At 64.7% G+C, this 54,602-nt stretch carries 58 protein-coding genes; 19 read left to right on the forward strand and 39 right to left on the reverse strand.

The annotated features are described in order from the left end of the window. Nucleotides 1-84 precede the first annotated feature (84 nt). On the reverse strand, nt 85-594 hold the full coding sequence (locus MOV80_RS20535) for a hypothetical protein (protein ID WP_019104329.1): 510 nt from the start codon (nt 592-594) through the stop codon (nt 85-87). A gap of 33 nt (nt 595-627) precedes the next feature. Between MOV80_RS20535 and MOV80_RS20540 the strand changes: the two genes are divergently transcribed. After that, entirely contained in the window at nt 628-957 is a 330-nt protein-coding gene (locus tag MOV80_RS20540; protein WP_249605451.1) for a hypothetical protein, read from the forward strand. Nucleotides 958-1,261: 304 nt separating this feature from the next. Next, nucleotides 1,262-2,947: a S8 family serine peptidase gene (locus MOV80_RS20545; RefSeq protein WP_052051945.1), complete on the forward strand. Its 1,686-nt coding sequence runs from the start codon at nt 1,262-1,264 to the stop codon at nt 2,945-2,947. Between the two features lie 20 nt (nt 2,948-2,967). Here MOV80_RS20545 and dhaL read toward each other — a convergent pair whose 3' ends face one another. Genes dhaL through MOV80_RS20580 form a run of 7 tightly spaced genes read right to left on the reverse strand, consistent with a single transcriptional unit; the run spans nt 2,968 to nt 10,117 of the window. Continuing rightward, nucleotides 2,968-3,639 carry a dihydroxyacetone kinase subunit DhaL gene (dhaL, locus tag MOV80_RS20550; protein WP_118268094.1) on the reverse strand — a complete coding sequence of 224 codons (672 nt, stop codon included), beginning with the start codon at nt 3,637-3,639 and terminating at the stop codon, nt 2,968-2,970. Then, nucleotides 3,633-4,643 (reverse strand): dihydroxyacetone kinase subunit DhaK, encoded by a 1,011-nt coding sequence (locus MOV80_RS20555; RefSeq protein ID WP_118268095.1) that lies wholly within the window; start codon nt 4,641-4,643, stop codon nt 3,633-3,635. The genes dhaL and MOV80_RS20555 overlap by 7 nt, the downstream gene beginning before the upstream one ends. Nucleotides 4,644-4,653: 10 nt before the next feature. Next, complete coding sequence (locus tag MOV80_RS20560; RefSeq protein ID WP_019104331.1) at nt 4,654-5,433, reverse strand: GolD/DthD family dehydrogenase; 780 nt, start codon at nt 5,431-5,433, stop codon at nt 4,654-4,656. An 11-nt stretch (nt 5,434-5,444) separates the two neighbouring features. Further along, a complete protein-coding gene (locus MOV80_RS20565; protein ID WP_107732652.1) occupies nt 5,445-6,539 on the reverse strand; it encodes an alcohol dehydrogenase catalytic domain-containing protein in 1,095 nt (364 codons plus the stop codon). Nucleotides 6,540-6,550: 11 nt separating this feature from the next. Continuing rightward, a complete protein-coding gene (locus MOV80_RS20570) occupies nt 6,551-7,552 on the reverse strand; it encodes a substrate-binding domain-containing protein (protein WP_043590266.1) in 1,002 nt (333 codons plus the stop codon). A 53-nt stretch (nt 7,553-7,605) separates the two neighbouring features. After that, nucleotides 7,606-8,598: an ABC transporter permease gene (locus MOV80_RS20575; RefSeq protein WP_249605452.1), complete on the reverse strand. Its 993-nt coding sequence runs from the start codon at nt 8,596-8,598 to the stop codon at nt 7,606-7,608. Nucleotides 8,599-8,638: 40 nt separating this feature from the next. Beyond that, the gene (locus MOV80_RS20580) at nt 8,639-10,117 is read right to left on the reverse strand and encodes a sugar ABC transporter ATP-binding protein (protein WP_043590268.1); all 1,479 of its coding nucleotides are present in this window, start codon (nt 10,115-10,117) and stop codon (nt 8,639-8,641) included. A gap of 302 nt (nt 10,118-10,419) precedes the next feature. On the opposite strand from MOV80_RS20580, the gene MOV80_RS20585 reads away from it, so the two are divergent. The 3 genes from MOV80_RS20585 (at nt 10,420) to MOV80_RS20595 (ending at nt 13,710) form a co-directional block, all read left to right on the forward strand. Beyond that, nucleotides 10,420-10,893: an RpiB/LacA/LacB family sugar-phosphate isomerase gene (locus MOV80_RS20585; protein ID WP_019104336.1), complete on the forward strand. Its 474-nt coding sequence runs from the start codon at nt 10,420-10,422 to the stop codon at nt 10,891-10,893. A 75-nt stretch (nt 10,894-10,968) separates the two neighbouring features. After that, a complete protein-coding gene (locus MOV80_RS20590; protein ID WP_019104337.1) occupies nt 10,969-11,931 on the forward strand; it encodes a sugar-binding transcriptional regulator in 963 nt (320 codons plus the stop codon). Between the two features lie 150 nt (nt 11,932-12,081). Further along, nucleotides 12,082-13,710 (forward strand): methyl-accepting chemotaxis protein, encoded by a 1,629-nt coding sequence (locus MOV80_RS20595; protein WP_019104338.1) that lies wholly within the window; start codon nt 12,082-12,084, stop codon nt 13,708-13,710. A 55-nt stretch (nt 13,711-13,765) separates the two neighbouring features. Here the strand turns inward: MOV80_RS20595 and gloA are convergent, their stop codons facing one another. Then, nucleotides 13,766-14,161, reverse strand: a complete 396-nt coding sequence (gene gloA, locus MOV80_RS20600) for a lactoylglutathione lyase (protein WP_019104339.1) — start codon at nt 14,159-14,161, stop codon at nt 13,766-13,768. A 158-nt stretch (nt 14,162-14,319) separates the two neighbouring features. Here gloA and MOV80_RS20605 point away from each other — a divergent pair, with 158 nt between their 5' ends. Continuing rightward, nucleotides 14,320-15,162 (forward strand): LysR family transcriptional regulator, encoded by an 843-nt coding sequence (locus MOV80_RS20605; protein WP_118268098.1) that lies wholly within the window; start codon nt 14,320-14,322, stop codon nt 15,160-15,162. A 24-nt stretch (nt 15,163-15,186) separates the two neighbouring features. Here the strand turns inward: MOV80_RS20605 and MOV80_RS20610 are convergent, their stop codons facing one another. Together MOV80_RS20610 and MOV80_RS20615 are read right to left on the reverse strand one after the other, a co-directional pair. Further along, nucleotides 15,187-15,585, reverse strand: a complete 399-nt coding sequence (locus MOV80_RS20610; protein WP_200122423.1) for a hypothetical protein — start codon at nt 15,583-15,585, stop codon at nt 15,187-15,189. Nucleotides 15,586-15,599: 14 nt separating this feature from the next. Then, entirely contained in the window at nt 15,600-16,979 is a 1,380-nt protein-coding gene (locus tag MOV80_RS20615; protein WP_118268100.1) for an MFS transporter, read from the reverse strand. Between the two features lie 109 nt (nt 16,980-17,088). On the opposite strand from MOV80_RS20615, the gene MOV80_RS20620 reads away from it, so the two are divergent. Then, entirely contained in the window at nt 17,089-17,982 is an 894-nt protein-coding gene (locus MOV80_RS20620; protein WP_019104343.1) for a LysR family transcriptional regulator, read from the forward strand. 131 nt (nt 17,983-18,113) lie between these two features. Beyond that, nucleotides 18,114-18,359, forward strand: a complete 246-nt coding sequence (locus MOV80_RS20625; RefSeq protein WP_019104344.1) for a hypothetical protein — start codon at nt 18,114-18,116, stop codon at nt 18,357-18,359. Between the two features lie 386 nt (nt 18,360-18,745). Here the strand turns inward: MOV80_RS20625 and frdD are convergent, their stop codons facing one another. From frdD to MOV80_RS20660, 7 genes are all read right to left on the reverse strand, one after another. Next, the gene (gene frdD / locus MOV80_RS20630; RefSeq protein ID WP_161524121.1) at nt 18,746-19,111 is read right to left on the reverse strand and encodes a fumarate reductase subunit FrdD; all 366 of its coding nucleotides are present in this window, start codon (nt 19,109-19,111) and stop codon (nt 18,746-18,748) included. Beyond that, nucleotides 19,108-19,506, reverse strand: a complete 399-nt coding sequence (locus tag MOV80_RS20635) for a fumarate reductase (RefSeq protein WP_019104346.1) — start codon at nt 19,504-19,506, stop codon at nt 19,108-19,110. The genes frdD and MOV80_RS20635 overlap by 4 nt, the downstream gene beginning before the upstream one ends. Further along, the gene (locus MOV80_RS20640; RefSeq protein WP_345917663.1) at nt 19,503-20,279 is read right to left on the reverse strand and encodes a succinate dehydrogenase/fumarate reductase iron-sulfur subunit; all 777 of its coding nucleotides are present in this window, start codon (nt 20,277-20,279) and stop codon (nt 19,503-19,505) included. Before MOV80_RS20640 ends, MOV80_RS20635 begins: the two co-directional genes overlap by 4 nt. Next, nucleotides 20,276-22,060, reverse strand: coding sequence for a fumarate reductase (quinol) flavoprotein subunit (frdA, locus tag MOV80_RS20645; RefSeq protein WP_118268101.1), 1,785 nt, complete (start codon nt 22,058-22,060; stop codon nt 20,276-20,278). Before frdA ends, MOV80_RS20640 begins: the two co-directional genes overlap by 4 nt. Before the next feature lie 13 nt (nt 22,061-22,073). Then, nucleotides 22,074-23,399, reverse strand: a complete 1,326-nt coding sequence (locus MOV80_RS20650; protein ID WP_019104349.1) for an anaerobic C4-dicarboxylate transporter — start codon at nt 23,397-23,399, stop codon at nt 22,074-22,076. A 195-nt stretch (nt 23,400-23,594) separates the two neighbouring features. After that, nucleotides 23,595-24,920 (reverse strand): PAS domain-containing methyl-accepting chemotaxis protein, encoded by a 1,326-nt coding sequence (locus MOV80_RS20655; RefSeq protein ID WP_043590280.1) that lies wholly within the window; start codon nt 24,918-24,920, stop codon nt 23,595-23,597. Between the two features lie 189 nt (nt 24,921-25,109). Further along, complete coding sequence (locus tag MOV80_RS20660; RefSeq protein WP_039755377.1) at nt 25,110-25,661, reverse strand: GNAT family protein; 552 nt, start codon at nt 25,659-25,661, stop codon at nt 25,110-25,112. Nucleotides 25,662-26,078: 417 nt separating this feature from the next. On the opposite strand from MOV80_RS20660, the gene MOV80_RS20665 reads away from it, so the two are divergent. The 3 genes from MOV80_RS20665 to MOV80_RS20675 all read left to right on the forward strand — a co-directional run bounded on the left by MOV80_RS20665 (nt 26,079) and on the right by MOV80_RS20675 (nt 28,602). Next, nucleotides 26,079-26,813 (forward strand): hypothetical protein, encoded by a 735-nt coding sequence (locus MOV80_RS20665; RefSeq protein WP_019102275.1) that lies wholly within the window; start codon nt 26,079-26,081, stop codon nt 26,811-26,813. Nucleotides 26,814-26,828: 15 nt separating this feature from the next. Beyond that, entirely contained in the window at nt 26,829-28,007 is a 1,179-nt protein-coding gene (locus tag MOV80_RS20670) for an MFS transporter (RefSeq protein WP_019102274.1), read from the forward strand. A gap of 187 nt (nt 28,008-28,194) precedes the next feature. Next, on the forward strand, nt 28,195-28,602 hold the full coding sequence (locus MOV80_RS20675; protein ID WP_118268102.1) for a VOC family protein: 408 nt from the start codon (nt 28,195-28,197) through the stop codon (nt 28,600-28,602). Nucleotides 28,603-29,054: 452 nt separating this feature from the next. Here MOV80_RS20675 and MOV80_RS20680 read toward each other — a convergent pair whose 3' ends face one another. From MOV80_RS20680 to MOV80_RS20765, 18 genes are all read right to left on the reverse strand, one after another. Beyond that, nucleotides 29,055-29,771 (reverse strand): glucosaminidase domain-containing protein, encoded by a 717-nt coding sequence (locus tag MOV80_RS20680; RefSeq protein WP_019102272.1) that lies wholly within the window; start codon nt 29,769-29,771, stop codon nt 29,055-29,057. Then, nucleotides 29,752-30,177, reverse strand: a complete 426-nt coding sequence (flgN, locus tag MOV80_RS20685; RefSeq protein ID WP_019102271.1) for a flagellar export chaperone FlgN — start codon at nt 30,175-30,177, stop codon at nt 29,752-29,754. The genes MOV80_RS20680 and flgN overlap by 20 nt, the downstream gene beginning before the upstream one ends. Then, nucleotides 30,178-30,447 (reverse strand): flagellar biosynthesis anti-sigma factor FlgM, encoded by a 270-nt coding sequence (gene flgM, locus MOV80_RS20690; protein WP_019102270.1) that lies wholly within the window; start codon nt 30,445-30,447, stop codon nt 30,178-30,180. 125 nt (nt 30,448-30,572) lie between these two features. Beyond that, nucleotides 30,573-31,265 (reverse strand): Crp/Fnr family transcriptional regulator, encoded by a 693-nt coding sequence (locus MOV80_RS20695; protein WP_043633274.1) that lies wholly within the window; start codon nt 31,263-31,265, stop codon nt 30,573-30,575. 223 nt (nt 31,266-31,488) lie between these two features. Continuing rightward, nucleotides 31,489-32,472, reverse strand: coding sequence for a flagellar motor protein MotB (locus MOV80_RS20700; RefSeq protein WP_081545921.1), 984 nt, complete (start codon nt 32,470-32,472; stop codon nt 31,489-31,491). A gap of 13 nt (nt 32,473-32,485) precedes the next feature. Further along, nucleotides 32,486-33,352 (reverse strand): flagellar motor stator protein MotA, encoded by an 867-nt coding sequence (motA, locus tag MOV80_RS20705; protein ID WP_019102267.1) that lies wholly within the window; start codon nt 33,350-33,352, stop codon nt 32,486-32,488. 17 nt (nt 33,353-33,369) lie between these two features. After that, nucleotides 33,370-34,062, reverse strand: coding sequence for an RNA polymerase sigma factor FliA (locus tag MOV80_RS20710; protein ID WP_043590289.1), 693 nt, complete (start codon nt 34,060-34,062; stop codon nt 33,370-33,372). 6 nt (nt 34,063-34,068) lie between these two features. Beyond that, nucleotides 34,069-34,512: a hypothetical protein gene (locus MOV80_RS20715; RefSeq protein ID WP_043590290.1), complete on the reverse strand. Its 444-nt coding sequence runs from the start codon at nt 34,510-34,512 to the stop codon at nt 34,069-34,071. A gap of 17 nt (nt 34,513-34,529) precedes the next feature. Then, nucleotides 34,530-35,531, reverse strand: coding sequence for a flagellar hook-length control protein FliK (locus MOV80_RS20720; protein ID WP_052051947.1), 1,002 nt, complete (start codon nt 35,529-35,531; stop codon nt 34,530-34,532). Then, nucleotides 35,528-35,815, reverse strand: a complete 288-nt coding sequence (locus MOV80_RS20725; protein WP_081555333.1) for a hypothetical protein — start codon at nt 35,813-35,815, stop codon at nt 35,528-35,530. The genes MOV80_RS20720 and MOV80_RS20725 overlap by 4 nt, the downstream gene beginning before the upstream one ends. After that, nucleotides 35,802-36,194: a flagellar export chaperone FliS gene (gene fliS / locus MOV80_RS20730; RefSeq protein WP_019103737.1), complete on the reverse strand. Its 393-nt coding sequence runs from the start codon at nt 36,192-36,194 to the stop codon at nt 35,802-35,804. The genes MOV80_RS20725 and fliS overlap by 14 nt, the downstream gene beginning before the upstream one ends. A gap of 126 nt (nt 36,195-36,320) precedes the next feature. Further along, nucleotides 36,321-37,664 (reverse strand): flagellar filament capping protein FliD, encoded by a 1,344-nt coding sequence (gene fliD / locus MOV80_RS20735; protein ID WP_019103736.1) that lies wholly within the window; start codon nt 37,662-37,664, stop codon nt 36,321-36,323. A gap of 110 nt (nt 37,665-37,774) precedes the next feature. Further along, nucleotides 37,775-38,209, reverse strand: coding sequence for a flagellar export protein FliJ (gene fliJ / locus MOV80_RS20740; protein ID WP_249605453.1), 435 nt, complete (start codon nt 38,207-38,209; stop codon nt 37,775-37,777). Continuing rightward, nucleotides 38,206-39,519 carry a flagellar protein export ATPase FliI gene (gene fliI, locus MOV80_RS20745; protein WP_019103734.1) on the reverse strand — a complete coding sequence of 438 codons (1,314 nt, stop codon included), beginning with the start codon at nt 39,517-39,519 and terminating at the stop codon, nt 38,206-38,208. The genes fliJ and fliI overlap by 4 nt, the downstream gene beginning before the upstream one ends. A gap of 3 nt (nt 39,520-39,522) precedes the next feature. Further along, nucleotides 39,523-40,230 carry a flagellar assembly protein FliH gene (fliH, locus tag MOV80_RS20750; RefSeq protein ID WP_043590296.1) on the reverse strand — a complete coding sequence of 236 codons (708 nt, stop codon included), beginning with the start codon at nt 40,228-40,230 and terminating at the stop codon, nt 39,523-39,525. After that, a complete protein-coding gene (locus MOV80_RS20755; RefSeq protein WP_019103733.1) occupies nt 40,227-41,279 on the reverse strand; it encodes a flagellar motor switch protein FliG in 1,053 nt (350 codons plus the stop codon). Before MOV80_RS20755 ends, fliH begins: the two co-directional genes overlap by 4 nt. Further along, a complete protein-coding gene (fliF, locus tag MOV80_RS20760) occupies nt 41,263-42,963 on the reverse strand; it encodes a flagellar basal-body MS-ring/collar protein FliF (protein WP_240333822.1) in 1,701 nt (566 codons plus the stop codon). The genes MOV80_RS20755 and fliF overlap by 17 nt, the downstream gene beginning before the upstream one ends. A gap of 18 nt (nt 42,964-42,981) precedes the next feature. Then, nucleotides 42,982-43,323 (reverse strand): flagellar hook-basal body complex protein FliE, encoded by a 342-nt coding sequence (locus MOV80_RS20765; RefSeq protein ID WP_043590300.1) that lies wholly within the window; start codon nt 43,321-43,323, stop codon nt 42,982-42,984. Nucleotides 43,324-43,801: 478 nt separating this feature from the next. On the opposite strand from MOV80_RS20765, the gene MOV80_RS20770 reads away from it, so the two are divergent. The 8 genes from MOV80_RS20770 to MOV80_RS20805 all read left to right on the forward strand — a co-directional run bounded on the left by MOV80_RS20770 (nt 43,802) and on the right by MOV80_RS20805 (nt 51,598). Beyond that, nucleotides 43,802-44,668, forward strand: a complete 867-nt coding sequence (locus MOV80_RS20770) for a flagellar motor switch protein FliM (RefSeq protein ID WP_043590303.1) — start codon at nt 43,802-43,804, stop codon at nt 44,666-44,668. A gap of 25 nt (nt 44,669-44,693) precedes the next feature. Beyond that, a complete protein-coding gene (gene fliN / locus MOV80_RS20775; protein ID WP_233423303.1) occupies nt 44,694-45,062 on the forward strand; it encodes a flagellar motor switch protein FliN in 369 nt (122 codons plus the stop codon). Then, nucleotides 45,062-45,958: a flagellar type III secretion system pore protein FliP gene (fliP, locus tag MOV80_RS20780; RefSeq protein ID WP_081950274.1), complete on the forward strand. Its 897-nt coding sequence runs from the start codon at nt 45,062-45,064 to the stop codon at nt 45,956-45,958. Before fliN ends, fliP begins: the two co-directional genes overlap by 1 nt. 25 nt (nt 45,959-45,983) lie before the next feature. Then, nucleotides 45,984-46,256 carry a flagellar biosynthesis protein FliQ gene (gene fliQ, locus MOV80_RS20785; protein WP_043590304.1) on the forward strand — a complete coding sequence of 91 codons (273 nt, stop codon included), beginning with the start codon at nt 45,984-45,986 and terminating at the stop codon, nt 46,254-46,256. A gap of 2 nt (nt 46,257-46,258) precedes the next feature. Beyond that, nucleotides 46,259-47,038, forward strand: coding sequence for a flagellar biosynthetic protein FliR (gene fliR, locus MOV80_RS20790; RefSeq protein WP_043590307.1), 780 nt, complete (start codon nt 46,259-46,261; stop codon nt 47,036-47,038). After that, nucleotides 47,031-48,173, forward strand: coding sequence for a flagellar type III secretion system protein FlhB (locus MOV80_RS20795; RefSeq protein ID WP_191185705.1), 1,143 nt, complete (start codon nt 47,031-47,033; stop codon nt 48,171-48,173). The genes fliR and MOV80_RS20795 overlap by 8 nt, the downstream gene beginning before the upstream one ends. Further along, nucleotides 48,170-50,260 carry a flagellar biosynthesis protein FlhA gene (locus MOV80_RS20800; protein WP_019101844.1) on the forward strand — a complete coding sequence of 697 codons (2,091 nt, stop codon included), beginning with the start codon at nt 48,170-48,172 and terminating at the stop codon, nt 50,258-50,260. Before MOV80_RS20795 ends, MOV80_RS20800 begins: the two co-directional genes overlap by 4 nt. A 474-nt stretch (nt 50,261-50,734) precedes the next feature. Beyond that, a complete protein-coding gene (locus tag MOV80_RS20805; RefSeq protein WP_019101843.1) occupies nt 50,735-51,598 on the forward strand; it encodes a helix-turn-helix domain-containing protein in 864 nt (287 codons plus the stop codon). 83 nt (nt 51,599-51,681) lie between these two features. Here the strand turns inward: MOV80_RS20805 and MOV80_RS20810 are convergent, their stop codons facing one another. The 3 genes from MOV80_RS20810 to MOV80_RS20820 form a co-directional block, all read right to left on the reverse strand. Next, nucleotides 51,682-53,484 (reverse strand): hybrid sensor histidine kinase/response regulator, encoded by a 1,803-nt coding sequence (locus MOV80_RS20810; RefSeq protein ID WP_118268108.1) that lies wholly within the window; start codon nt 53,482-53,484, stop codon nt 51,682-51,684. Beyond that, the gene (locus MOV80_RS20815) at nt 53,484-53,954 is read right to left on the reverse strand and encodes a molybdopterin-dependent oxidoreductase (protein ID WP_052051949.1); all 471 of its coding nucleotides are present in this window, start codon (nt 53,952-53,954) and stop codon (nt 53,484-53,486) included. Before MOV80_RS20815 ends, MOV80_RS20810 begins: the two co-directional genes overlap by 1 nt. 321 nt (nt 53,955-54,275) lie before the next feature. Beyond that, on the reverse strand, nt 54,276-54,536 hold the full coding sequence (locus MOV80_RS20820; RefSeq protein ID WP_019101840.1) for an acyl-CoA-binding protein: 261 nt from the start codon (nt 54,534-54,536) through the stop codon (nt 54,276-54,278). Nucleotides 54,537-54,602: the final 66 nt, after the last annotated feature.

A 54,602-nucleotide genomic window follows, 5' to 3' on the forward strand; every position in this document is an offset into this window, starting at 1 on the left:
AGACTTTGAACAGGTTCTTAGACCCACTAATACAAGCTCGCAGAGAGGCACGCCCGTGACACGGCAAGGAGTCTCAACACAGGATCAGGGATTGACCGGATAGGCGGTCAACAAAACCCAACTGCCCCGCACCACTTCGAAATCCAGTTGCACGCTGGAGAACTGCGAGCGGGTCTGCGCGGTGCACTTGCCGGTGGCGTCCGCCGCGGTGCAGCTATAGCCGCCTATCTTGTCTTTCTTCAGCACGCTGTAGACGGTGACGCTCTGGCGAGCGTGGTTGCCGGAACACTGGACAGCGACGCCGGTGTATTTCTTGGGGTCCACGTAGTTGTTCCAGAAGCCGGTGTATTCCTCCACGCTGGTGAACAGGGTCTTGCCCACCTGGCTGGTGCCGGCCGGCGGCGTGGCTCCATAGATATGCTGGTTGAGGTGGCCGCCCGCGGCGTTGTTATTGGCGGACACACCGCTGGTCTTGACGCTGGGAATGGCCCGACATTCTACGGCGTGGGCCAGACTGGGCAGGCCGGCGGCGATCAGTAGCGCGATGGCCATGGACAAGCGGTTAAGGGGGGTTTTCTGGGCGTTTTGGCTCATGATGAAACTCCTTGTGGAGAATGGGAAGGCCGGATGGCTTTGCCGCTAGCCGCAGGGCGGCAAGGAGGCTTCCGCCAAGACCGCGCAAACATTCGTGGACTCGCTTTTGACACCGCAGCGCTGACATGTGGCGGCGCCCAAATTACTCATACAGCATTGTTTATAATTCACCTAAAAAGAATGTCAAATGGATTTTTTACGTCAATATACCGTGCATTTAAGTTAATCACCCAGTCCATGTTCATTGCCCCGCCTCCTGCGGCGGCCAGCCTTGGCGTCTCCGTTGCTGGCCAGGTTTGGCTGGCAAAAAAATGCCATCGCAAAATTGTTCACATTGAAACATTCTCCCAACAGAATATATGATTCGTCATTGTGAAATTAAATCTAAAAGCCCACACTATTTGCCCACCTCCTATATTCACTGCTGATTTTTCTCACTCACAATAGCATTGCTATGTATGCATTTTGTCCTCGCTTTGTTTTTAATGTGCATTCTGGGGAAATTAATATCGAAAACTCAGACTCCAAACCGGGTCCGTCATGATTTACGCATTTGATTGCCATGCATTTCCCGCAGCAATGACACACGATGCGGCGTCAAACGCATGGGATTGACGGCAATTGGTTTTGCCCTGGTTTTTCGCTGAACATTAATGGAGGATTCCCCATGGAAGTCAAATTTGGCAAAAAGAACGAGCCCTCGTTTTTTCTGGAGAAGAGCAAGGATTTAATTGCGGTGCGCACTCGAGACAATCAGCCAATTTCCACTAAGCTCAGCGCCACAATGCCAGCCGGCATCGCCAGCGGCGAGTTGGTATTGCAGTTTCCGGATGCGGGTTTGGAGGTGTACCGGGTGCCGCCGGGCCAGCAATCCGTCAATACGCGGAAAACCAGTTTGCGCGGTTTGCCCGAAGTGCGTTTCGCCGGCAGCGCGCTGGTTGACCGGCTCACTGGCGAGCCGGTGATTTACACCGAGAACATTTTCATCAAGTTTATTGATTCGCTGGATGAGCAAAGCTGCCTGGCCATCCTCCACGCCGCCGGCCTCACGGTGAAGCAGCGGCCGGCTTACGCCGCCAACGCTTATTTTGCCGCGGCCAAGGAAGGCAGCGGCACACTGGTGTTTCAAACCGCGCTGGATTTGCTGCAACGCAAGGAGGTGGAGTACTGCCACCCTGAGCTGCTGCGCCAGCGCAAGCGGCGCGCCATTCACCCGAATCAGTGGCATCTGAAGAAAACCACGGTCAGTTATCAGGCGGAAATCGACGCCAGCGCCAATGTGGAGGCGGCGCATCGCCTGAGCCAGGGGGAAGGAGTTGTGATCGCGGTGATCGACGACGGCGTGGATATCGAGCACCCGGAGTTTGCCGTGCCGGGCAAAATCGTGGCGCCGGCGGATGTCAGCGATCCCACCGCCAGCACGGACCCCCGGCCCAAGCAAGCGGGGGACAACCATGGCACGGCGGTGGCGGGCGTGGCTTGCGCCAGCGGCCGCTACGGCGCCAGCGGCGTGGCCCCCAAGGCGCGGCTGATGCCGATCCGCCTGGCCAGCGATTTGGGCTCGATGGCAGAGGCCTTCTCTTTCTTATGGGCGGCCAATCAAGGCGCCGACGTCATTTGTTGCAGTTGGGGACCGAGTGACGGCGCTTGGTTCGACCCGGCCGACCCGCTGCACCATCAGGTGGCGGCCTTGCCTGCCAGTACGCGGCTGGCGATGGATTACGCCGTCCAGCAAGGACGGGGCGGCAAGGGTTGCGTAATCTTTTTTGCGGCCGGCAATGGTAATGAAAGCGTGGATAACGATGGTTACGCCAGCTACGAAAAGGTGACGGCGGTGGCGGCTTGCAATGAGTACAGCCGGCGCAGCATCTACAGCGATTACGGCCATGCGGTCTGGTGCGCTTTTCCCAGCGCCGATATTACCCACCCGGACCCGAGCATTCGGCCGGAGCCGGAGCCGGATGGCCGGCCGCCACGCAGCCGCGGCATATGGACTTCGGATCGCAGCGGCGGGGCCGGCTACAATTCTGGCAGCATCGACAGCGGGGACCAGTGGGGCAATTACACCGATGATTTTGGCGGCACTTCCAGCGCTTGCCCCGGCGCGGCCGGCGTAGCGGCCTTGATCCTGGCGGCACATCCGGCCTTGGGTTGGCAGGAGGTGCGCAACATCATCGCGCAGAGTTGCGACAAGATTTCGCACCCCGGCGATGGCGAAGGCGGCCAGTACGATGGCAAGGGCCACAGCCGGTTTTACGGCTATGGCCGGGTGAACGCCGAAAACGCGGTACTCATCGCCAAGCGGTTGGCTCAGGCCGAGCCGCAGCCCGCGCCAGCCCTCCCCGTCGATTGATCCGTCCCAGCGGCGCGCCTTCAGCCGGCAGACGGCTTGACGGCGCGCAGCACAGCCTCCGCCAGGGTACGCAGCAGTAATTCGCATGACGCGGCCCCGGCGTCCAGCACACCAATAGAACGCGGGCCCAGGCGGGCGGCGCGTCCCAACCGGGCCTGCATCATGCGGGTGGACTCCAAGCCCTGCGCCGCCGCCGCTTGCATCGCCCGCAGACACTGCGGCCAGCCCTCCCCGCTGGCCAGCGCTTGCTGATAAGCATCCCGCGCCGGCAGCAACACGTCGACCAGGGTTTTGTCGCCGGCGCGCGCGCCGCCCATGTCCAGCACCGCCTCCGTGCCGGCGGCCAGCGCCGCACCGAAGCCGGCGGCATCCAGCCGGGGCCGCGAATCCAGCGTGTCCGCCATGGCCAGGAACAGGCTGCCGTACAGCGGCCCCATCGAGCCGCCGATGTCGTCCATCAGACTGCGGGCCAGCAGCTGCAATGCCTGCGGCAGCGGCGGCAAAGCCGGCAAGGCGTCCAGCGATTGCCGGCACAGGCCAAAGCCCTTGCTCATATTGACGCCGTGGTCGCCGTCGCCAATCGCGCCGTCGATTTCGCTGAGGCGGTCGCGCTGGCTGCGAATGGCCTCTATCATCGCCGGCACCGCCTGGACGGTGGCGGCCCACGGCAGGCTTGCGTCCGGGCTCAACATGGCAGCGCTCCCACCGTCCAGGCCGGGGATTGGCAAGGGTGGTCCAGGCCGGCGGCCAGTTCCGGCGTCAGCTTCATCAGGGTGACGCTGGCGCCCATCATCTCCAGCGCGGTGAAGTAATTGCCCACCAGCGGCCGGTCCACCTGGATGCCGCGCACCTGCAGTTGAGCGGACAGCTCGCCATAGAGGATGTATTGCTCCATCAACGGGGTGGCGCCCATGCCGGACAAGAGCAAGGCCACCCGGTCGCCCTGCTGCAAGGGCAGGTCGGCCAGCAGGGTTTCCAGCATCAGTTCCGCCATTTGTCTGGCGCTGGCGGTGGGCAGCACCTGGACGCCGGGCTCGCCGTGGTGGCCAATGCCCACTTCCATTTGACCGTCGGAGATGTGGAAATTGGCCTTGCCCGCCGCCGGAATGGTGCAGGCGGACAAGCCGATGCCCATGCTGCGGGTGTGAGCAATGGCCTGGCGCGCGGCGTCCGCCACCTGTTCCAGGCTGCCTCCCTGCGCGGCGTGGGCCGCGGCCACCTTCCACATCAGGATTTCGCCGGCCACGCCGCGGCGACGCTCGCGCTCTTGAGCCGGCGCGGAGGGCACGTCGTCGTTGGCCACCACCGCCTCGACTCGCACGCCGGCCTGCTCGGCCAGGCGCATCGCCATTTTCACATTCATATTGTCGCCGGCGTAGTTGCCATACAGGCAAACCACGCCCGCGCCGCCGTCGGCGGCGGCGAATGCATCGGCAAAGCTCTTGGCGCTGGGCGAGGAGAACACTTCGCCGACTGCCACGGCGTCCAGCAGGTGGCGGCCCAGATAGCCGAGAAATGCCGGCTCGTGACCGGAGCCGCCGCCGCTGACGATGCCGACGCGGCCGGGCGCGCCGGCGTAGATGGATTTGAGCACGCGTGGGTTGCCGGTGGCGACAACACTGCCATTGTGCGCGGCCAGGAAGCCGATCAACATGTCTTCGACCATGCGATCGGGATGGTTGAGGATGCGGTTCATGGTGCAGCTCCTATAAGGCGGTGTAGCCGCCATCTATCAACAGGTTCTCGCCGGTGATCATCGCGGCGTGCTCGCTGGCCAGGTAGGCCGCCAACGCGGCCACCTCGTCCGGGCGGACAAAGCGGCCCAGCGGTATCCGCCGCCGCATGTCCTCGCCCACCGCGCCGGCCCAGGCCTGGCGGCCCAACTCGGTGGCCACCACGGTGGGGGAAATGGCGTTGACGGTAATGCCGTGGGCCGCCCACTCCGCCGCCAGCACCCGGGTCAGCGCCACCAGGCCGGCCTTGCTGGCGCAGTAAGCGCTGTGGCGTTCCAGCGCCACCACGCTGGCCTGGGAAGCGATATTGACGATGCGGCCGCCGCCCTGCTGGCGCATCAAGCGGCCGGCGGCCTGGGCCAGCAAGAACGGAGCCTTCAGATTGAGCGTCATGGTGGCGTCCCATGCCGCTTCGCTCACGTCGTCGGCGTGGTCCAGCAGCGCAATGCCGGCGTTGTTGATCAGGATGTCCAGCCGCTTGCCCCAGCCGTGTGTCTGACGCACCACTTGCTCGGCGTTGCCGCTGACGCCGAGGTCGGCGACTATCGCCAGATGGCGCCGCGGGCCGCCGGCCAGTTGCGGCAGGCGCTCTTTCACGCCGCTGCTGATGTCCGCCAGCGCCACTGCCGCGCCCAGTTCCGCCAGCCGCTCGGCGATGGCCAGGCCGATGCCGGCGGCGGCGCCGGTGACCAGGGCCACCTTGCCGTCAAGCTTGAAGCCGGCGTCCCAAGCCCGGTTTGCGCTTCCTTCCATTGCGTTCTCCATCAGGCCTCTCCCGGCAACAACATGACCTTGAGCGAGCGGTCGCCGCTGCGCACCAGGTCGAAACCCTCTCGAAAGCGCGCCAGCGGCAGCGCGTGGGTGACCACGCCCTGGGTGGGCAAGCTTTGGTCCAGGATGCCGTTGATCACGTGCGGATAGCAGTAAGGCCCCAGATGGGACCCCAGGATGTCCAGCTCCTTGCGGTCGCTGATGATGCTCCAGTCTTCGCACACCGGGTCCTTGAACACGCCCACTTCCACAAAACGGCCCAGCTTGCGCAGCATGGCCAGGCCCTGGCTGACGGATTTTGGATGGCCGGTAACCTCGATGTAGATGTCGCAGCCATAGCCGTCGGTCAGCCGCTTGACCTCGGCATTGACGTCGTCGCGGCGCGGGTTCAGGGTCAGGTCGGCGCCAAAGCGGCGCGCCAGCTCCAAACGATCATCGAACAGATCAAGCGCAATCAGCTTGCCCGGCCCGGCCTTGCGCGCGGCGCCGATAATGCCCAGGCCCAGGGTGCCGGCGCCGGACACCACCACCACGTCGCCCAACTGGATCTGCGCGCGCTGCACCGCGTGAAAGGAGCAGGCATAGGGTTCGATCAGCACTGCCTGCTCCAGCGGCAGCGAGTCCGGCACTCGATAGGTAATCGCTTCCTTGGTGAACTTCATGTATTCGGCCATGCCGCCGTTGACGTTGTGCTGGAAACCGTACAGATCGTGTTTCTCGCACATCCAGTACTGGCCGCGGCGGCAAAAACGGCAGGCCCAGCACGGCACAATCTGTTCGGAGATCACCCGTTCCCCAATGGCGAACTGGGTCACGCCGGCGCCCAGCTTGACGATGCGGCCGATGAATTCGTGGCCGGGTATCATCGGCGCCTTGATGTAGGCGGGCTGGTTCTCGTCGCCCCAGAAGCTGGGCGCGCCGTCATAGGCTTTCAGGTCTCCGGCGCAAATGCCGCAGCCTTCCACCTTTACCAGAATTTCACCCGGCCCCGGCTCCGGCACCGCCACGGTTTCCAGCCGGTAATCGCCCGGGGCGTAGGCCACCACCGCCTGCATGGCGGCGGGAATGAGGGTTTCGCTTGCGCTCATGGCCGTCTCCTTCAAGCGCCGGGCTTGAGTTTGGCCAGCAGCGCGTCGGCATTGGCCGGGGTGATGGTGGTCCAGGGCACGTCGTAACGCTTGGCCGCGCCGCCGGCCCAGGGCATCGGCTTGGCGTATTCGCGCCAGATGTCGGAACGCGGTTGGTAAGCCGGCCCCTTGACCGCGCGCAGGGCCAGGTCCAACGCGCCCTGCGCCTGGGCCTTGGCGTCCTGGAAGAAGCTGACCATCAAGGTGCCGTTTTTCACCGCCACAATTCCGTCACGAATGCCGTCGATGCCGGCGGCCGGCATTTTCCTGGGGTCCAGGCCCTTGCCGCGCACCGCTTCCAATCCGCCCAGCGCGATGTCGTCGTTCTGACCGATCAGGCCGTTGATCTGGCCCGGCCGCGCGGTCAGCCAGTTTTCCATCAGCGTCAGCGCCTCCGCGCGCGACCAGTTGGCCGGCTTGCGCTCCAGCACCTTGATGCCGGGATAACGCGCCAGCGCCTTCTGGTTGCCCGCGCTGCGCTCCAGCTGCGCGGACTGGCCGATGGGGCCTTCCATGATCACCACATTGCCCTTGCCCTTCAGCGCCTTGGCCACGGCCTCGGCCTGCAACTCTCCCGCCACGGTGTCGTTGTTGCCGATATAGGCGGTGAGCTGGTCGCCGTTGACGCGGGTATTGGACCCTATCACCGGAATCTTGGCGCGCGCGGCTTTGGCCACCGCTTCCGCCCCGGCGGCGATGTCGATGGGCACGAACAGGATGGCGTCGTACTTCTGGGTGATCATGGTGTCGAACTGGTTGTTCTGGGTCAGCGCGTCGTAGCGGCCGTCAAACACCGTGATCTGCACCGAGCCGTCCTTCACCGCCGGATGCCGCTTCAACGCGTCCACCCACATTTGCATGAATTCGCCCTTGAGTCCGTAGACTGCCGCGCCGATGCGCAGCGGCTGGGCCGCCCAGGCAGGGAGCGCCAGTGCGCAGAGCAGCGCCGCAGCGCCAAATTTGAACCGTTGCATGCTCCATTCCTCCTTTGAGATTGCGCCGTGACTGGCGCGGCAAGGCGTTTGGCTCAGGCTTGCCTGTGACGCGAACCGTCCAGCAATACCGCCGCCACGATGATCACGCCCTTGATCAACTGCTGGTAATAAGACGACACCCCCATCAGATCGAGCCCGTTGTTGATCACGCCGATGATCAAGGCCCCCATCACGGTGCCAAGCACCGAGCCGACGCCGCCGGAAAGGCTGGCGCCGCCGATCACCACCGCGGCGATGGCGTCCAGTTCATAAGCCACGCCGGCCTTCGGCAGCGCCGCTGTGGTGCGAGCGGTGAGAATGAGGCCGGCCAACCCGGACAGGCCGCCGGCAATCAGGTAGACGCAGAAGGTGATCCAGCGGGTGCGGATGCCGCTGGTGCGCGCGCTTTTTTCATTGCCGCCCACGGCGTAGACATAGCGGCCGAACACGGTATGGGACAGCGTGAACCAGGCCAGCGCGGCCACCAGCGCGAAAATCAATACCGGCAGCGGCAGCCCGGCCCACTCGCCCTGACCAATCAGACGGAAGCCGTCCGGCAGGCTGGAAACCGGCATGCCGTCGCTGTAGATGTAGGTCAGCCCGCGCGCGGCGCTGAGCATGCCCAGGGTGGCGACGAAGGACGGCACCGCCAGCCGCGCCACCAGCAGGCCGTTGACCGCGCCCAGCGCCAGGCCGCAGCCCAGGCCGGCCAGCAGCGCCGGAGCGACGCCGGCTTCCGGCCGGATGGCCAGGCTGGCGGCCACCATGCCGGCGAAGGCCAGCACCGCGCCCACCGACAGGTCGATGCCGCGGCTGAGAATGACGAAGGTCATGCCCACCGCCAGGATGCCGTTGATCGAGGTCTGGCGCAGGATGTTGGCCCAGTTGTCCCAACTGAGGAAATACGGGCTGGCCAGGCTCAGCAGCAGACAAAGCAATAAGAGCGCGGCGACGATGCCGTAGCGCGACAGGGCGGCGCGCCAGCCGGCGCGTCCAGGCAGCCGCGCGGCGAAGGCCGACGCTTTGGGGCTCAGGGAATCGTCCATCGGTTTTCCTTTTCTGGTGATTTCTTGGTGACGGCGGCGCTCAGGAAGCCAGGTGCAGCAAACCCTGCTGGCTGGCCTCCGCCCCATCCAGCATCGCCACCAGCCGGCCGGCCTTGAACACGGCGATGCGGTCGCTCAACTCCAGGATTTCCGGCGCTTCCGACGACACCAGCAGCACGGCTCCGCCTCCGCGGACAAAGTCGTCCAGAAAGGCGTACACCTCGCGCTTGGCGCCCTCGTCGATGCCGCGGGTGGGCTCGTCGCACAACAGGCAACGCGGCTGGGCGGCCAGGCAGCGGGCCAGTACCACTTTCTGTTGATTGCCGCCGCTCATCCGCCCGGCGGGCATCGCCGGCGAGGCGGCCTTGACGCGCAAGCGCCGGCACAAATCGGTCACCAAGGCCCGCTGCGCCGCTCGCCGCACCACGCCGCCGCGCGCCAGCCGCGGCAGCACCGGATAGGCGATGTTGTCGGCCACCGAGGCAGACAGCACCAGCCCGCTGTCCTTGCGGTCCTCCGTCACCAGGGCCAAGCCGGCGCGGATGGCTCCGGCCGGGCTGGTCGGCACCTCGCGGCCTGCCAGCCGCACGCTGCCGCGCTGGCGCCGGCTCAAGCCGTACAGGCAGTTGAGCAGCTCGCTGCGGCCGGAGCCCAGCAGGCCGTAGATGCCGACGATCTCGCCGGGCCGCACCGCCAGGCTGATGTCGTGAAACTCGCCGTCCCGCCCCAGCCCTTCCACCTGCAGCAACGGCTCGGCGCTGACGGACGGGCGGCGGCTGCGCTCGCCGCGCAGCTCCCGGCCAACAATCTGGCCCACCAGATGCGGGCGGTCGATATCGGCCAGCCGGCCGCTTTCGACGAAAGCGCCGTCGCGAAACACGGTGTAGCGGTCGGCAATCTCGAAAATCTCAGACAAGCGGTGCGACACATAGATGATGCCGGCGCCGTGGGCGGCCAGGCGGCGGACCGCGGCGAACAGCGCTTCGGTCTCCCGCTCTCCCAGCGAGGACGTGGGTTCGTCCATGATCAGGATGTCGCTGTCGCGGTTGAAGGCCTTGGCGATTTCCACCAGCTGAGTCTGCGCCAGGCTCAGCCGCGACATCGGCCAGCGCGGATCAAGGTCGAAATCCAGCCGCTGCAACAGCGTCTCGGCCTCGGCCAGTTGGCGGCGGCGGTCCACCAAAGCGCCCCAGAGACGCGGCTCGCGGCCCAGAGTCAGGTTTTCCGCCACGCTCATGCCCGGCACCGGCAACAGTTCCTGCGAGATCATGGCGATGCGCCGGTTCAGCGCCGCCAGCGGCGAGGCGAAATCCACCTCCCGCCCCCTCAGCCGCAAACTGCCGCCGTCTCTGCGCAACAAACCCATCACTATGCCCAGAAAGGTGGATTTGCCGGCGCCGTTGCCTCCGCACAAGGCATGCACGCTGCCCGCGCCCAGCTCCAGGCAGCCATTGCGCAGGGCCACCACGCCGTTAAAGGATTTCGCAATGCCCATCGCCTGCAGTAGCACGGTTTCCATTAGCGCCTCCGACCAGAACAAATGTTCATTAATTGAACACATGCTAAGCAGCGGATTTTGCTAACGTCAATTCAAACCAGCCATACAACAATCATGCAGCGCAAGATCATTTCCCATAAAATGCTTAATTAATTTGTTAATTCCGCAATAGGCAAGCACTACAGTGCATGCTGCAAGTGCAATAAGTGCATGGTGGCTTTTCAGCAACAACAATGAAAAACTTTCCATTAATTGAAATTACGTTCATTGTATTCACCAACAGCGCCACCCGCGCTCCACGCCACTCAGCCAAGGAGAGCCAGATGCATATCGCCATCGCTTGCGACGAGGCCGCGTTCGACCTCAAGGAAATCCTGCTGCGCCATCTGCAGGCGCAAGGCCGCCAGGTCAGCGACTGCGGGGTGTACGACCGCCAGCCGGCCTTGTACGCCGACATCGCCATTCCCATCGCCGAGCAAATCATCGCCGGCCGCTACAGCCATGCGGTTCTGTTATGCGGCACGGGCATCGGCATGGCCATCGCCGCCAACAAGGTGCCCGGCATCCGCGCCGCGCAATGCCATGACACCTACTCCGCCGAGCGGGCCAAACGCAGCAACGACGCGCAGATCATCACGCTGGGCGCGCGCGTGGTGGGGCCGGAACTGGCCAAGCGCATCGTGGACACCTGGCTGGAGGCGCGGTTTGACGGCGGGGCATCGCAGCCTAAACTGGACAGAATCAGTCAATACGAGCAGGCCTCCCCGCGCCGTGATGGTGATGGAGAGCCGAGCTGAGGCCAGACCACGCTCCGCCGATTTGGCATAAACTGGCGGCCCCGCCCCTGCCGGCGGCCTGACAAAGAGGAAGGCATGAATCAAGACGAGCTGACAGAACTGGCGACCCTTTATTACGTGGACAACCACACCCAGGAGGCGCTGGCCAAGCGCTTCGGCATTTCGCGCGCCACCGTCAGCCGCATGCTGCGCAAGGCCCAGGAAGAAGGCGTGGTGGAAATCCGCGTGCGCCAACATCCGGCTTACGCCAACGGCCTGGAACAGGAACTGCGTCAGCGCTTTGGCATCCAGCGCGCCATCATCGCCATCGATCATCAGGACGGCGACAAGCAACGCGCGTTGCTGGCGGCTCAAGTGGCCACCTATCTGGACCAGGCGCTGGACGACGGCATGGTGGTAGCCGTGGGCATGGGCCGCAATATCAGCGCGGTGTCCGACTACATTTCCACCCCCGCGCGGCGCGAGTGCGCGTTCATCTCAGCCATAGGCGGCGCGTATCGCGGCGGCGAGACCATGAACTCCGATCATATCTGCCGGCGGCTGGCGGCGCGTTTCGGCGGGGAAAGCGAAACCCTGTACGCGCCGGCGCTAATCCGGGACCCCGCATTGCGGCAAAGCCTGCTGGAAAACGATACCGTGCGCCAGACACTGGACCGCGCCCGCCGCGCCGACCTGGCGCTGATTGGCATCGGCGATTTGTCGGAGGACAGCAATATCGTGCGCATGGGCTGGTTTAGCCCAACCGAGATCGCGGAGGCCAAACGCGGCGGCACCATAGGAGATGTGATGGGCTACGACTTCTTCGACATTTACGGCCAGCCTGCCAATACCTCGCTACAGGGCCGCGTGCTGGGCCTCAACCGTAGCGACCTGGAGCGTATTCCCAATGTGATCGCCATCGCCAGCGAGCAGTCCAAGGCCACGGCTCTCTTGGGAGCGCTACGCACCGGGGTGATCGACACCCTGGCCACCACCACGGTCAACGCCATGACGGTAATCAGCCTGGACGACATCACCCGCAAGACGCCAGTAACCTAAACCCCTGACGGCGTGTTCCCCCCGGCAGCAAGATGCGTGCGGATGATTTGATCTAGCCCATTCCGGCAACTATGTTTCATCAAGAAGCCGCGGCTCTGGCAGGGCGCGTCGCGGCACTATAGGCACAATATCTGTCCGGGGGAGCGCTCCATGCTGCACCAGTTGACCGTCAAGCAAAAACTGCTGGCCGGCTTCGGCCTGCTGATCATTCTGATCGCCATCATCGTGGCGGTGGCGATGATGAAGTTGAACACCATAAGCGACAAAATCCGCGATGTGACCGAGGATCGCTATCCCAAGATCATGCTGGCCAACAAGATCAGCGTCACCACGCTGGATGTGGGCCGCTCCATCCGCAACGCCATCATCGTGCAAACGCCGGAAGAAACCGAGACTCATATCAAGAAGGTGGAGGAGTTCCGTGCCGCCAACGCGTCCAATCTGGATCAGATGGAAAAACTGCTGTCCACGCCCAAGGGGAAGGAGCTGTTTGACAAGCTCAAGGCCGCCAGCACTAATCTGGGCGCTCAGTTTGAGCCCTTGTACGCCTTGGCGCGCGCCAATAAGAACGAGGAAGCCAAAACCTTTCTGATGAAAACCTTTGCACCGGCCAACAACGTGTTTTTGAAATCCTTGAAAGAGATGTCGGACTTTCAGGAAGACTTGATGCAAAAGTCTATCGAGGCCAGCAAGACCGCGCAGAGCGAGGCGGTGACGGTACTGCTTACCGTGGCGGTGATCGCCCTGATCGCCGCGGTGGCGATTGCGATGTTCATTGCCAACCTGGTGACGGTGCCGCTACAGAAATCCGCGCAGTTGGTGCGCAATATCAAGCAGGGTGATTTGTCCGGCCACGATGAGCCAATTCCGGAGGCGCGCGACGAGGCCATCGCCATGGCCAAGGATATCCAGGAGATGCGCCAGGGCTTGCGCGAGGTGGTGGCCAGCATCCAGAAAAACGCCAACGAGGTATCCGACTCCGCTCACGAGCTGGCCAGCATGTCCGAGCAAGTAGCCCATGGCGCGCAGCGCCAGTCCGAGGCCACGTCCGAAGCCGCCGCCACCATCGAGGAGCTGACGGTCAGCATCAACCACGTGGCGGACAATTCCAACGAGGCTTCGCGCCAGGCGGCGATGGCCGGCGATCTGGCCAGCCGCGGCGGCCATGCGGTGAAGGCGTCGGTGGGCAATATCGAATCGGTGTCGTCCTCGGTGGCGGCCACTTCAGACCAGATGAAGGGCCTGACTCAGGAAGTGCAGAAGATAGGCAATATCGTCACGGTGATACGCGATGTGGCGGACCAAACCAACTTGCTGGCTTTGAACGCCGCGATCGAGGCGGCGCGCGCCGGCGAGATGGGCCGCGGCTTCGCCGTGGTGGCAGACGAGGTGCGCAAGCTGGCGGAACGCACCGCCAGTTCCGCCCAGGAAATCACTCAGATGATCGGCTCCATCCAAGGCAGCGCCAACCGGGTGGTGGGCAGCATGGAGCAGAGCCTGTCCAGCGTGGGCACGGTGTCCGACGGCGCCAGCCAGGCCACCGACTCCATGCAGGAGATAGAGGGCAGCACCCACTCCATCGTGCATTCCATAGGCAACATCACCAGCGCGCTGAGCGAGCAGCGCACCGCCAGCCTGAACCTGGCGCAAAGCATGGAGCGGGTGTCGCAGATGGCGGAGGAGAACAGCGCCACGGTGGAAGAACTGGCCACCACCTCCAGCCAGCTCAACGCGCTGGCGCAAAACCTGCAGGGCGTAACCGCGCGCTTCCGTCTCTAAAAACGGGGTTCAAACGAGGCGGGCCCGGCAAGCTCGGGCCCGCCCTTCTCCGCGCTCAGTCGTACTGAGTACCCTTCTGGATCAATTCCACCTTGTAACCGTCCGGGTCCAGCAAAAAGGCGATCACGGTGCGGCCGTGTTTCATCGGCCCCGCTTCGCGCGCCACGGTGTAGCCCAGCGCGCGCGCCTGCTCGCAGACGGCGGCGGCGTCGTCCACTTCTATCGCCACATGGCCATAGCCGTTGCCCAGCTGGTAATCGCCCTGATCCCAGTTATGGGTCAGCTCGATGGCGGCGGCCTCGGTTTCATCGCGATAACCGACAAAAGCCAGAGTGAAGCGGCCGTCCGGGAAGTCGTTGCGGCGCAGCAGGCGCATGCCCAGCGCCCGGGTGTAGAAGGCCAGCGCGGCGTCCAGATCGGCCACGCGCAACATGGTGTGCAGAATTCTCATGCGCTTGTTCCTGATGGTTGAGATTAAGAACCTGTTCAGCGTCTGCTGCGCTTCAGCGATACGGCGTTGAACAGGTTCTAAGATCGCGCCATCTTAGCCTCGCACATAATCCATTAAAAGCGACTTATAATGCTGAAATCAATCACAAAAAGCGAAACATGAAACTCTCGCAACTGAATTTCTTCTGCGCGGTGGTGGAGCAAGGCAGCATCGCCGCCGCCGCCGAGCAATTGCACCGGGTGCCGTCCAATCTCACCGCCCGCTTGCAGGAATTGGAGGCGGAACTGGGCGTCAAGCTGTTCAGCCGCGAAAACCGCCGCCTGCTGACCACGCCGGAAGGCCATCTGCTCTACCGCCACGCCCGTGGTCTGCTGCAACAGGCCGACGAGGTGCGAGGCATGTTCGCCGGCGCGCCCGCACGCGGCCTGCTGAGAGTGGGCGCGCTGGACGGCGCTCTGGCCACCCATCTGCCCGCCCGCATCGCCCGCTACCGCCGCCAGCACGCCGAGGTGGAGCTGCATCTGCGCGCCGGCCATTCGTTGCAGTTGGAACGCCAGCTGCAGGACGGGGAGCTGGACCTGATCCTCAGCGACGGGCCGGTGGAGCATCCGCTGCTGACCAGCCGGCTGGCGTTCCGGGAAAAATTGATGCTGATCGCTCCGCTGGATATCGACGCGGCGTCGGCGCAGGCCTTGGCCGGGCTGGAGCTGTACACCTTCGGCGCGGCCTGCCATTACCGCCGGCTGGTGGATCAATGGCTGCAAGCTTCCGGCGTGCGGCCGCGCGCGGTGCTGGAGATAGAATCTTATCCGGCCATCTTCGCCTGCGTCGCCGCCGGCGCCGGCTTTTCCTGCGTGCCGGAAAGCCTGTGCCGGCCGCAAGACGGCTACCGCGGCTTCGCGCTGCCGGATTTGGCTATCAGCGACATCCACTTCATCTGGCGCAAGCAGCAGGAGTCCGCATTGGTGGACGGTTTCATCCAGTCCGTCGTCGCGGACTGAGGCCCGCCGCGCTTCGCGCAAGCCTCACGCGGCGCAGAAGGTTTCCTGCAGATGCCGCCAGCGCGGCGCTCCGGCCGCGTCGCGCTCAAACACCGCGGTGGCCAGCCGCAGGCTGCTTAACCGGCCGCCCTGGTATTGCGCTTCGCGATACGCCACCGTCGCGCCTCCGGCGTGTTCGTCCAGCAGGGTCAGTTGATCCACTTCAATCTCCAAGCCGGGCTTGCCGCCGCCGGCTGCGGCGAACAGCCGCCGCAGCGCGTCCAGATCCAGTTGCGCGCCGCTGGGCGACGCCATGGAGAAACGCGGCGAGAAGCGCGCCATCAGGGCTTCCAGCTCGGCGGGGCCCGCCGGGCCAGCGAACCATTGCCGGATGGCGATATGCGCGGAGATCACTTCGTCGAAATAGGGATTGGCCTTGGTCATCGGACTTTCTCTCATTAATGGCTGGGCCGCAGTAGGGCCAGCACAGTCGGGGTGTGGATGCGCAGCACGAGAACCGCCGGCGCCAGGGTCAGGCCGGCGGCGATGAAGAAACAGGCTTGGTAGACCTGAGCGGTGGCCGCCGGCGCGCCGCTGTAATGAGTCAGCGCGTTCAGCAGCAGGCTGATCACGGCCACGCCCAGGCCGAAACTGAACTGGCGGTTGATGTTCCACAGCGCGCTGGCCTGCCGCAGTTCCGGTTCCGCGATGTCCAGAAAGGCCGCGCTCTGCGCCGCGCTGCTGCACAGGCTGCCGCCGAAACCCATCAAAGCGTAAGCGGCGATCAGCGGCCACGGCCGGCTGACGCCCAAGGCCAGCGCGGCGATGCCGGCGCTCTGGAACAGCATGCCCAAGAGCAGCAAAGGCTTGGGGCCGCCATGGTTGAAGCGGCCGCGAGTCAGGCTGATGGCCAGCCCGGAGGCCAGCGCCCAGGGCAGCATCAGGCCGCCAGCAGCTGCGGCGCTCAGCTTGAGCACCTCTTGCAGATAGAGCATCGCCGCCAGGCTGACGCCCATGAACACGCCGGGCACAAACAGATACACCAGCATGGCGGTGCGCAGCAGGCGCCCGCGCAACAGGGTCAGCTTCAGCACCGGCTCGGCCTTGCCGGCGGCGGCGCGCACGTAGCCGGCCAGCGCGGCGACGGCCAATAGCAGCGCGGCAACGCCGCACGGCAGGCGACCGCTTTCTCCCAGCCAGGTCAAAGCCAGCAACAGCGAGGCCATGCCGACGGCCAGCAAAGCCAGGCCGGACAGGTCCAACGCGTCGCGCTTGGCCGGCGCTTGGTCCGCCGGCAACCAGCGCGCCGCCAGCCAAATCGTCAGCAGGGCCAGCGGCAGGCTGGCCAGCAGCGCCCAGCGCCAGGACAGCATGTCCACCAGCAGGCCGCCCAGCGCCGGCGACAGCGCCGGCACGATCAGCGCCACGCTCATGATCAGGGCGGTGAGCCGAGCGCGCTGCGCCGGCGGATAGTACCGGTAAACCATGGCCTGGCCCACCGGAATCAGCAGACCTCCGCCCAGGCCCTGCAAGGCGCGCCAGCCAATCAGCGCCTCGATGGACCCGGCCGTGCCCGCCAGCGCCGCGCCGGCGAGGAACAAGCCCAGCGAGCCCAGCAGCACCCGCCGCTCGCCGTAAGCGCCGGCCAGCCACGCGCTGAGCGGAATCACCAGGGTCAGGCCCAGCATATAGGCATTGCCCACCCAGGCCAGCTGCGCCAGCGACGCGCCCAGGCCGCGGCCAATGTCCGGATAGGCGACGCTGGCGATGAACATATTGATCAGGTCCAGCGCAAAGCCGAACAAGTACACCAAAGTCAGTTTCGAACGGGGCGACATCGGCGCTCTCCACGGTAAAGCGGCCGAGTATAGACAGGGGGCGGCGCTGGAAATACCGGCTTACGCCGGCTAGACTGTCAAATTATTTTTGACAATAGCGGGCTTTGTCGTGGTCAGTCTGGATCGTTTTGCTAGCTTCAAAGCCGTGGTGGACGCCGGCTCCTTCACCGCCGCCGCCGCCGCGCTGGGCCAAACCCGCGCCGTGGTCAGCTTCAATATCAAACGCCTGGAGCAGGAAGTCGGCGTCGCGCTGTTGATCCGCAACACCCGCAGCCTGGCGCTGACCGACGCCGGCGCGCGCTTTTACCAGCGCTGCGCCGATATGCTGGAGCAGGCGCGCTTGGCCGTAGACGACGCCCGCGCCGAGCATGGGGAGCTGAGCGGGGCGCTGCGCGTGACCGCCACGCTGGAATACGGCCTGGCCAAGATTGCGCCGGCGATCGAAGCCTTCGCCCTGCGCCATCCGACGCTGCAGGTGCAGCTGTCCACGTCCTCGCTGCATGCCGATTTGATCGCCGAGCGCTTCGACGTCGCCATCCGCCTGGGCCGCCTGCCGGAAACCGATCTGCACGCGGCGCAGCTAGCCCAGTTCGATATTTTCCCCGTGGCTGCGCCGGCTCTGCTGGTCCAAGAACCGCCCGGCGATCTGGCCGCGCTGAGCCGGCTGCCCTGGCTGGGACACAGCCGGCTCAAACACGCCCCGCCCTGGCTGGTGGACACGCCGGGCGGCGGCCAGACAGCCTGGCGCCAGCCCGGCACGGCGCGGCTGAGTTCGGACAGCGCGTCCATCCTTCGCGCCTACGCGCTGGCCGGCCTAGGCGTGGCCCTGCTGCCGGACTGGCTGGTCAACGCCGATCTGCAGGCCGGCCGGCTACGCCGGCTGCTGCCCGATCACGGCTTCCCGCAGCAAGGCGTTCACGCGCTCTACCCGCGCACCCGCCATGTGCCGGCCAAGGTACGGGCCTTCATCGATTTTTTGCGCGAGCGCGAGGCGGCGGGCTAGCGGGCCGCCCGCGATTGTCCTGGCCTTTGCCACCGGCACGTGCGTCGCGTCCACGCAGGCGTGCGCTGAACGGTGGGCAAAGCCGCGGCCTTGATGCAAAATGCCCGCTCCACCCCCAAGAAGCCACTCGAATGTCCTACCTCCGCGCCGCCTCGCTCCTGCCCGCCCTTTTGCTCTTGTCCGAATTCTGTCTGGCCGATATGGGCAGCATGGGCGCCTTCATGGTCAATCTGGCGCTGTTTGGCATCGTAGGCTGGCTGGCGCTGACTTGCTTGGTGTTCTGGAAGCTGCGCCGACACACGGCCGGAGCCCAGTTCGGCTTCACCCTATTATTTCTGCTGCTTCCCCTTTTGTGGGTGGTGAGCATGGGGCGCTGATCCGCCGCCCATATCCAACAGTTTCATTAGGAAATGAGCGCCTAGAAACAGCTCACGACCCTTCCGTTTGGGCCAATTTCCAGAAACCTCGAATCCGCTTCGCGGATGATGATTTAGGGCCGGTTCCGCCCGTCAAACGGAAAGGGAGATTTGCACGGCCAAATCTCCCTTTACCCTAAAGGCCGCCCTGCAAGCCTGGCCTACGGCTTCCCGCCGGTTCCCGTCAGGCCCGAGGCGCGGCTGAACTCGCAGCGCGCTAACGTCGCGCTGCTCGAACAGGCAGCCGCTTAAAACCTCGGGCCTGCCACCCGACGGCAGGCTTGAAGGGAGTTTGGGCGCCTCGAATACGCGGTCTCCTGCGTATCAAATAGATCGTGAACAGCTTATTAGAACCCCATCGCCAACAACAGCCCCGCCGCCGCCAGCGTGCCCAGCGCCGCCACCCCATAGGTGCAGGCCTTGGCCAACGGTCCGCCGCGGATGCCGATATCGTGCAGGCTGTGGTAGATGCGGTGCGCCGCGTGCCACAGCAGCAAAGCGATCAGGCCGAACAGCAGCGCCTTGCCGATCAGGCTTTGCGCCAGCGCCTGCAGCGTGGCGTAATCGACGGCGCGCGCAGGCAGCCAGCCCAACGGCGCGGCGATGCCGGTGATGAACACCAGCATCGGCCCGAACAAGGCGGCCAGCATGCCGCCGGCGCCAAACAAGCCCCAGAAGATGGGCGCGTGAGAGCGTTTCAGTCCCGGTTTCATGCCGTCATCCCCCATACCAACATCAAGAGCGCGGCGCTGCACACCACGGCGGCGGCCAGGCCGCCGGCGGTGATGGCCAGCGCGGATACCCGCCGCCCGGCCAGCATCAACGGCGGCAGCGTGCGCGGCATGATCTTGAACCAGGTGTAGCTGTGGTAGGCGATCATCAACAGCGCCGCCGCGTGCAGCAACAGGGCCGGCGCGCTTTGCAGCGCGGCGACAAAGCCGTTCCAGGCCGCCTCGCCCTGGCTCAGCCGCCACAGCCCGCACAGCAGGGTCAGCGCGTAGCCGGCGACGAAGAGCGCCGTGCCTTCGTGCACCATGTACTCGATGAAGTAAGGGTTCTTGCGCCACCAGCCTCCCATCGGCCGGACATACGGTTTGCGCTTGCTCATTTGCAACCTCCTTTGGGCCGGGCGAAGCGCAGGAAGTAATCCCTGGCCACCGCCGTCTTGTTGAGGTTCACCGCATTGGCCGGGTCCACCATTTTGGGGCAGACCTCGGAGCAATAGCCCACCGCGGTGCAGTTGAACACCCCCTCCTGCGCGGCCAACAGTTCCATCCGCTCTTCGGCCGCGCCGTCGCGGCTGTCCATGTTGTAGCGGTGCAGCAGCGCGATGGCGCCAGGCCCCAGAAACTTGTCGTCCAAGCCGTATTGCGGGCAGGCGGCGTAGCACAGCAGGCAGTTGATGCAGCTGCTGAACTGGGCGTACCAATCCATCTGCGCCGGGGTTTGCTGGTATTCGCCGTCGGACAGCGGCTTGTCTTCCTTGGGCACGATATAGGGCTGGATGCTTTCCAGCTTGGCGATGAAGTCGTCCAGCACCACCACCAGATCGCGCTCTATCGGGAAGTGGTTCAGCGCCTCGATGCGCACCACGCCCGGGTAGTCGCGCAGAAAGGTCTTGCAGGCCAGCTTGGGCACGCCGTCCACCATCATGCCGCAGCTGCCGCAAATCGCCTGGCGACAGGACCAGCGGAAGGCCAGGCCGCCGTCCAGGTAGTCGCGGATGTATTGCAGCGCCTGCAGCACGGACATGTCGTCGCGGTACGGCACTTCAAAGTGTTGCAGCCACGGCTCGCTGTCCTGCTCCGGCCGGTAGCGCATCACCGCGATGGTCTTGGTCTGAGCGGTCATCGTGTGTCCGGTCATGGTGTGTTCGCTCATGCCTTGCCCTCCTTGGCCGCGGCTTCCGCCGCCAGGCCGGCTGCGCCGTAGGCGCGCACCGCCGGCTGCGATTTAGTGATCTTCACCGCGCCGTAGTCTATGCGCGGCGCGTCCCCGCCTTGATAGACGGCGAGGCTGTGCTTGAGGAAGTTGAGGTCGTCGCGCTGTTCGCAGCCGTCCAGCCGCTGGTGAGCGCCGCGCGATTCGCGGCGTTGCAGCGCGGAATGCGCCATCGCCTCGGCCACGTCCAGTTGGTAGCCCAGCTCGATGGCCAGCAGCCAGTCGCTGTTCCAGACGCTGGATTTGTCTTCCACGTGCACATTGCGGAAGCGCTGTTTCAGCTCCGCCAGCTTGTCGCAGGTGGCCTGCATCGAGGCTTCCAAACGGTAGATGCCGCAGCCGGCTTCCATGGTTTCCGCCATTTCGCGGCGCAGTTCGGCGATGCGTTCGCCCCCTTCGCGCGCGCGCAGCGCGTGAAGGCGCGCCTCGGCGGCCTCGGCCTGCTTTTGCAGCGCTTCGCGCCGCGCGGGACGGCGCGATCGGGCGCAGCGAGCGGCTTCTTCGCCGGCCACTTTGCCGAACACCGACAATTCCGCCAATGAGTTGGAGCCCAGGCGGTTGGCTCCGTGAATGCCCACGCTGGAGCATTCGCCGGCGGCGAACAGGCCGGGCATGGGCGCGGCGCAGCGGCCGTCCACCAGGATGCCGCCCATGGTGTAGTGCACCGCCGGGCGCACCGGAATCGGCGCCTTGGCCGGGTCTATGCCCAGGAATTCCTCCGCCAGCTCGCAGATTTGCGGCAGCCGTTCGCGCAGCTTGGCGTGGCCCAGGTGGCGCAGGTCCAGATACACCGCGGAGCCCCATGGGCCTTCCACGGTACGGCCCTGCTGCTGCTCGTACCAGAAGGCCTGGCTCAGGCGGTCGCGCGGGCCCAGTTCCATGAATTTGTTGCGCGGCTTGTCCTCCGCCGGCCCCAGGCCGTAATCCTGCAGATAGCGGTAGCCGTCCTTGTTGACCAGCAGGCCGCCTTCGCCGCGGCAGGCCTCGGTGAACAACAGGCCGGTGCCGGGCATGCAGGTGGGGTGGTATTGGACGAATTCCATATCGCGCAGCGGCACGCCGTGGCGGTAGGCCAGCGCCATGCCGTCGCCGGTGACGATGCCGCCGTTGGTGTTCTCGCGGAACACCCGGCCGGCGCCCCCGGTGGCCATCACCACCGCGCCGGCCTCGATCAGCAGGCTGTCGCCGCTGGCGATGTCGATGGCCAGCACCCCGCGCGCCTCGCCGTCTTCCACGATCAGATCCGCGCAGAAGTATTCGTCGAAGCGGCGGATGGACGGGAAGCGGATCGAGGTCTGGAACAGGGTGTGCAGCATGTGGAAGCCGGTTTTGTCGGCGGCGAACCAGGTGCGCTCTATCTTCATGCCGCCAAAGGCGCGCACATTGACGCTGCCGTCCTCCTTGCGGCTCCACGGGCAGCCCCAGTGTTCCAGTTGCACCATTTCCTCAGGGCATTGAGCCACGAAGTATTCCACCACGTCCTGCTCGCACAGCCAGTCGCCGCCGGACACGGTGTCGTTGAAATGGGCGTCGAAGCTGTCGTGCGCCTGCTTGACCCCGGCGGAGCCGCCTTCGGCCGCCACGGTGTGGCTGCGCATCGGATAGACCTTGGACACCAGCGCGATGCGCAGCTCCGGGTCCGCCTGGGCGGCGGCGATGGCGGCGCGCAAGCCCGCGCCCCCCGCTCCCACGATCACAATGTCTGCTTGGTAAGTTTCCACAAGCTTTCCTCACTTAGAAGTACAAATGCGTCAATCCGTACGCCGCCAGCGTGGACACCCCCACTCCTATCAGCCCCGGCATCATGAAGCTGTGGTTGAGCAGATACTTGCCGATGCGGGTGGTGCCGCTGCGGTCCATATTGATGGCCGCCAGGTCGCTGGGATAAAAGGCGAAGAAGAAATAGGCGTAGCAGGAGGGCATGATGGCCAGCAGCTGGTGCGGGCTCAGGCCCAGCGCCAGGCCGAAGGGCACCATGATGGTGAGCGTGGCGGCCTGGCTTTTAACGAAGGCGGACACCGCGAACATCGCCAGCGCGAAGGTCCACGGCGCGTAGGCCACCATGGCCTTGATATTGGCCACCAGCAGCGGTTCGTTGGCCTTGACGAAGGTGTCGCTCATCCAGGCGATGCCGAAGATGGACACCACGGCGATCATGCCGGCGGTGAACACCTCGGAGCGGGCGATGACCGCCGCCTTGGCGTTGGAACGAAACAGGATGAAGGCGCCGAAGGCCAGCATCACGAACTGCACCACCGTGGTCATGGGCACCGGCTTGCCCTGGCTGACCGGCAGCCATTGCGGGAACAGCGCCAGCAGCACGATGACCAAGATGCCGGAGAAAAACAGCGCCACCGATTGCCGCGCCGCCGCCGGCAGCGTCTTGTCCAGGGTAGTGACGGATTGTTCCACCGAGGCGCGGAAGTTCGGATCTTGCATCCGAGCCAGGAATTCCGGATCGCGGTCCAGCTCCACGCCGCGGCGCAGGCTCCAGCAGGCGGCGGCCAACACCCCCAGCAGGCCGGCCGGCGCGGTCACCATCAGGATTTGCCACAGGGTCAGCGGCTGGCCGCTATGGGCGGTCATCGCCAGCAGCGAGGTCACCGCCGCCGCCGCCGGGCTGGCGGTGATGCCCATTTGCGAGGCCACGCTGGCCATGGCCATCGGCCGCTCCGGGCGGATGCGGGTTTTGAGAGAAACGTCGGCGATCACCGGCAGCAGCGAATACACCGCGTGACCGGTGCCCACGCACATGGTGAGCAGGAAGGTGGACAGCGGCGCCAGGAAGGTGATTTGCTGCGGATGGCGGCGCATCAGCCGCTCCGCCTGCTGCACCAGGAAATCCAGGCCGCCGGCCACTTGCAACGTGGCCGAGGCGGTGACCACCGCCAGAATGATCAGCATCACGGTGATGGGCGGCTCCGCCGGCGCCACGCGGAACACGAAACACAGCACCGCCACGCCCAGCCCGCCTATCATGCCCAAGGCCACGCCGCCGCGGCGTATGCCCATCAGTATCGCCGTCAGCAGCAGCGCGAATTGTATCCAGAAAACCCACATGATCTTGTCCCTATTAGCCATTGTTTTCCGCTGTTATAGGGGATTAACAGCATCGGCTAATAGACCTTGATCAAGTCCGGCCCACAACGATTCCAAAACAGACCATTGGCATTGAACGCAGCCTGTGCTTCAAAGCTTCCCGCCCGCTCTACCAACCTTGACAACGGCTAAGCAAGATAGCCCTTGAACAGATTCTTAAAGTGTTTTCTGCCCCTGCACCGCCGAAAAATGACTTACCACCTCGCTCAACTGGGCGGTGCTGCTGCGAATCTGATCAATGGAGGTACTGGCCACGCCGGCATGCTCCTCGCCCATCCGCGCCTTGACCTGCATTTCATGGATGCTCTCACTGGCGGACGAGGTGCCGTTGCGGATGTCGTCTATCATGCCGGCCACTTCCTTGGTGGAGGCGTTGGTGCGCTCGGCCAGCTTGCGCACCTCGTCCGCCACCACCGCGAAGCCGCGGCCCTGCTCGCCGGCGCGCGCCGCCTCGATCGCCGCGTTCAAGGCCAGCAGATTGGTCTGGTCGGCAATCTCGTGAATGGTGTTGACGATGGAGGTGATGCGCAAAGTCTTGGAGTCAAGATCCTCGATGATCTTGACCGAGCGCTCGGCGCTGTCCGCGATCAGACTCATCTCGCCTATGGTGTCCTTGATCACCGCCAAGCCGTCGGACGAGGCCGCGTCCGACGCGGCGGACAAGCGGTGCGCCTCTTTCACCAGGTGCTGGTCGCGCTGCGCGGCCTCTTCTTCCTCAGTGATGTCCAGCGCGAACTTGATCACTTTGTAGACTTGCCCCTCGTCGTTGACGATGGGGTTGTAGCTGGCCTCCAGCCAGATGGGCCGGCCCTGCTTGTCGCGGCGTTCGAACTTGCCGGCGATGAAGATGCCCTGGTTCAATCGCTGCCACAGCTCGGCATAGGCAGGACTGTGCGCGTATTCCGGAGGGCAGAAAGCCCGGTGATGCTGCCCGATGATTTCCTGCTCGCTATAGCCCACCGTGTTCAGGAAATTGCTGTTGGCGCGCAGCACGATGCCGTCGATGGAGAACTCGATCACCGCCATCGAACGGCTGACCGCCTTCATCGTATTGCGCGCTTCCAGTTCCGCCTGCACTGACTTGGTCACGTCCAGCGCGAACTTGACCACCGCCGTCACCTGGCCGGCCTCGTCGCGCACCGGGTTGTAGCTGGCCTCCAGCCACACGATATCCCCGTTCTTGGTCACTCGCTTGAAGCGGTCGCTGACGAAATGCCCCTGCCGCAACCTACTCCAAAAGTTACCGTACTCTGGGCTGCTCACAAACTCCGCCGGACAAAACAACCGGTGATGCTGACCTATCACCTCGCTGGCGTGGTAGCCCATCACCGCTTCAAAATTGGCGTTGGCGGAACGCACCACGCCGTCCGGAGAGAACTCTATCACCGCCATCGAGCGGTCTATCGCCTGCAACACGCCCTGCTGCTTATGCAGTTCCGCCACCGTGTCCTGCAATTTGCGTTTCAACGCCATATTGAACATGCAGCAACCCTTCCGCTCGAGTCTTCGTTCTTGCCGTCAGCGCTCGTCCTCCACACTTTTATTTACAAAGCCGCCCATGCCGATGTCAAACCGTAAAAACACTTACCGCGCCTAGGCGACCGAAGTCCTGGGCTTCACAAAAAACAAGCCGCCTTTAGGCGGCGGCAGGAGGGAAACCAGGCGAGTCGCTCAATCCGGCGCATCCGGATCGGTAAGCAGCCGTGAGAACATCTTGAAATCGCCCGGCTCGCCTCGTACCTGACGATATGCGCGCAACAAGCCCTCGTATTGGAAACCGCAGCCGCGCAACAATTGCTCGGCGCGCCGGTTGCCGTCGCGCGTCACCGCCTGCACCCGGTACAAGCGACAGCCGGTAAACGCCCAAGCCGTAACCGCCTTGCAAGCCGCCAAGCCCAGCCCGCGCCCCCAATAGGCCGGCGCCAGGTCGAAATCGATTTCCGCGCAGCGGTCCGCCGGCCAGACGGCGTCAAAACCGATGGAGCCGGCCAAGCATCCCAGATCATCGTCCACAATGGCCAGCCGCAACGGCGCGCCCGGTTCATCGGAACGATAGGCCTGTACCAAGGGCGCTAGATCCGCCGCCGACTGCAGCACCCAGCGCAGATGCTGCGCCACCTCCGGCAGGCGCAGATAATCGTACCAGTCGGGAATATCCAGCATTTCCATTGGACGCAGGCTGAAACCCTGCAGATCGATAGACGGCGGGGGTATCACATTCATCACGAGCACCAGAAATGAGGCGACCGGCCCCACCCCGGCAAGCGAGTGGACCCGACCACGCTTTATTGTGTACAGCGAAAGACCGCACTCCATTCTAGAAGATCGCTCGCCAATAGAAAGCCGATATGCGAGCGGAGCCCCGCGACGGGCTCAGATATTCATGCCGGCAGGCGCAGGTTAAAAGTAGCCGGGATTTGCGGGCTATCGCCGGAGAAGAAGCCCTGCATTGCCTTGTGCGCATCATCAGCGAGCGACGGCGGAAGGGCTGGGGAACAGCGTTGAAACTAGCCTTTCGGCCGGCGCCTGATCAGTCAGGCTTCGCCATAATACGACAGGACAAATATTCAGCCGCCGCGCCTGCGCGCCGAGCGGCACAGGCTCGCTCTTTGATCGACCCCAATGCGAAGGAGCCTCGCCATGAATCTAAACCAAGCCGTACTGGAAGATCCTGTCATCGAAGACATCGACGATCAGATCGAAAAAGTGCTGGCCATGATGTCCACCCAGGAGTTGCAACGACTGCAAGCCAAGTTGCAACAGCGGTATCAGTTGGAGTATTCCGAAACCGACGCTCATCCGTTCAATATCAAAACCATCATCAAGGGACGCGAGATCCGCTTTTCGCGCGGGGTGTCGCCGGCCTCGCGCGCCTTCATGATCCTGCACAGCCTGGGGCATTATATTTTCATCTGCGCGGCCAAGCGCAAGAACATCAAGCGCTACGACTATATTTACGATCTGCGCGGGGTGCAGACGGCGCTGCACTATTACGAAACCGCAGGACAGGGCAGCGGCCTGGATCAGCCGCCGCCGATGACGGCGCAGAAACGCAAGGACCGGGTGTCCTTCGAGGTGGGGGCCAACCGCTTTGCCGCCGACCTGCTGGCCGACATCGGCTTTAGCCAGGCGGAGGCCCTGATTCAGCGTTATCAGGTGGGCGACATCAACTATATTCTCGACGTGTCGAGCGGCGGCAAGGCCGCCATCGTGCCCAGCGACCACGACTATCTGCGCCGCTACATTTGCGCCGGCTTGTCCATTGATCCCAACGACGCTTACGATGACGGCGTCTATGATCCGGACGCCTACCGCCGGTACGGCATAGATTGGCAATATATCGAGGATATCCGGCTTGAGATTCATTTCTTCTGATTCTTCCGGGCGCGCATGGGCAGCATAAGCCGCCCCCAACTGGGCGCCTTGTTCTGCTGCATGTTCATCATCGGCTCGGCCGAAGTAGCGGCCGGCCCGATGATGGCCTTGATGGGCCGCCATTTCGGCGTGCCTTCCAGCGCCATAGCCTATCTGCCCGCCGCTTACGGGCTGTGCTACGGCGTGTTCGCGCTGGTGGCCGGCCCGCTGTCCGACCGCTTCGGCCGCAAACCGCCGTTGCAACTGGGCCTGCTCGGCTTCGCCTTGTGCTGCGCGCTGCTGCCCCTCGCGCCCAACCTGAACGCGGCCGTCGCGTTGTCCGCGCTGAGCGGCCTGTGCGCGGCGGTGATCCAACCCAACGCGCTGGCGCTGGTGGCGGACCTGGCCCCTCGCCCCCAGCTTGGCCAAAAGTTGGGCCAGGTCTTCATCGGCTTGATGCTGGCCTTCGTGCTGACCCCGGCGCTGGCCGGAAGGCTGGCGGATACAGCGGGTTGGCAGGCCAGCTATTACGCGCTGGCCGCGGCCGGCTTGCTGGCATGGGCCGCGGTGCGGCGGCTGTTCCGCGCCGACGGCGGCCGCCTGACGGCGGACGGCGGTTTTCTAGCCACCTTGGCCGGCGCCTGGCGCACGCCCGGCGCGCGGCGGCGGTTGTGCGTCAGCTATCTGTGGCTGGGCTGGGTGGCCGGCTTCGGCGCCGTAGTGGCCGAGGTGGCCGCGCGCAAACTCACCCTCAGCTCCACCGGCGGCGGTCTGCTCGCCGGCGGCTTCGGCCTGGTGGTTGTGCTGGGGAATCTATGCGGCCCCCCGCTGCAACGGCGGCTGGGCGAGGCGGCCTTGCCTGCGGCGGCGCTGGCGGCGGCGCTGGGCATCTTGTCCTTCCTGCTGCCCCTCGCCGCTTTGTGGCAGTTGGCGTTGGCCGGCAGTCTTTGGGCCTTCGGCTACGGCTGCGCCGGGCCCTTGCACCACGCGCGCCTCAGTACGCTGTCCGAACGCTATCGCGGCACCCTCAATTCTTATCACGCCAGCTTGCTGAACCTGGGCATTTTTTCAGCTTCCCTGCTGCTGGGCCTGAGCAGCGAGCCGAGACCCATCGCCTGGTTCTGCGCCGCCACCGGGCTCTTGACCCTGGCCGGCGCGCTCTTGTTGCTGCCCTTCGGACCGGGCTTGCGGCCGGCAAGCGCCAACCCTTCCTGAAAGCGGCTCAAAACCCAACCTCACACGGTAAGCACATCCTATCCTGCCCGGACTCTCAAGGCTTTGAACAGGTTTCAAAACTATCGCCGACATTGAGAAATACAATTTCGGCATCGGCTTGCAAATTCGCCGGCCGGACAAATCATGACAAACACAAAACAAAATGCCGTTTAACTAAGGAATTGTCATGATCGTCATTCGGGAAATTGATCATATCGTGCTGCGGGTCAGCAACCTGGTCAAGATGGAGCGTTTTTACAGCGAGGTATTGGGTTGCACCGTGGAACGCCGGCGCGAGGACTTGGGGCTGTTGCAACTGCGCGCCGGCCGTTCGCTGCTGGACCTGGTGCCGGTGGACGGGCCTCTGGGACGGGCAGGCGGCCGCGCGCCTTCCGCGGAAGGCCGCAATCTGGATCACTTCTGCTTCCGCGTGGACCCCTTCAATGAGGATGCGATACGCGCCCACTTGGCCCGGCACGGCCTGAGCGCAGGGGAAACCGCTCAGCGTTACGGCGCCGAAGGCGAGGGCCCCTCGCTATACCTGCAGGATCCGGAAGGCAATGTGGTGGAGCTGAAAGGCCCGTCCTGCCCTTAGAACCTGTTCAAAGTCTGCTGCGCTTCGTGATGCGCTGCACGGTGAGTACAAGCTCAAAATGCTCATGTACCACTTGTACATTCCGCTTTTTCGCTCGTTTTCGCCTTGTCTCGCCCTTGCTCGCCGGAGACTGATAGTTCTAGTGGAATCCATCTCCTCTTGGTGTCTCCTCGAGCATGGGCGGCGGTTTTAAATATTACTGACTTTGATTTTTTTATTTAGACATAAATACTCTAGTCTAGACCGCTTTGTTAATAGGGCATTTAATCCATCACCACTGTCCCTAATTCAAACACTCGTTTGGAGTAAATACCGAAATTCAAACTGGCATTGAATTGGTATTAAATATCGTCAGTGGTCCTTATTCGCCGCACAACCGGCCGCGCGCCGCAAATATAAAAACCCCTGAAGCAAGCGGCGCGTTCAGGGGTTTCTGTTGCGTGAGTCCGCGTTCAGGGCTGTTTGCGCGCCTGAATGCCCACCGCCACTTTCCGCAACTTGTCCGCATAGCCCGGATCCGTGGCGTAGCCGCCCTGGGCCAGCGCCTGGGCGAAAGCCTGGGCGTTGCCGCCCACGCCAAGCGCGCCGCGGTAACGCGGGTTGCCGGCCAGCAACTGCGCGTAATCGGCGAAAGCGTCCTGCAGGCCGGAATACGCGCGGAAGCTTTCAATCCGCTTCACATCGCGGCCGTCCACATGCTCGGTGGTCAAGGCGCGGGTGACTTCGCCCTGCCAGCCCTTGCCGGCCTTGATGCCGAACAGGTTGTGATTGCTGCCGCCATCGGCGCGGGTCAGCGGACGCTGACCCCAACCGGATTCCAGCGCCGCGTGCGCGGACACCAGTTCCGGCGCCACGCCCAGCTTGGCGGCGGCTTGTTGCGCGTAAGGCGCGATGCTGTCGAGAAAGGCTTGTTGATCCGCGCCGTAGGGCATGCTGCCGCCCAGCGTGGCGTCCTGGACGCGCTGACGCGCCCAAGCGCCTTCCGGCGACAGGCTGGCCCAGCTGTCCGAACCGTTTTCGATGAAGTCGCGCACCTCGCCGTGCAGCTGGCTGCTCCATTGGTCGGCGAAACGCTCGCCGTCCCCGCCGCCCTGGCCCATCAGCGGCAAGGCGACGGTGTCGGCGCCGAAGTCCGGCCCGGCGCCGATGTCATTGCGCACAGTAAACATCGCTGTCTCCATTCAGCACGCGGTTCATCAGGTCCTGCTGCTGTTGCAGTAGTTGGCCGTTGCGCAGGTTCAGGGTCTGGCACAGGCGGATTTGCTCCACCAGCGCATTCCAACGCTGACGGCAGGCTTGCTCCGCGGCGGCGGGCAAGAGCTTGAGCACCGCGTCCATAGAGGCGGCGCGGCCCGCGCCCAGCAATTGGCCGGCCAGTTGCAGCCGCTGGTCGCGGCTGAGCTGCAAGGCGTCGCACTGGGCGACGATGTCCGAACCCAATTGCCGCAGTTCGTCGGCCTGGTGCGCCAGCGCGGCGGCGAACTGCTGTTCCAGCAGTTGCTCCAAGCGGCCATAGCCTTGCAGGTCCTGCCCCACAGTGGCCAGCAGTTGTTTGAAGGCTTGCTCGCGATTCATTCAGCGGCTCCGGTGATATTGCTCCACCAGGTCGGCCAGCCGGGCGGCGTCGAAGCGCACTTCGCCGCGCGCTAGCGCGGCACGCACTTCTTCCACCCGTTTCATGTCGATGTCCGGCAGCGCGCGCAGCTCCGCCACCGCCGGCGCCATGTCCTGGCTCGCGGCGGGCGCGGCGACGGACGCGGGCGCGCGGGCCGGCGTTTCCGCGGCGGCGCTCTGGCCGCCGACCGCCAGTTCGCGGCGTTGCGACGAGGTCGAGTTGATTTGCATAGTTTGAAATCCGTCTGGGTTGGCTGTGCGAGCGGCTGGGGCGCTTGATGCCGCGTTGCGCGGCCGCTCGGAGCGGGCTTTGCGGCCCGCCCTCACCCCTTCAAGGCGACAGTCTGGAAAAAAACTTAAAAATTTACCGGTAACATTTTCAGAACGACAATGCGCCGGTTTTCCAGACGGATATATCGGCCAAACACCAGTTCCTTCAGGATGCGCGCCACCATCTCGCGGGAGGAGCCGATCTGGTCCGCGATTTCCTGCTGGGTCAGCTGCTTTTTCAGCACCATCTCATCGCCGTCCTGCTCTTCCAGCATTTGATTGATCAGGATGCGCACGCGGCCGTACACGTCCATCAGCGCCAGGTTCTTGGCCTTGTTGGACATGCGGCGCACCACTTGCACCAGATGGCACATGATGCGGGTGCGGGCCTCCGGGCTGTGCGGCAGGCCGTCTTCGGTATCGAAAAGCTGCATCAGGCTCTCGCGGCTGAACACCAGCAAGTGGCTGTCCTCGTCCGCCGCGCAATTGGAGCTGCGCTCGCCGCTGTCGATGAAGCCGACCATGCCGATCAGCTCGCCGGAGGCGCAGATTTGCAGAATATATTTTTTGCTGAGCCCATCCGAAACAAAGACTTGCATGCAGCCGCTGGCCAGCAGGTAGACCTCGTTGGCGCTGTCGCCTTCGTTGTACAGCACCTCGCCCTTGCTCAAGCGGCGGCTTTCGGCCAGCTCCAGCGCTTTGTCCAGCTTGTCATTGTCCAGATGTCCGAACAAATGTGTGCCTCTTAACAAGGCTTTGATATTGTGGTTTTCATTCATGACCACGTCGTCCCCGATAGTCTTGCGATTGAATCGACTTTCCCGCAGATGTTTGCCGCCTTTTGGCGTCTTTTTTTGTCAACATCATCCGAGTCTTTCGCTCGGATTTTTATTAATCAGGTGCGGATTATAATATTAGCGGTTAACAAAAGTGTGAAAAAACACACATAAAAAAAGCCTGAAACGAATCAGGCTTTTGTTTCGAACCCAAAAAAATAAAAGTTCATCGGGTAGTTAGGCCATCTTGCAGCGCGCTATCCAGATCGGATTTCTGTAGTGGCGAACTTACAACACTGGTCTCGCGATTGCCGCTCTGCCCCGGCGGCCCGAACATGGCCACCACCGCCTGCGCTTGCTTGCTGGTCATCACCAAGAGCTCGATGCGGCGGTTGTAAGCGGCCAAGGGATGCGCGGCGTCCAGCGGCGCCCGGTCCGCCATGCCCACCACTTGCAGGATGCCCGCGGCGTTCATGCCGCCTTCCAGCAAGTGCAGCCGCGCCGCCATCGCGCGGTTGCTGGACAAGCCCCAGTTCGAAAACGAACCGAAGCCGGCGGTGCGGTATTGCGCGGCGTCCGTATGTCCGACAATCAGCAATTGATTGTCGATATGGCTGAACATATCGCCCATTTCATGCAGCAGCCGCTTGAAGCGCGGTTCCACGATGGCGCTGCCGCGCTCGAACATGCCCTGGTTGTCGGTATCGTGCAGCATCACCCGCAAGCCGTAAGGCGTGACCACGGTCTGCAGATTGCTGGCCAAGCCGGCGTCCTGGCTCATTTTGGCCAGCAAGCCGGCCAGCTTTTCCAGGTCCGCCACGCTGTCCAGGCTGCGCTGACCTTGGCCGTCGAAGGTCTTTTTGGCCACCTTATTGCTCTCCTGCAGCATGGAGTCCGCCTTGGTGGTGGTGGTGGGCTGGCCCGGAATCGGATCGCGCGGGATCAGGCTGCCCGGCGGGGTGCCGGTGTGTTCAATGCTGCGCGAGCCGCCAGCCTTCAGCGGGCTGCCGCCGCCCGCGGTCAGCAATTGCTGCAGGTTTTCCTGATCGCGCGCGGCCAGCACCCACAACACCAGGAACAAGCACATCAGCGCCAGCACGAAGTCGGCGAACGCCACTTTCCAGGCGCCGCCGTGCCCTTCGGAATCCTGGCGGCGCGACACCTTCTTGATCACCGCGGCTTCATGCTCGCGATTGGGTTTATTCGCCATGCCCGCCATCCGCTCAGTTCACGCCTTCCAGCGCGTTGATCCAGGTTTCCAGCTGAGAGAAGCTGGGCTTGGTGTTCAGTTGCACCAGGCGGCGGCCGGCGTCGATGGCCAGCAGCGGCGGCTTGCCGGATACGTGGGTGGTCAGCACCACTTTCACCGATTCGTAGTTGGACAGCTCCTGTTTGACCAGTTGGTGCATCATATTGGACAGCGGGTCCAGCACGCCGTAGCAGAAGAAGATGCCGATGAAGGTGCCCACCATGGCGGCGGCCACTTTTTCGCTGATCTCGCCCGCGGTGGCGCCCTGGCTGACGCTGTTCATCGCCATCACGATGCCCAGCACCGCGGCCAGGATGCCGAAGCCCGGCATCGCCTCGGCGATCTTGTGCAGCGACTTGGACGGCTGGTTCAGTTCTTCATGAATCGCGTCCAGTTCCTGATCCAGCACGCCCTCCAATTCATGGGCGCTGATCTTGCCCATGGCCATCAAGCGGAAATTGTCCACGATGAAGGCCAGCAGCTTGGGTTCTTCCAGCACCAGCGGGTAGCGGTTGAACAAGGGGCTTTGACGCGGGGCCTCCACGTGTTCGTCCAGCGCCTTCAGGCCCTGGCTGGCGGTAATCAGCAGTTCGTACATCAGCAGCAGCAGCTGGCGCTGGAATTCCGCGTCGTATTTCTTGCGCATGCCGACGCGCTTGATCTGGCCGCCCATTTCCGTGAGCACGTGCTGCGGGTTGCCCAGCACGATGGCGCCGACGGCGGCGCCGCAAATGATCAGCAGCTCCACCGGCTGCCAGATCACCGACATGATGCCGCCATGCAGCATGAAGCCGCCAAAGACACAAACCAGCACGATCAGAATGCCGAATAATTGCTGCATGTTTTCTTTCCTCGGGCTCAGGCCGCTTGTAGGCGAGCCTGCATTTTTTTGAGAGCGCTCTTGTTGATCTGGCAGACGCGGGCTTCGGTCAGCGCCAGCACCGCCGCGATCTCCTTGAGGCTCAGTTCAAATTCGTAATACAGTTGGATCACTTGCTGCTCGCGCGGGTTAAGCGCCTGCAAGGCCACGGTCAACGCGCTTTTCAGCGCCAGCCGCTGTTCAGGATTGTCTTCCGCCGCCGGCTCCAGCCCCTGGGCCATCAGTTCGTCGAAGCTGGACAGCGCTTCGGCGTTGTCCGCCAGCAGCGCTTCCTGATAGGCCTCGGCGCTGAGTCCCAGCAGCTGCATCGCCTCCGTCTCGCTGGGTTCGCGCCCCAGCTTGCGGCTGAGCAGGCGCAGGCCGTCGCGCACGCGGTGCGCTTCCTGTCGCACCGAGCGCGGCCGCCAGTCCAGCCGGCGCAGTTCGTCGAGAATGGCGCCGCGGATGCGCAAAATGGCGAAACCGGCGAACTTGTCGTCCGGCTCGCCATAGCGGCGCAGGCTCTCCAGCAAGGCCATCAGTCCCACCTGCTCCATATCTTCGCGGTCAAACACGCCGCCGGCCTGGGACGACAGCTGACGCGCCACCCGCTTGACCAGGTGGGCGTACTGGCGCAGCGCCTCGGCTTCGCCGCCGGCGCTGACCGGGGCCTCGTCGTAACAGGCGTACATAGGGGCTTACTCGATGATCAACTTGCTAACCATCACCTCGCTGAACGGCGCGTCGCGTCGCTCGCGCAGAAAACCGCCGGCATAGGCCTTGGCCAGCAAACGCTGGTAGTCGTCTATGCTCATCGCCAGCGCCTTGTCCGCCGGCAGCTCCGAGAGCGCGCGCACCGCGATGCTTTTCAGGAAGGGCAGTTGGGCCTTGACCTCCGCCTCCTGCTTTTCATTGCTGCGGAACACTAGGTCCACCGCCATGAAGCGGGTGGCGGATTCGCCGCCGCGCAGCATTACGATCACCTTGTCCATGCTGACGAAGCGCGCATCCGGCGCCGCCGCCGGCTTGGGCGCCGCCGCGGCCTGCGGCGCGCGGGCGCTCAGCCACCACCAGGCGCCGCCGCCGGCGGCCAAAGCCGCCGCGACGGCCACGATCAAAATCACTACGATGTTTCTGTTCATGCTTGTGCTTCCGCTGCTCAGCTCTGGCCCAGCCAGAAGCTTTGTCCATCACCCTGCCCCGCTTCCGCCAGCGCCCGGCCCGGCGCGCGTTGCGGCTGCTGTTGCCCCTGGCGTTCCTGACGCTGCTGGCCGTGGCCGCCCTGCCCCGGCGCGCCTTCGCGCACATCCACCGCCACCTGCGTGTATTGGCGGTTGGACAGGTCCTGGCGCAGCGCGTCGCCTATAGCTTGCAGCTGCCGCACCACTTCACCGTGCGAGGCGGTCAACTGCACTTGCAGCGCGCCGGCTTCGTGACGGATGGAAATTTCCAGCGAGCCCAGCGACGGCGGGTCCAGACGGATCAGCGCGCGGTCCATGCCGTGGCTGCTTTGCACTTGCAGACGTTCGCCCAGCGCGGCGCTGAGTTTGTCGCCCCACTTGGCCGGCTGCTCCGCCGGCAGCTTGATCGGCGCCCATTCCGGCAGCGGCGCGCCGGCCTTGTCCTGCGGCTGCGGCGCAATGGCGGCCAATAGCGGCGAAGCGGGTTGCGCCGACGTCGGGAGTTCGCGGCCGGCCTGGGCCTCGCCGGCCGGCTTGGCCGGCAGCGGCGCCAGGGTGTTGATCGCGGCGGACAAGGCGTCCGACGGCATCGCCGCCTCGGCGGTTTGACGCGACGTCGCCGCCGTGGCGACGCGCGCGGCCGCATCCACGCCGGCTTGCGCCGGCGCTCCGGCCTGAGGCGCAAGGGCCGGCGGCTGCGGCGCAGCCGGCATCAGCGGCAGAGGCTGAGCGACAAGGACGCCGGGCTGCGCGGCCGGCTTCTCCGCCTTGGCTTCGTCGCCCGCGGGGGCCTCGGCGTCGGCGTCGACCGCCGGCGCGGCGTTTTGCCCGTCCATCAGGCTGGCCAGCAAGGCGCTGGCGAAATCACCGCCGGAATCCGGCGCCGCCGCGTTCGGGTCCAGCAAGGGATCGGCCGGCGCGGCGTCGGCGGGCGTTGACGCGCCGCCGGCAAGAAGATTGGGGGGCAAGGATACGTTCATGCTTGATTCCAGTCGCTGACTTCGGCGTAGGCGATTTGCGCTTCGCGCTGATGGCTCAGCGCGGCGATTTTTTCTTGCAGTTCCGCGGAGTCGGCGCGGCAGACTTCCAGCGCGTCTCGGTAGGCGGCGCGCAAGGCGGCGCGCGCGGCGGCGTCCAGCGACTGAGGCTGGGTGCGCAGCAATTCCGCCAATAGTTGGTCCAGCGCGGCCAGGCGCTCCCAATCGCGCTCGGCGCAGGCGCGGCGGATGGCGGCTTCCAGCGCGGCCGGCTCAGGCGGCTTCATGCTGGTCCCGCACGCCTATCCAACCGCCCTTGAGCTTGATCAGCAGCTGTTCCGCCTCGTCCAGCGCCGCCACATCCAAGTTCACGCTGGCGTGGTAGAGCCGGTAGGCGCAGTAGTCGTAGAGCCGCGCCAGATTGGTGACCACCTCGCCGCCGGAGTCGAAGTCCAGCGCGCTGGACAGGCCGTTGAGGATGTTGATGCACTTGCTGATGCTTTCGCCCTTTTGCTCGTAGCGCTGGTTTTCCAGATGGCCGCGCGCGCGCGCCATTTCTTCCAGCAGGCCGTCGAACAGCACCAGCACCAACTGCACCGGCGAGGCGGAGTGGGTCTGCGCTTCCAGATTGACCGCGTGATAGCTGCGGTAGGCGTCGTAATCCACGTTGTCGTGCTCCTGTTCTAATCAATAGGCGGGAGGTCGTCCCTCCCGCCGAATTCAATGCGGCCAAGCTAATCCGGCGACGGATTCAGAGCCTATTCGCGATCTCGCGACGGATCGTGCGCATGCTCAGAAAGACAGCATGCCCAGAGTCTTCTGCATGTCCTCCTGCATCTTCTGCAGCTGGGTGAACTGCGTCAGGTAACGCTTGTAGCTCTGGTCGTACTGGGCTTTCAGCCGCACTTGGCGGCTGTCCAGGTCTTTCTGGATGCGGGCTTCGGAGTCCTTGCGCAGCTTGAGCAGACCGCTGCTGCCGTTCAGCCATTTGTCCAGGTAGTCGCTGCTTTGCTTGACCACGCCGTTCTTGTTGTCGCCGTTGACGAAACGGTCCAGCGCGTCCGGCTTGTCCTTCAGGGTGTCGTTCAGTTTCTTGCTGTCCAGGCTCAGGGTGCCGTCGCGGTTGGCCTTGATGCCCAGCTGGTTCAGGGTGATGCCGTCGTATTCCTGACGCAGCAAGCCGTTGATGCCGTCTTTCAGGCTGCGGATGCCGGAGTCGCTGGCGAAGGGGCCACCGGTCTTGCCTTCCTTGCCCGGCGCGGACAGATCGGCGATAGCGCTGGCCAGCTTGTTGTAGCTGTCCACGAAGCCCTGCACATTGCTCACGGTGTCGGCCTCGTTGCGCGCGACATTGAGCTGCAACGGGGTGTCGCCCGGCTTCATCGCCTTGCTGATGGTCAGGTTGACCCCGTCTATGCTTTCGAAGGTATTGGACGCCTGCTTCATCTGCACGCCGGTATCCTTATTGCCCAGCCAGACGATGGCGTCCTGCCCCTTGGTCAGTTCCTTGGGACTGGCGAGGCCGCTCTTGAGGCCGGCGTCGCTGACCTGGCTCAGGTCCAGCGTGACGACGCCGCTTTCGCCGGTCTTGCCGGAGGACATCACCAGCTGGCTAGTGCCGCCGTTGTTCAACACCATGGCGTTGACCTTGCCGCTGTTGCCGCTGGCGCGGTTGATGGCCAAGGCCAGTTCCGACGGGGACAGATTGCCGTCGCCGTCGCGGTCAGCGCTGCTGAGGTCCACTTCAAAGCTGTCGCTGCCCTGGCGGATGGTGATCTTGTCGCCGGCCTGGGCCTTGGCGCCGGACAGGCTGCCAAAAGACATCTGGTGGGCGGTGGCCACTTGTTCGATGAACAGCGAGTAGTTGCCCGGCTGGGCGTTGCCCTTGGCGCTGACGCTGCCGAAGCCTTCCTGGCTGATGCTGGCGCTCATCGCCACCAGGCTTTTCTTGCTGGTGATGCCGGACAGCGCGCTGCGATAGTCCTGCAAGGCTTTTTGCAGCTTGTTCAGCGCGTCGCCGCGCGCCTGCGCCGCCTTGCTCTGGTTGTCCAGTTGGTTCTGGGCGTCTTGCAGGTACAGGCTGGCGGCGTTTTGGGCCAGCGCCGAAGGCGGAGTCTTGCTGAAATCGATAGCCATTTGGAATCCTTTCGCTGTGCGCGGGACGGATCGGCGTCCGGGCGGAAGATGGATGGTAGTGACTGTTCAGTGCGACCGCCGTCCGGCTTTTCTTGAGCCGCCGTGAATAATCACGTTCCGCGCAGCCAGGCTTGCCCGGCCAGTTCATCGGTTTGTTTCTGTTCTTTCTTCAGCCGCAGACGCAGCAGGCTTTCCGCCGCCTGATCGCGCACCTGGACCATCACTTCGCGGCGCAGGCTGGCTTGCAACAGCGCGCGCTGACTGACCGCGGCGTCCGCCTCGGCCAGTTGCAGATCCTGCTGCTGCGAGGCCATCAGCCCCAGCAACACGCCCTTATAGTCGGCGCAATTGCGCGCCAAAGCCGGGTGGCCGGCGTCGGCGCTGGCGCCGCTCTGCCCGCACAGCTCGCCCATGCGCAAAATGTTGCGGCGATAGCGCTCCTGCAGCTGGCGCTTGCCTTCCACCTCGCTTTGCAGGCGGTCCACGTCCTGTTGCCGCAATTGGACCATCAGGCCCAGGCGGCGCACGTCTTCGGGCTGGCTCATGTCGCTATCATCTCCATCAAACCGTTCCGGCTGTCTTCATAGCTCGCGGCCTCGGCCGCGCCCTGGCGCAGGAAAGCCTCCAGCCGGGGCATCAGCCGCACCGCGCGGTCGGTGTCGGCGTCTGCGCCGGCCACATAACCGCCCAAGGGGATCAGGCTGCGGACTTCCTGGTAACGGGACCAGGCGCCGCGCGCGCCGCGCGCCGCCTCCGCGTGTTCCGCCTCGGTGAGCTGGCTCATGCAGCGGCTGACCGAGCGGCCGATGTCTATCGCCGGATAATGGCCGCGCTCGGCCAGTTCGCGCGACAGCACGATGTGGCCGTCCAGAATGGCGCGCGCGGTGTCCACCACCGGGTCTTGCTGGTCGTCGCCTTCGGCCAGCACGGTGTAGATGGCGCTCATGCTGCCGGCGCCGCCCTCGCCGTTGCCGGCGCTCTCCGCCAGCGAGGGCAAGAGGCCGAACACCGAAGGCGGATAGCCTCGCGTGGCCGGCGGTTCGCCCAGCGCCAGCGCCACTTCGCGCTGCGCCATCGCATAGCGGGTCAGCGAATCCACCAGCAGCAGCACATTGCGGCCCTGGTCGCGAAAGTGGGCGGCGATGGTGTGGGTCAGTTCGGTGGCCTTGAGCCGCATCAGCGGCGATTCGTCGGCCGGCGCCACCACCAGCACCGCCTTGGCCAGGCCGGCTTCGCCCAGCGAGTGCTCGACGAACTCCCGCACTTCGCGGCCGCGCTCGCCGATCAGGCCCACCACCACCACGTCGGCTTCGGTGTGGCGGGTGATCATGCCCAGCAACACGCTCTTGCCGACGCCGGAGCCGGCGAACAGGCCGACGCGCTGGCCGCGGCCTATGGTGAGCAGGCTGTTGATCGCGCGCACGCCCACGTCCAGCGGCGCGGACACCGGCTGTTTCTTCAGAGGATTGACTTGCGGCGGATGGGCGGCCAGCGGCTGTTCGCCGCCGAGGCGGCCCAGGCCGTCCAGCGGCTCGCCCAGGCCGTTGACGATGCGCCCGAGCCAGGACGGGCCTATCATCAGGCCGCCGCCGTCGGCGGCGGGCAGCACCCGCGCGCCGGTGGTCAGGCCCACCGGCTTCTTGAACGGCATCAGGTAGGAAACTTCGCGCTTGAAGCCCACCACCTGGGCTTGCAGCCAGCCGCCGCCGGTGGTTTCAATCACGCAGCGCTGGCCGGTTTCCAACGGGCAGCCTACGCTTTCCAGCAGCAGGCCGGACGCGCCCACCAGGCGGCCGCTGACGGTGGCCACCGGCACCTCCGGCAATTCCAGTCGTCCCAGCGCCTGACGCAACATGGCTTAAGCCTCCGCCTGTTCCGCCGCCGGCTCGACGGCGTCGCTTTGCAGTTGTTCGCGCACGGTGGCGATGCAGGCTTCCAGCCGCTGCTGGCAGCCGGCGTCGGCCTCGGATTCCGGCGTGCGGATTCGGCACTCTCCGTGCGGCAGCTGCGGATCCGCCACCAGCCGCCAGCGCGCGGCGCGCTCCGGCGCCAGTTCGCGGATGCGCTGGCACTCCTCGGCGTTGAGCAGGATTTCCACCTCGTCCTGCTGGTATTGGCCCGGCGGCAACGCGGCCAGGGTTTCGTCCACCAGGTCGAGGATCTGCACCGGCTTGAGCGCCAACTCGCAGCGGATCACCTGGCGCGCCACTTTGGCCACCAGTTCCACCACTTCGTCGCGCATCGCCGCCTGGTACTCCTCGCTGACGCGGCGCAGCTCGGCCAGCGCGGCTTCCAGCGGCCGGCCCAGATCGGCCAGCTCCGCCCGGGCTTCGCGGCGCGCCGCCGCCAACCCTTCCTGGCGGCCCTGTTCCAGGCCAGCGGCGTAGCCGGCTTCACGGCCGGCGGCTTCGCCGCTGGCCAGGCCTTCGTTGTAACCGGCGTCCATGCCCTGACGGAAACCATCGGCGGCGGAGGCCTGGATCTGGGCGGAATCCTGCGCGTCCAGCGGCAGGTCCAGCGCGCTGTGGATCAGCGGTGGGAAGCGGAAGGGGCGCCAGGCCTTCACTCGACCACTTCCTCGGGGAACAGCTGCAGGTCGATTTCACCGGCCTGGGCCAGCTGTTTGACCTGGGCCATGATGTCCGCCCGCACTTCTTCCACGCGGCTGAGCGGCACCGGGCCGGAGCGGCGCATCATGGCGTCGAAGTTCTGCGCCTGACGGCGCGGCATGGTCTGGACGATGGCTTCGCGCACCGCCGGCTCCGCGCCCTTGAGCGCGATGGCCCATTGCTCCAGCGGAATGTCTTCGCTGATGCGCATCAGCACGGCTTCGGTCTGGCGCGACAGGATGAAGAAGTCGTACATGCGGGTTTCGATTTCCTCGACGATGTCCGGATCGTGGGCGCGCAGCAGTTCCATCATGCGCTGGCGGTCGCCCGGCAGGCGGTTGAGGATGTCGGCGGTCTGCTGCATGCCTTCCACCGCGGTGCTCTGGGTGTGCAGGCTTTCCAGACAGCGGTTGACCAGTTCTTCCAGCTCTTCCAAGAGCTCGCGGTCCACGTCCTTGAGCCGGGCCACGTTGACCAGCACGCTGTCGCGGCTATCCGCCGGCAGCGCGTCCACCACCTGGCCGGCCAGCGCCGGCGGCAGGAAGGCGAGGAACACCGCCTGCATGCGCACGTGTTCGCCGGCGATGCGGTCCGCCAGCCATTGCGGCGACACCCATTGCAGCCGCGCCATCTTGGGGCGGATGGCGTCGCCGTAGATGGTGTCCAGCACGCTGTTGGCGATGTCGCTGCCCAGCGCCAGGTCCAGCGAGCGCTTGAGAAAGGCGCGGCTGGCGCCGTGCACCCCGCTCTGCTCGCGGTATTCGTCGAAGAATTTCTGAATCGTGGTCTTGACCGCGTCCACCTTGATGCCGCTCATGCCGGACATCGCCTGGGTCACTTGCAGCAGTTCTTCGCGGCTCAGACAGCGCAGCACGGCGGCGGCGGGCTCTTCGCCCATGCACAACAGCAGCACGGCGGCCTGCTCGATGGTGTTCATCGCATCTGCGGCGGGCGCGGCGGCGGCCGGCGGCAGGGCCGGCGCTACGGCGTTATTGGTTTCGTCCATTTTTCTGCACCCATTGTTTGACGACTTCGGCGACGCGTTCCGGCTCTTTGGCGGCCAAGCCTTTCAGATGGTCCACCAACACATCGACGCTGGAGCCGGCCGGCGGCAGATCGTAGTTTTCCAGCAGCGGCACCACCGGGCTTCCGCCGGCGCCGGCCGCGGCGGCCAAGGCAGCCGGTTGCGGCGCGGAGGACAACTGAGCCTGGCGCGCGGCGCGCAGATCGGCGCCGTCCATCAACGGATCGGGTTTCAGTTCCAGCGCCTCCGGCTGCTGGTATTCGCGCAGCTGGCGGTCAGTCAGCTGGCGCAGCATTTTCAGCAGCGGACGCGCCAGCAGCAGGTAGGCCAGCAGCAGGCCGAAGGCGTAGACGGCCCAGCGCGCGGCTTCGAACCAGGTGTCCTGCTGCATCCAGATCGGCTCCGGCTCGGACAGCGCGGAGAAGTTGAGCGTGGACACCGCCAGGGTGTCGCCGCGCTCGGCGTGGATGCCCAGGCCGTTGCGCAGCACCTTGTCGACATTGGCCAGTTCCGCCGACTTCCAGCCGCCCTTGGCCGGCGCGGCGGCCTGGTTCAACACCACGGCCACGCTCAGGCGGCGCAGCGTGCCGCGCGCCTTCTTGATCTGGGTGACGCTGCGGTCGTAAGCGTATTGGCGGGTGACGGCGTTCTTGCTGTTGCCGGCTTTTTCCGAGGCGGAGCCGGAGGCGTCGGTGTTGACCGGACGGTTGCTCAGCGAACCGGGCACGCCCAAGGCCATTTTCTCGGTGGAGGTTTCCTCGCGGGAGGCCTCGTTGGTGACCTTGGGCGCTTCGCCGTATTTCTCGCGGGTTTCCTCTACGCGGTCGTTGTCCACGTCGGCGGTGACGCTCACCTTGAAATTGTCCTTGCCCAACACCGGGGTCAGCAGGTCGCGAACGTTTTGCAGCGCTTCCTCGCGGAAGCGTCGCGCGGCGTCGCTCTCATTGCCCCCCAGCATGCCGTCGTCGCTCAAATCCACGCGGGAAGACAGTAGATTGCCTGCCTGGTCCACCAGAGTGACCTGAGACGGCGACAGCGTGGACACGCTGCCGGCCACCAACTTGATCACCGCGGCCACTTGCTCATTGTTCAGTTGCTGGCCGGGCTTGAGGGTCACCACCACCGAGGCGGAGCCCTTGTCGTTGGCAGCGCCGACGAAGGACGTGGCGCGCGGCAGCGACAGATGCACGCGCGCCGCGGACACCGGCTCCAGCGCCAGAATGCTTTGCACCAGCTCGCCTTCCAGTCCGCGGCGGAAACGCACGTCCTGCACAAACTGGCTGACGCCCAGCGGGTCGTTCTTGTCCAACAACTCCAGGCCGGACGGTAGCTGCGCCACCACGCCCTTGGCCGCCAGCTGCATGCGCACGCGGCCCAGCTGGCTGTCCGGCACCAACACCTGGCCGGTTTGCGGATGGATGCGATAAGGGATTTTTTCGGCGTCGAGCACCGCCATCATGTCGGCGGCCACCACTTTTTCCTGTGCGCCGAACACTGGCTTGTAGCTGGCGTCGTCGCGCCACAGCCACAGGCTGATCATGACGGTGACGCCTATGGCCAGCGCGACGATGGGCAGCGCCAGGCGCAAGGAGTCTCCGGAAACGGGCCAACGGCCGCCCAGACGGGTTTGCACGGCCGCGACGCCGCTGCGAAAACGATTCAACACGGGCATGGTCCTCGCGGCTTACAGCTGCATCTTGATCAAGTCGTCCACGGCGCCCACTACCTTATTGCGCACTTGCATCAGCATGGAGAACGACAGGCTGGCTTCCTGGCTCATCAGCATGGCGCCGACCAGGTCGTCGCTCTTGCCGCTGTCCACGTCGGCCATTTTTTCGGAAGCCGCGCGGTTCTGCGCGTCCACGTCGCGGATGGCCGCGCCCATGGCGTCGGAGAAGCTGGCTGTGGTGGCGGGTTCTTCGCTGTGCTGCGGCGGCGCAATCGGCGCGCTGCGCGCCATCCCGGCCATTTCGCCGAGCATCTGCTTGCGGTCGGCATGAATCATCAAACCCAGGTTGGTCGCCATCGGAAATCCTTGTCGGGCGGAGCCCGTTATTATTGAGTGGCCAATCAAGGCCGGTTTCACGTCTGCGGCTCGCCGCCCGGGAGCGGCGAGCGTATCGAAGCGGCAGCCCCGAGATGAGGACTTGTAACCATGCCATCATCCTGACGCCAGGATACGAGCGGCGATTTTAAACTTTATGCTTAAACCAACAGCCGTGAATTTTCACAAAGTGTGACGTGAATTTTCCCCCTTTACCCAGCGGCGGCAGCCAGTAAGATGCACACTCCATAAGGTTTAGCCTGCCGTTTGCCTCCGTCCGCGAGCCGCGAATTTAGTACCTTCTAGTACATTTCGCATGCGGCGCCTCAGACGGCCGGCCGGCCTTGATAAGCACCAGGCCGCCGCGGTTTAAGCGCCGCGCCCCTTCCGTCGCCCGCGCGCGCCGGCCGGGCGCGCGGACGCCGGCGGCGCCACGCTCACGCCTTCACCGAGAATCGAGATGCCAAGAGCCAGAATCATTTCGCAGCATGACGGCGCCCAGTTGCCGGCTCTCGACCTGCGCACGCTGGGACGGCCGTTCCATCTGCTGCCCGTCTTCGGCAAAGCGCTGCAAGAAGAGCTGGCGGATTTCCTGCAGCAAGAACTGAACCGCCGCTACCACGCGCGTTTCCACATCCGCGCGCTGGAGCAGGCGCAGCCGGCCGCCGACGAGCGCCGCTGGCTGTGGCACGCGCTGGACGGCTGCCAGTTGGGCAGCCATATCGAACGGCCGCTGTTGCTGCGTTTGCTGGATTACCGCTTCGGCGCGCCGGCAACGCAGCCGGACGCCGACGCCGGCGCGCCGGCGGAAACCGAAACCGAGCGCCGCTTGGCGCGCAGCCTGGCCGAGCGCTTGCTGCCCCGCCTGCTGCAATGCGTATTGCGGCTGGACCGTCAGGCCGGCGGCCTGCCGCCCGGCCCCGCCGACTGCGCGCTGCTGCCCTTCGTGCCGCCCGGCACCGGGGTCTGGGAAATCCGCCTGGACATCGGCGACGGCGAACACGCCGTCGGCGCGCTGCGTCTGCAATTGGACGCCGCCTGCTTCGAACGTCTGCTGAAAAACCTGTCCGGCCGCCGCGACAGCGCCGACGCCCAAGCCGCGCCGGCGGAGACCTTCCGCGACCGGCTGCGGGTGCGCTTGCAAGCGCGCTTGCTGGACCGCGAAATGGCGCTGGGCGACATCATGGACCTGCGCCCCGGCAGCGTGCTGCCGGTGACGCTGCAGGCCAGAAGCGAAGTGCTGGTCGGCGCTTCGCGGCTGTTCGAGGCCGAGGTGGCCGAGCAGCACGGCAAGCTGTGCCTGACCGGCTTTGTCGTCAGCGAATAACTCTACAAACACAGAACAAGCAAGGATGAGCATGGACTTGAACGACGATTTCGATCTGGGCGGCGTGCTGGACGGCCTGGACGGCCAAAACGACGCGGACGCCAAGCCGACAGACGACGGCGCGGCGCGCCGGCCGCAGCGCGACATGACCCAGTTCCTGCGCAAGATCCCGGTCCGGCTGACGCTGGAAGTGGGCGGCGCCGACATCTCGCTGGCCGATCTGGTCAATATCGAGAACGGTTCGGTGGTGGAGCTGGACAAGCTGGCCGGCGAACCGCTGGACATCAAGGTCAACGGCACCGTGATCGGCCGCGGCGAGGTGGTGGTGGCCGGCGAGAACTACGGCCTGCGGGTGGTGGAGCTGAACGATCTGGAACTGGACAGCCTGACCTGATGGAAGCCTTGAAGAAATTGAGGGACCTCGAAAAACCGTCGCGAGCGGTTCGAGAGCAAGGCGCACCGCGCGCAGCGACCGAGATAGTACAAACCGTACAGCGAGGGAGCGAGCACGGAGCAACGCCGCTATCGGACCGCGCAGCAGGTTTTTCGAGGTCCCTCCACCCCAGCCTGCTCGCCGCCGGGCTGTGGGCGCTGGCCGCCGCCTGTCAGGCAGAACCGCTGAAACTGCTGTCGGCCAACGCCGGCGGCACGCCGGTGGACTTCACCATCAAGACCCAGATCCTGATCCTGATGACCCTGCTCGGGCTCTTGCCCGTGCTGGTGCTGATGATGACCAGCTTCACCCGCTTCATCATCGTGCTCTCGCTGCTGCGCCAGGCGCTAGGCCTGCAACAGGGCCTGCCCAACCGCATCGTCACCGGCGTGTCCTTGATCCTGACCCTACTGGTGATGCGGCCGGTGGGGCTGGAGGTGTGGAACCAGGCCTTGCAGCCCTTCGATCAGGACAAGATCACCATGCAGCAGGCGCTGGAGATCGCGCAGAAGCCCATCAGCCGCTTCATGCTGGCGCAAACCAGCAAAACCGCGCTGGCGCAGATCGCCAGGCTGTCCGGCGAGGAAAAGATCAGCAATCCGCAGGACCACGCCTTCGCGGTCAAGCTCGCGGCCTTCGTGCTGTCGGAATTGAAAACCGCGTTCCAGATCGGCTGCATGCTGTTCATCCCCTTCCTGGTGATAGACCTGGTGGTGTCCAGCGTGCTGATGGCGATGGGCATGATGATGCTGTCGCCGCTGGTGATTTCGCTGCCGCTCAAGCTGCTGCTGTTCGTGCTGGTGGACGGCTGGTCGCTGACGGTGAACACCCTGGTCACCTCGATACAGGCTTATTGAGCGCGCTTTTGAGAATGGACTTGCCATGCTGACCCCCGACATCGCCGTCGACATCGTCAACGACAGCTTGCGCGTCGTCGTCACCCTGGTGGTGCTGCTGATCCTGCCCAGCCTGATCGTCGGCGTCATCGTCAGCCTGATTCAGGCCGCCACCCAGATCAACGAGCAGACGCTGTCCTTCCTGCCGCGGCTGCTGGTGACCCTGCTGACCATCGCCATCGCCGGCCACTGGATCACCGGTTTTCTGATGGATTTCTGCGTGGCGATGTTCCAGCGCGCCGCCGGTTTGGTCGGATAGCCGTGACCGGCCTCTACGCCCAGCTGCTGGACCTGATCCCGGCCTTCTGGTGGCCGTTCTGCCGGCTGATGGCCGCCTTCAGCGTCGCTCCCTTCATCGGCGAGGGCATGGTGCCGGTGCGGGTGCGCATCGGCCTGGCGCTGGCGCTGTCCGCCGCCACGTTGCCGGCCACCCTGCCCTTGCCCAAGCTGGACCTGTTCTCGCTGGCCGGCGTCGCCGCCAGCATCGAGCAGGCGGTGATCGGCCTGCTGTTCGGCCTCGCCTTCCAGCTGGTGCTGGCGGTGCTGGCGGTGCTCGGCTTCCTGGTGTCCTCGCAGATGGCGCTGTCGATGGCGGTGATGAACGATCCCGGCAACGGCAACTCTTCCGACGTGGTGTCCAGCCTGCTCTACCTGCTGGGCGCCATGATCTTCTTCTCGCTGGACGGTCATTTGCTGCTGATCCAGGTGGTTTACGCCAGCTTCCAGGCTTGGCCGGTGGGCGGCGGCGTGCCGGCCGCCTCGCTGTCCATGCTGGCCGGCGGCGTGGCCTGGGTGCTGTCCGCCGCCATGCTGCTGGCGCTGCCGGCGGTGTTCGCCACCTTCGTGGTGCAGGCCGGCGTCGGCATGATCAACCGGGTGGCGCCGTCGCTGAACCTGTTTTCGCTGGGCTTCCCGCTGATTACTCTGTTCGGCCTGGGCACGCTGGGCCTGGTGGCGCGCTTCATCCCGCAGCAATACCTGAACCTGAACGAACAGATGCTGCGCCTGCTGGGCGGCATGCTGAGGGCCGGTCATGGCTGAGGGGCGCGGCGGCGATAAAACCGAAAAGGCCACGCCGCACAAGCTGCGGCAGGCGCGCAAGCAAGGCCAGGTGCCGCGCTCGCGCGATCTGGCCGCCGCGCTGGGCCTGCTGTTGGCGCTGAAACTGGCTTTCTGGATGATGCCGCAGTGGCTGGACGAGTTCCGGGAACTGTTCGCCCTGGCCTTTGCCCCGCTCTCCGGCAGCGGCGCGCTGGACAACAGCTGGTCCAAGCTGTTTGCCGGCACCTTGCTGCTGCTGGTCAAGATGGTGCTGCCGCTGGCGGTGATTCCGCTGTGCATGATCGTGGTTTCGCTCTACCCCGGCGGCTGGGTCTTCAGTTTCAACCACCTGCAGCCCAAGCTGGAGCGCTTCAACCCGCTGGCCCACTTCGGCCGCATCGCCTCGGCGCGCCACGCCAGCGAAATCGGCAAATCCATCGCCAAGGCGCTGCTGCTGGGCTGGGTGCTGTACCGGCTGAGCCAAAGCGCGCTGGAGGATTTTTTCGCCTTGCAGGGCGCGCCCTTCGCCACCGCGCTGGCCGGCAGCGCGGAGCTGCTGATCAACGCCTTGCTGACGCTGACCGCGGTGTTCATGTTGTTCGCGCTGATCGACCTGCCGCTGCAAATCCTGCTGTTCATGAAGCAGCAGAAGATGAGCAAGCAGGAGATCAAGGAAGAGTACAAAAGCACCGAGGGCCGGCCGGAGATCAAGCAGCGCATTCGCCAGATCCAGGTGCAGATGGCCCAGCGCGGCGTGCGCAAGGCCGTGCCCACCGCGGACGTGGTCATCGTCAACCCGGAGCACTACGCGGTGGCGTTGAAATACGATGAGGAACGCGCGGAAGCGCCGTTCATCATCGCCAAGGGCCTGGACGAGATGGCGCTCTACATCCGTCAGGTGGCTCAGGAGCACCAAGTGGACATCGTGCCGCTGCCGCCGCTGGCGCGCGCCGTCTACCACACCACTCAGGTCAACCAGCAAATTCCCGCGCCCCTGTACCGAGCGGTGGCGCAAGTCCTGACCTATGTCATGCAACTCAAGGCCTTCCGCAACGGATCGCGCCGCAGCCAGCCGCGGCTGCCGGACGATTTGCCGATCCCGCGCGACATGGCCGATCCCAGAACCGCACCATGAACGCTTTCACCCGACTGCTGGCCGACATCGGCCGCCACAAGATCGCCGCCCCGCTGTTTTTGCTGGCCATACTGGCCATGGTGATGCTGCCGCTGCCGCCGATGGCGCTGGACATGCTGTTCACCTTCAACATCGTGCTGGCCATCATCGTCATCCTGGTCAGCGTCTCCGCCAAGCGGCCGCTGGACTTCTCCGCCTTCCCCACCATCATCCTGGCCACCACCCTGCTCAGGCTGTCGCTGAACGTGGCCTCCACCCGGGTGGTGCTGCTGCACGGCCATGAAGGCACCCACGCCGCCGGCCGGGTGATCGAGGCCTTCGGCCAGGTGGTGATAGGCGGCAACTTCGTTGTCGGCATGGTGGTGTTCGTCATCCTGATGATCATCAACTTCATGGTGGTGACCAAGGGCGCGGAACGGATCTCGGAAGTCTCCGCCCGCTTCACCCTGGACGCGCTGCCCGGCAAACAAATGGCCATCGACGCCGACCTCAACGCCGGCCTGATCAACCAGGAGCAGGCGCAGCAGCGCCGCCGCGACATCGCCACCGAGGCCGATTTCTACGGCGCGATGGACGGCGCCTCCAAGTTCGTGCGCGGCGACGCCATCGCCGGCATCCTGATCCTGATCATCAATCTCTTCGGCGGCGTGGCCATCGGCGCGCTGATGCACGGCCTGTCCGCCGGCGACGCTTTCCGCCAGTACGCGCTGATGACCATAGGCGACGGCCTGGTGGCGCAGATTCCGGCGCTGCTGCTGTCCTCCGCCGCCGCCATCATCGTCACCCGCATCAGCGACGACGGCGACATGCAGGAACAAGTGGGCAAGCAGATGCTGGCTTCCCCCACCGTGCTGATGAGCGCCGCCGGCATGATGTTGGTGCTGGCCGCCATCCCCGGCATGCCCTGGCCCACCTTCCTGGGCTTCGCGCTGCTGCTGGGCTTCGTCGCCTGGCGGCTGCACCAGCGCCAGCAGGTGCTGCCCAACCTGCCGGACCCGGCGCTGGCGAAAAGCGCGCTGGCCGGCGACGCCGACATCGAACTGGAATGGGCCGCCCTGCCCTATGTGGACACCCTGGGCGTCAACCTGGGCTACAAACTGGTGTCGCTGCTGGACAAGAGCCAGGGCGCGCCGCTGGCCAAGCGCGTGCGCGGCGTGCGTCAAAGCCTGAGCGAGAGCATGGGCGTGCTGATGCCGCAGGTGAATCTGCGCGACGATCTGCGCCTCAAGCCCTCGCAGTACGCCATCCTGCTCAGCGGCAACACCGTGGCCGAAGGCGAGGTCTACGCCGACCGGCTGATGGCCATTCCCTCGCCGGAACTGTACGGCGAAGTGGACGGCATGCCCGGCGTGGACCCGGCCTACGCCATGCCGGTGACCTGGATCCTGCCTGACGACAAAAGCAAGGCGCTGGGCCTGGGCTACCAAGTCGTGGACTGCGCCAGCGTGGTGGCCACCCATCTGAACAAGGTGATGCGCGAGCACTTGTCCGAGCTGTTCCGCCACGACGACGTGGCCGCCATCAACGAGCGGCTGTCCGCGCTGGCGCCCAAGCTCGCTTCCGCGCTGAACCAAGCGTTGCCGGCGCCCTTGCAGCTCAAGGCCTACCGCCAACTGCTGACCGACAATGTGTCGCTGAAAGACATCGCTCCCATCGCCAACGCCCTGCTGGACGCCAGCGAAAGCAGCAAGGACCCCATCATGCTGGCGGCCGAGGTGCGCTGCGCGCTGAAACGCCAGATCGTGCAATCCATCCTGGGGCCGCGCGGCGAGATGAAGGCCTTCAATCTGTCCGCCGATCTGGAAAACCTGCTGCTGGGCGCGCTGAGCCAGGCGCAGCAAACCGGCAAGCCGCAGCTGGACAGCTTCCCCATCGACCCCAATGTGCTGCAGCAGCTGCAGGCCAATATGCCGGTGGTGCGCGACCAGATGAAGCAAATGGGCCACGCTCCCATCCTGCTGGTGATGCCACAGATCCGCCCGCTGCTGGCGCGCTACGCGCGCTTGTTCGCGCCCGGCCTGCACGTGCTGTCCTACAACGAAGTGCCGGAAACCCGAGAGGTCAGCCTGACCGGCACCCTGGGCTGATCCGCCGCCCCAAGGTCGCGGGGCGTGTGGGCGCGCGTCGCCGCGCCCGCGCGCCCTTCGCATGATATGCGAAATTACAACACCCCAGCCCCTGCGCCCGCTGTCGTCCTAAATTCCAAAATACTAAAAAATAATCAATTACTTAGTCAAAAAATTCCAAACCCAATCCGATAACGCAAAGGCATAACCCAGCCCCAATCTGTACCAAGGAACAGGTTTCAATCTGTATGACTACTTTTAAAATGAAAACCTTTTTTGCACTTTTAGCGAAATTTTTCGCAAATTTTGCAAAAACTGACTAATATCGGCTAAAACATAAACCAAAGCGTCGACATGCCCACCCCTGCCCGGAAGGCCATCCGCCTTCCGCTCGCCGCCGCCGATAATGAACAAAGACAGCAGCCATCCGCCCACGTCGACGGCAAGCTGCGGACCAGAACGACCCGATAGTCGCCCTACTCCAAAGACATGCAAATGACACAGAACAAGCCAACCACGGAAATCATCAACGCCAATATCCGCACGCACCTGGAACAGCGCGGCCTGGCGGAGTCTCAACAGGTCAGCCTGATCGAAGAAGTGCTGGGCCTGAGCGCGTCGCAAACCTACCGCAAGCTCAACGGCAGCAGCCAGTGGCAGCTGGGTCAATTGGAAAAGCTGGCGCAATATCTGGGCCTGCCCACTTCCGAACTGCTGGTGTCTCAAGACAACCGCCGGCCGGTACGGGTGCCGGACGCCGACCTGATCCCGGCCATCCTCCACCTGACCGACCACACCGAGGAAGCTCATTGCTGGATACAGCTGGGCGACGTGGTGCAGGACGATTCCATCTCGCCGCTGCTGCTGGCGCGTCGTCAGGGCGACAGCTGGCACGTGTATCCAGGCAGCCACGACCGCTGCATCAACGGCCACGAAGTCACCTATCTGGCGGTGCAGCCGCCCAAGCGCGCCAACAACAAGCGCTTGCTGGTGGCGGTGCTGGACGATATGGACGCCGACATCCTGGCCGCGGTGCTTGTGCGCCAGGGCCTGTTCGCCCTGCCCTACGAATCCCCGTCCGAACTGTTGGCCGCGCTGCCGCACGAAGAGTTCGACGCTTTCGTGCTGGACTGGGTGCTGGGCGACGAGGACTGCATGAAGGTCATCGAGACCATACGCCAGCGCTCGTCCACCGTGCCCATCATCGTGCTGACCGGCCACGCCGAGGAATACGAATCCGCCTTGCAGCAGGCGCTGCGCATCCAGGGCGTTTACTACATCGGCAAGCCGACGCCGGGCTCCATCCTGGCGCTGCAGATCACCAATGTGGTCACCGCGGCCCACGATCTGGAAGTCTGAGCAGACCCGCTTCAGCCGCCGAGCGACATGAAAAAGCCCTGGATCTCCAGGGCTTTTTTCTGTCCGGCCATGCGCCGCCGCGTTCAGCCGCGTCTGGCCACCACGTCCAGCATCTGCCGCAGCTGGCCGGCGTCGAAGGGTTTGGCCAGGATGCCGGCGAAACGCTGGGCGCGCGGATCCTGAAAGGCCTCCGGGTAAGCGCTCATGCCGACGACGGCGGTCTGTTCGGCGCGCCGGCCGCTCCAGGCCCGCTCCGCCACCTGATAGCCGCTGTCCGCGCCCAGGTGCATGTCCAGCAGCACGGCGTCGAAATCGGCTTGCTCCAGCGCCCGTTCCGCCAAGGCCGCCGTCTCCGCGGTGGCCACCTGATAGCCGTCGCGCTGCAGCAACTCGGCCAGGGTGTCGCGAATGTCGGCGTCGTCGTCCACGATCAGAACCGACTGCGAGCCCGGCGTCTCCGCCGCCTGCACCGGTATGCGCACGGTGAAGCAGGCGCCCTTGCCCTCGGCGCTGTCCAGCGCTATGCAGCCGCCAAACAGATTGACCAGCTCCTTGACGATGGACAGACCCAGCCCGCAGCTGCCGGCCCGTCTATGCTTGCCCTGGATGAAAGGCTGAAAAATACGCTGCTGGTACTCCGGCGGAATGCCCACCCCGGTGTCGCGCACTTGCAGCACCAGCTCGTGATGGCCGGTGGCGCGCAGGCAGGACACGCTGACCGTGACCGAGCCGCTATCGGTGTAGCGGATGGCGTTGGACACCAGATTGCCCACGACCTGACGCAGCCTCACCTCGTCCAGCAGCACCGTCGCCGGCAGCGGGCCGGCCTGATAATTCAGCGCCAGCCCCTTGGCGTCGGCCAAGGGCCGCATCACGTCCATGGTGGCTTGCAGCACCTCGGCCAGCGGCATCGGCTGCGGATTCATCCGCAGCTTCATATTGCGGATGGCACTGATATCCATGATGTCGTGCACCTGGGCGGATAAGTGGGACACGCTGGTTTTCAAGCGCTGCAAGGCCGTGCGCGCGGTTTTCTGGCCGTCCGCCACCGGCTCCAGCAATTCGATGCAAACCTGCATCGACTGCAAGGGGGAACGGATCTCGTGGCTCAGCGTGGCCAGAAAGGTGGTGCGGTCCAGCTCCATCGCCACCGTGGCCTGGTGCGCGGACTGCTCCTTCTCCAGCAAGGCCTGCTTGGCGCTGGCCAGGCGCTTGACCGAGCTGTAGCGCGACAGCAGCAGGATCACCGCGCAGATCACGCCCCACAACACCGACTGCAGATACAGCACATTGCTGCGCTGGCGGTCCAGATCCTCCAGCCGCTCGGTGCGGCTTTTCACCTCCGCCACCCTCGCCTCCACCGCGAAGGCCATCAGTTGCGGCCGCAGCAAGTCAATGCGTTCCAGCAGCGCCGGCACCGAGGCCAGCGCGGGGTGGCTGAAAGCAGGGTCGTTGAACAATTGCTGGTAATCCGCCACCAGGGTGTCGAAACCCTTCACCTGGCGCAGCAACATCTGCACCCGCACCGGCGCCGGTTCGGAAAACACATGGAAACGACTGCTGGCCACTTCCAAGCGCCGCAACAGCTCGTCTTGCGTGATGCGGCCGGCCTGGAAACCCACCAGCGCGGACTTGGCGCGCTCCATTTCCAGCTGGAATTGCGCCACCGACCAATACAAATCCTCGCTGCTGTTGGCCACTGAATTGACCTTGCCCAGCTGGCTGATGCTGTAATACATGCCGCTGGCAGCGGTGATCAGCACCAGCAGGCCCACCCACAGCATGCGCCGGCCTTCCGGCCAGCCGCCCCATCCGGAAATGAGCCGCCGCAGGCGGCCGGCCCAGCCCGGCTCCACGCCGGACGACGCTTGATTGTCCTGGTTCATCAGTTCACCACCAGACCGTCTATCTGCCAGATCAGCTTGGCGTCCAAGGCCGGCCCCTTGGCCGAGTCCGGCATCTGCTCCAGCGGATACATCAGCCACAACGGGCCGTAACGGGCCACGTTCATCGGCTGCTGGTTGAAGCGGCGCGCCAGGATGGCGCGGTACTTGACCAGCTCGCCGATAGGAATGGAATAGGTATAGTCGTTGAGCGCCACAAACTGGGCCTGATGGCCGTAGGCGCCCACTTTATTGAGGATGTCCCGCACCAGCGGCCCGCTGAAAGTCGCCTTGGGCGTCCAACTGGTGGCGGTGACCAGCGAGGTTTGCGGCAAGGCCATCAGCGCGCTTTCGCGGAATTCGTACACGCCGCGCGCCGAATCGGTGAAATGGCTGATCTTGCCCGACACCACCAGCAAAACCGGGTCGTCGCCCGCCCGGCACGCTTGCGCCAGCAGGACGAAAACCAGCAAGCAAAAGACTCTCTTCATCTTGGCCAACGCTTCACTTGATTGAAAAACCATACCGCCGCACTGCTCATCAACAGTCAGACAACTATAGAGCCTGTTCAAAGCCTCGCGGGCAAGGGCGAGACAAGGCGCTGCGGCGGAAATAGCGGATTGCGCCGACGGCGCATGAGCGTTTCGAAAACACGCTCGCCGTACCGGCAACGCTCCGCAGACTTTGAACAGGTTCTAAAAAAATCGGCACGCTAGTCTGGTGCCGGTTCGCCGCCGAAAACGGCGCCGCCTGCGGGCGCGCCGTTTCGGCGGCAGGGGTCGGCCGCGGCCGGCTTACTCTTCCAGCAGGCGCTTCACCACGTCCACGTATTCCTGCTTGGCCTCGTCGCTGCCCTTGCCCTTCAGCTTTTCCCAGGCGTCGAACTTGGCGCGGTTGATGAAGTCCATCATGCCCGGGCGTTCGCCGGCGGCGTCGCCTTCGGTAGCCTGTTTGAACAGCGCGTACAGTTGCAACAGCGTCTGGTTGTCCGGACGCTCGGACAGGGTCTTGACATCGGCCTGGGCCTGGGTGAACAGAGTCTGCAGATCAGACATGGGAATTCCTTTGTTGAAGACCGGGACGTTGGTGCGCCCCTGATTGGAGATGTTAGCCGCCGGCAG

Origin of the sequence: Chromobacterium sp. IRSSSOUMB001 (assembly GCF_023507765.1) — a bacterium.
Classification (GTDB): domain Bacteria; phylum Pseudomonadota; class Gammaproteobacteria; order Burkholderiales; family Chromobacteriaceae; genus Chromobacterium; species Chromobacterium haemolyticum.

Excerpts from the sequence above, each read along its gene's own strand:
- MOV80_RS20595 (WP_019104338.1), top strand. The coding sequence starts at position 12,082 with ATGCTGCACCAGTTGACCGTCAAGCAAAAACTGCTGGCCGGCTTCGGC.
- MOV80_RS20615 (WP_118268100.1), bottom strand. The coding sequence starts at position 16,979 with ATGTCGCCCCGTTCGAAACTGACTTTGGTGTACTTGTTCGGCTTTGCG.
- MOV80_RS20720 (WP_052051947.1), bottom strand. The coding sequence starts at position 35,531 with ATGAACGTATCCTTGCCCCCCAATCTTCTTGCCGGCGGCGCGTCAACG.
- fliP (WP_081950274.1), top strand. The coding sequence starts at position 45,062 with ATGGAAGCCTTGAAGAAATTGAGGGACCTCGAAAAACCGTCGCGAGCG.
- MOV80_RS20755 (WP_019103733.1), bottom strand. The coding sequence starts at position 41,279 with ATGGACGAAACCAATAACGCCGTAGCGCCGGCCCTGCCGCCGGCCGCC.
- MOV80_RS20555 (WP_118268095.1), bottom strand. The coding sequence starts at position 4,643 with ATGAACCGCATCCTCAACCATCCCGATCGCATGGTCGAAGACATGTTG.
- MOV80_RS20795 (WP_191185705.1), top strand. The coding sequence starts at position 47,031 with ATGGCTGAGGGGCGCGGCGGCGATAAAACCGAAAAGGCCACGCCGCAC.
- MOV80_RS20610 (WP_200122423.1), bottom strand. The coding sequence starts at position 15,585 with ATGACCAAGGCCAATCCCTATTTCGACGAAGTGATCTCCGCGCATATC.
- flgM (WP_019102270.1), bottom strand. The coding sequence starts at position 30,447 with ATGCAAATCAACTCGACCTCGTCGCAACGCCGCGAACTGGCGGTCGGC.
- MOV80_RS20700 (WP_081545921.1), bottom strand. The coding sequence starts at position 32,472 with ATGGCGAATAAACCCAATCGCGAGCATGAAGCCGCGGTGATCAAGAAG.
- gloA (WP_019104339.1), bottom strand. The coding sequence starts at position 14,161 with ATGAGAATTCTGCACACCATGTTGCGCGTGGCCGATCTGGACGCCGCG.
- MOV80_RS20535 (WP_019104329.1), bottom strand. The coding sequence starts at position 594 with ATGAGCCAAAACGCCCAGAAAACCCCCCTTAACCGCTTGTCCATGGCC.
- MOV80_RS20695 (WP_043633274.1), bottom strand. The coding sequence starts at position 31,265 with ATGAATGAAAACCACAATATCAAAGCCTTGTTAAGAGGCACACATTTG.
- MOV80_RS20660 (WP_039755377.1), bottom strand. The coding sequence starts at position 25,661 with ATGAATGTGATACCCCCGCCGTCTATCGATCTGCAGGGTTTCAGCCTG.
- frdD (WP_161524121.1), bottom strand. The coding sequence starts at position 19,111 with ATGAAACCGGGACTGAAACGCTCTCACGCGCCCATCTTCTGGGGCTTG.
- MOV80_RS20670 (WP_019102274.1), top strand. The coding sequence starts at position 26,829 with ATGGGCAGCATAAGCCGCCCCCAACTGGGCGCCTTGTTCTGCTGCATG.
- MOV80_RS20585 (WP_019104336.1), top strand. The coding sequence starts at position 10,420 with ATGCATATCGCCATCGCTTGCGACGAGGCCGCGTTCGACCTCAAGGAA.
- motA (WP_019102267.1), bottom strand. The coding sequence starts at position 33,352 with ATGCAGCAATTATTCGGCATTCTGATCGTGCTGGTTTGTGTCTTTGGC.
- MOV80_RS20725 (WP_081555333.1), bottom strand. The coding sequence starts at position 35,815 with ATGAAGCCGCCTGAGCCGGCCGCGCTGGAAGCCGCCATCCGCCGCGCC.
- fliQ (WP_043590304.1), top strand. The coding sequence starts at position 45,984 with ATGCTGACCCCCGACATCGCCGTCGACATCGTCAACGACAGCTTGCGC.
- MOV80_RS20605 (WP_118268098.1), top strand. The coding sequence starts at position 14,320 with ATGAAACTCTCGCAACTGAATTTCTTCTGCGCGGTGGTGGAGCAAGGC.
- MOV80_RS20590 (WP_019104337.1), top strand. The coding sequence starts at position 10,969 with ATGAATCAAGACGAGCTGACAGAACTGGCGACCCTTTATTACGTGGAC.
- MOV80_RS20640 (WP_345917663.1), bottom strand. The coding sequence starts at position 20,279 with ATGAGCGAACACACCATGACCGGACACACGATGACCGCTCAGACCAAG.
- MOV80_RS20570 (WP_043590266.1), bottom strand. The coding sequence starts at position 7,552 with ATGCAACGGTTCAAATTTGGCGCTGCGGCGCTGCTCTGCGCACTGGCG.
- MOV80_RS20675 (WP_118268102.1), top strand. The coding sequence starts at position 28,195 with ATGATCGTCATTCGGGAAATTGATCATATCGTGCTGCGGGTCAGCAAC.
- MOV80_RS20545 (WP_052051945.1), top strand. The coding sequence starts at position 1,262 with ATGGAAGTCAAATTTGGCAAAAAGAACGAGCCCTCGTTTTTTCTGGAG.
- flgN (WP_019102271.1), bottom strand. The coding sequence starts at position 30,177 with ATGAATCGCGAGCAAGCCTTCAAACAACTGCTGGCCACTGTGGGGCAG.
- fliJ (WP_249605453.1), bottom strand. The coding sequence starts at position 38,209 with ATGAGCCAGCCCGAAGACGTGCGCCGCCTGGGCCTGATGGTCCAATTG.
- fliN (WP_233423303.1), top strand. The coding sequence starts at position 44,694 with ATGAGCATGGACTTGAACGACGATTTCGATCTGGGCGGCGTGCTGGAC.
- fliD (WP_019103736.1), bottom strand. The coding sequence starts at position 37,664 with ATGGCTATCGATTTCAGCAAGACTCCGCCTTCGGCGCTGGCCCAAAAC.
- MOV80_RS20800 (WP_019101844.1), top strand. The coding sequence starts at position 48,170 with ATGAACGCTTTCACCCGACTGCTGGCCGACATCGGCCGCCACAAGATC.
- MOV80_RS20635 (WP_019104346.1), bottom strand. The coding sequence starts at position 19,506 with ATGAGCAAGCGCAAACCGTATGTCCGGCCGATGGGAGGCTGGTGGCGC.
- dhaL (WP_118268094.1), bottom strand. The coding sequence starts at position 3,639 with ATGTTGAGCCCGGACGCAAGCCTGCCGTGGGCCGCCACCGTCCAGGCG.
- MOV80_RS20770 (WP_043590303.1), top strand. The coding sequence starts at position 43,802 with ATGCCAAGAGCCAGAATCATTTCGCAGCATGACGGCGCCCAGTTGCCG.
- MOV80_RS20820 (WP_019101840.1), bottom strand. The coding sequence starts at position 54,536 with ATGTCTGATCTGCAGACTCTGTTCACCCAGGCCCAGGCCGATGTCAAG.
- MOV80_RS20560 (WP_019104331.1), bottom strand. The coding sequence starts at position 5,433 with ATGGAAGGAAGCGCAAACCGGGCTTGGGACGCCGGCTTCAAGCTTGAC.
- MOV80_RS20765 (WP_043590300.1), bottom strand. The coding sequence starts at position 43,323 with ATGGCGACCAACCTGGGTTTGATGATTCATGCCGACCGCAAGCAGATG.
- MOV80_RS20565 (WP_107732652.1), bottom strand. The coding sequence starts at position 6,539 with ATGAGCGCAAGCGAAACCCTCATTCCCGCCGCCATGCAGGCGGTGGTG.
- MOV80_RS20805 (WP_019101843.1), top strand. The coding sequence starts at position 50,735 with ATGACACAGAACAAGCCAACCACGGAAATCATCAACGCCAATATCCGC.
- MOV80_RS20680 (WP_019102272.1), bottom strand. The coding sequence starts at position 29,771 with ATGTTTACTGTGCGCAATGACATCGGCGCCGGGCCGGACTTCGGCGCC.
- MOV80_RS20650 (WP_019104349.1), bottom strand. The coding sequence starts at position 23,399 with ATGTGGGTTTTCTGGATACAATTCGCGCTGCTGCTGACGGCGATACTG.
- MOV80_RS20665 (WP_019102275.1), top strand. The coding sequence starts at position 26,079 with ATGAATCTAAACCAAGCCGTACTGGAAGATCCTGTCATCGAAGACATC.
- MOV80_RS20810 (WP_118268108.1), bottom strand. The coding sequence starts at position 53,484 with ATGAACCAGGACAATCAAGCGTCGTCCGGCGTGGAGCCGGGCTGGGCC.
- fliI (WP_019103734.1), bottom strand. The coding sequence starts at position 39,519 with ATGTTGCGTCAGGCGCTGGGACGACTGGAATTGCCGGAGGTGCCGGTG.
- MOV80_RS20580 (WP_043590268.1), bottom strand. The coding sequence starts at position 10,117 with ATGGAAACCGTGCTACTGCAGGCGATGGGCATTGCGAAATCCTTTAAC.
- MOV80_RS20575 (WP_249605452.1), bottom strand. The coding sequence starts at position 8,598 with ATGGACGATTCCCTGAGCCCCAAAGCGTCGGCCTTCGCCGCGCGGCTG.
- MOV80_RS20715 (WP_043590290.1), bottom strand. The coding sequence starts at position 34,512 with ATGAACAGAAACATCGTAGTGATTTTGATCGTGGCCGTCGCGGCGGCT.
- MOV80_RS20540 (WP_249605451.1), top strand. The coding sequence starts at position 628 with ATGGCTTTGCCGCTAGCCGCAGGGCGGCAAGGAGGCTTCCGCCAAGAC.
- MOV80_RS20655 (WP_043590280.1), bottom strand. The coding sequence starts at position 24,920 with ATGTTCAATATGGCGTTGAAACGCAAATTGCAGGACACGGTGGCGGAA.
- MOV80_RS20710 (WP_043590289.1), bottom strand. The coding sequence starts at position 34,062 with ATGTACGCCTGTTACGACGAGGCCCCGGTCAGCGCCGGCGGCGAAGCC.
- MOV80_RS20625 (WP_019104344.1), top strand. The coding sequence starts at position 18,114 with ATGTCCTACCTCCGCGCCGCCTCGCTCCTGCCCGCCCTTTTGCTCTTG.